The sequence below is a fragment of the Bacillus sp. LQ01 genome, from assembly GCF_057624735.1.
In genome coordinates this window covers 57,672-114,722 of sequence record NZ_JBYEZL010000003.1, presented here as the reverse complement: position 1 = coordinate 114,722, position 57,051 = coordinate 57,672, and the positions used below count along the sequence as shown (strand labels likewise).

Here is a 57,051-nt window from a genome sequence, read left to right as displayed (position 1 = left end):
AAAGACCTTGAAAAACAAAAGCAGTATCAAAAAGAAATGTCAGAACTAATGAAATCAGGCGGTTGGAATCCACTTGCTGGTTGCTGGCCAATTTTTATACAAATGCCGATTTTCTCTGCTTTGTATTATGCGATTAGCAGAACGGAAGAGATTCGCACATCTTCGTTTTTATGGGTGAACCTAGGACATGCAGATCCATATCATATATTACCGATTATTGCAGCGTTAACGACATTTATTCAGATGAAAGTTTTCCAATCGAATATTACACCTGGAGAACAAGTGCAGATGCTAAAGATGCAGCAAATTATGATGCCAGCAATGATTCTATTTATGGGGTTTGCGGCGCCATCAGGACTTGTGTTGTACTGGATAACAGGTAACTTATTTACAATGACACAAACAATTGTATTAAGAAAAATAATGGAACGTGAAGAGTTACAATTACAAAAAGCATAGAGAAACGCCGCTCATTACGAGCGGTGTTTTTTATTTGAATCGTTAAGGAAATTTTAAGAAACCAATATTACTATTGGCGTTGTATACGAAAGTGTACATGCTTTAGAAATATGAAGGAGGAAATTTCCTATGAAGAAGAAAACAGTTGGTTATTTAGCGATTGCAGGTGCTTTATCATTCGGAATCATTGGAGGAGTCGGTGTTCCGGCATTCGCGGCAACAAATACTCCAACAGCTGAGCAAGCGACAAAAACAGTGAAAAAAGATTTAGATGACGCTACAAAACAAAAAGTAAAAACGATTATGGACGATACAAAGAAACAGTTACAGGAACTAGGTGTAAAGCTTCCGGAGAAAGAGAAGCGTAAAGACATGTTTGCAGGATTAGATGAACAGGCGAAAGAAAAAGCGAAGTCAATTTTAGAGCAAGAGAAATCCGGAAAACTAACACGTGAACAAGCAAAAGAGGAATTAACAAAGTTAGGCGTAAAAATGCCGGAGAAAGGTAAGCGTGGAGACATGTTTGCTAACTTAGATGAGCAGGCAAAAGAGAAAGCGAAGTCGATTTTAGAGCAAAAGAAATCTGGAAAATTAACGCATGAGCAAGCAAAAGAGGAATTAACAAAGCTAGGCGTGAAAATGCCGGAGAAAGGTAAACATGGAGACATGTTTGCTAACTTAGATGAACAGGCAAAAGAAAAAGCAAAGTCAATTTTAGAGCAAAAGAAATCTGGAAAATTAACGCATGAGCAAGCAAAAGAAGAATTAACAAAATTAGGTGTGAAACTTCCAGAGAAAGAGAAGCATGAAGACATCTTTGCAGGATTAGATGAGGCAACAAAAACAAAAGCAAAAGCGATTTTAGACAATGAAAAGAAACAATTAGAGGCATTGAATGTTGATTTACCGCACCATAAGTTTTTTATGAAAAAAGATGAGAAATAATTGAATGAAGTCGTATCTTTCGTGTGGGCAACCGAAAGGTACAGGCGTGAGGGGGCTTTCTTTTGAAAGACCTCCTTTTATTGTTGGCGTTTTTTGTTGGTAAATCGATATATTTGAAAAATCGCTGATATAATTTTTACAGCTACACTGCTCCGAAGATACGAGGGAATTAGAGAAATATTACAGCTTCTGTTATAATATAAGAAGATAAATATTTCCTATGTTATATAAAAAATATATTGATTTTTTCTAACAATTCAATATAATGAACAATAACTACAAAATTCGACATCAAGAAGTGATGATGAGGACACGATCAATTTTTTACGATTTCCAGAGAGGGAAGCCTTTGGCTGTGAGCTTCCTAATACGGAAAAATAGATTACCACCTCTGAACTGCAGCAGTGAACGAGCATCTAGTAATTGCTTGCCGGCAAAAACCGTTATTTAGACTTGAGAAATTGGTGAAGTGTATTACTTTACGAATTGAAACAAGGGTGGAACCACGAATACAACACTCGTCCCTTTTTTAGGGAGGAGTGTTTTTTTATTTCATTTTTGCATCACACTAGGATTGGAAGGAGGATACGCAGCATGCATCATGATGAGAAGAACAAAATTGGTTTAACAGTAGCACTTTCTATCGTAGTAGGAACGATTATTGGATCTGGTGTGTTTATGAAACCAGGGAGCGTATTAGATTACTCGGGGAGTTCTAATATGGCCATTCTTGCTTGGGTAATTGGTGGCCTGTTGACGCTAGCAAGTGGTTTAACAGTAGCTGAAATTGGAGCGCAAATCCCGAAAAATGGTGGGTTGTATACGTATTTAGAGGAGATTTACGGAAGTTTTTGGGGATATTTATCAGGTTGGATGCAAACAATTGTTTATGGACCTGCTATTATCGGAACATTAGGTTTATACTTTAGTTCTTTAGTGATTAATTTTTTCTATTTAGATAAAGTGTGGAATTTACCAATCGCAATTGGAACGGTTGTGTTCCTTGGCGTTGTAAATAGTATGGGAACAAAATACGGAGGTATCGTTCAAACAATCACGACAATTGGGAAGATGATTCCGATTGTGTTAATTGTTGTGCTAGGTTTCTGGAAAGGGAATAGCGATATTTTTAACGTAGTTGTGCCGATATCGGAAAATCAAAGTATCGGTATGGCAATTTTAGCAACGTTATTTGCTTATGACGGCTGGATTTTACTTGCTTCGATTGGTGGAGAAATGAAGAATCCAACAAAGTTATTACCGAAAGCAATGACAGTAGGGATTTTAATCGTAACGGCTGCTTACGTATTAATTAACTTGGCATTATTAAATGTATTACCAGCAGCGAAAATTGTAGACCTTGGAGAAAATGCAACAGCGACAGCTGCAGGCATGTTACTTGGAGAATATGGCGGAAAAATTATTAGTATCGGTATTATCGTTTCTATTTTCGGCTGTTTAAATGGAAAGATTTTAACGTTCCCACGTATCCCAATGTCTATGGCAGAGCGTGGACAACTTCCATTTTCTAAGTTTATTGCAAAGGAAAGTCCGAGATTTAAAACACCAGCAAATGCGATTACTGTTGAAATCATTTTAGGAATTATTTTAATGATTATTAGTGATCCAAATAAGCTATCTGAGATTTCCGTATTCATTATTTATATTTTCTATGTAATGACGTTTATTGGTGTCTTCATTTTAAGAAAACGTAATAAGAATAAAGAGCGTGCATATAGTGTACCGTTATTCCCAATCGTACCAATCGTAGCGATTTTAGGTTCGTTCTTTGTAATTGGTAGTGCGATTATTAACGATCCAGTAAGTTGTTTCTTATCGATTGGAATTGTATTTACGGGACTTCCGGTGTATTGGTATTTAAATAAGAAGAAAGAAACAGAATGATGAAAAGGTAGGCGTATTATACGCCTACCTTTTTTACTGTAAAAAAATTGTACTTGCTTCCATTTTCTATTTTGGTTACTATAGTCGTAGTAACCAAAATAGAAAGCGTGGGGAAAGACTTGAATTTTCGTGTTTATATTTTAGCTATCGCGGCTTTTGTAGTCGGAACGGTTGAGCTAATTATAGGAGGAACGCTCGATTTAGTTGCCAATGATTTAGGAGTATCTATTAGCGCAGCTGGTCAGCTTATAACAATATTTTCGGTAGTATTTGCTTTGTCAGGTCCAGTTTTATTAGCTTTGACAGGGAAGTTTGAAAGAAAAACATTGTATGTTGGAGCATTATCGATTTTCTTAATCGGAAATATTATTTCGGCATTTAGTGTGAATTACGGAATGCTAATGTTCTCAAGGGTTATTTGTGCGGCGAGTGGTTCATTAATTATTGCACTATCGGTAACACTTGCTTCTAGTGTTGTAGAACCGCATTTTCGTGCGCGTGCAATTGGAATCATTTTCATGGGAATTAGCGGATCACTCGTACTTGGAGTACCGCTCGGTCTTGTGCTCGGAAATGCATACGGATGGCGTGCACCATTTGTACTCATTTCAATCTTAACAGTTATGGCAATCGCTTGTGTTTCATTATTCTTAACGAAAGTACCACCGACATCGGTATTATCAATAAGAGAACAACTTGCTACGTTAAAAGATAAAAAAATCGTAAGTGCACAGTTAACATCATTCTTATTTTTAACGGGTCATTTAACACTATATGCATATTTAACACCATTTTTAAAAGATGTTATGCATGTGGAAGCGAATTGGATTAGTGTATTTTATTTCATCTTCGGAATCGCAGCAGTAATTGGGGGCGGATTCGGAGGCTGGCTTGCGGATAAATGGGGATCGAAGAAAAGTATTATCTCAATTATTATCGTATTTGCGTGTGCGATCTTCCTATTGCCGATGATGACATTCTCATTCCCACTGTTCATTATTATGATGGGAATTTGGAGTATGCTGAGCTGGGCGATTTCACCAGCGCAACAAAACTATTTAATTGAAATTGCACCAGAATCAGCTGGTATTCAGCAAAGTTTAAATAACTCTGCCCTTCACTTAGGAATTGCACTTGGTTCAACAGTAGGCGGAGTTGTTATTGAAAAATCATCTGTTATATATAACGCTTGGGTAGGCGGTGGCTTTATTATATTAGCTCTGCTTTGTGCGATTTTCTCGATTACAAGAGGACGTTCTACTCAGTTTGCAAAAGAAGAATCTATCGTTTGATAGGTTCTTTTTTTATTTGTAAAAAATTACAGGTTTTAGTAGATGTATGGAGAACGTTGTATATAGCGAGGTGATGGATATGTATACGAATTTTTCAATTATTGGTCTTCTAATTTCAATGCTCCCTTTGTTTCTTATTATTTTTGCACTTAGATGGGTTCGTTTCATCTATCAAAATTCAGAGAAACAAGTGGAGCAAAATGAGAAAATCATTGAGCTGTTGATGGAGATAAAGGAACAAAACGAAAAGGAGTCTAAGTGAAAAACTAGACTCCTTTTTATTATTTAATTAGTATCTTAATTTCATCAACAAACTCTTAATTTCCTCATCTTCCATAAAGAGGTCATGGTGCTTCTGGGTGATCTTTGCAAGTGCAACGTCGTGATAGAAAAATTCTGTAAAGAACTTTACGAATGGTTGTGACATTGTTTTCATCGCTTGCCATGACTCTTGTTCTACGCCAGCAAATAAAATTTCACGATCGTCAACGATGAGTAGCAAGTAGCGCTCTAATGCATTAGGTTCTTCAGCTGGGATTAGAAAATGCATGTTTTCTAAGTCTGTTTCTACTTCTCCAACAATAAGGGATTCAATTTGAACACCTTGTTTTGCTTTTTGTTCTAGTAAAGGAAGATATTCTAAAAGAGTATCATTCCAAGCTGAAATACGGATTGATTCTTTTGCACTTTCAATGAGTTCCTTACTTTGAACTCGAATAGAAGATTGCATTTTTAAGCTCCACACACGGTCATCTGTAAATGATTTTTTTGATATATTTGTTTCCAGTTCTTTAATATTTGATTGGAATTCTGTCGTTAATTTTTCAATTGCTAGCTTTAGTGGTAATGCTGTATACAATTTTTTCTTTTCTGAAACAGAATCCATTACCATTCCTTTATCGATTAGGCGTGCTAGCACTTCATATATTTTTGCTTTTGGAACACCTGAATGCTTCACAATCGTTGTAGCATCTAATGGTTCATTGCTTGATACGACAACTTCATAAGCTTGGCTTTCATATTGTGAGAAACCGAATTTTTGTAACATAGTTCCCTCCGAACGAATGAGATTATATTTTAAGGATAATGAACTATTTGTTTTTGCACAAGTGGTAGTCCGTTTTCTAATTGTATTAAGGTGAGAATTAATTTCAATTTTTTAATTTTATCTATTATACTTAATATAATGATTAATAAGATTTTAATTTAATGCGAAGGGGATGCTGGGGGGAAGATGTTAAGAAGTTTACGTTTAAAAATTGCGGTAGTGTTTTCAGTTCTTATTTCTATGATGTTCGTAATATTGGGTACAGCTGTGTATCAATTACAAAAAGAAAAGGAAGTGCGTTCCTTAGACGAGTATTCTCAAAATGCGATGGATCTTGTGACAGAGCAACTTACTACATTTGTTCAAAGAACGAATGAAGATATGGGGTATTACGCGAACAGTGAGATGATTCGTAATATACTTCAAGGTGGGGTTACTCCAGAAGAGGAAGCGTTTTTAACGAAAGAGTTTGCGGAGTATAAAAAGAATCATCCTGGTATTTTAGATTTATATATTGGTACGAAAGATAAAAAAACATTAAGTGCCAATCTTGCTGAAGGTGGGCAAGTGCCAGAAGGATACGATCCAACAACAAGACCATGGTATAAAGATTCAGAGGCTGATGTAAAAAAGGTCCATTGGGGACAACCTTCTTATGAAATTGCAACAGGAAAGTTAAGTGTAGGTGTTTCTAAAGCAATTACAGCTCAAGATGGATCTGTATTAGGCGTTGTTGCGATGGATGTATCGCTTGGGACGATTCAGAAGTTGCTTCACAATATTCAATACAATAATGACGGAGAAATGTTTATTATAAATGATAAAAATATGGCTCTTGTTTATCCAGAAAAGATAGGGAAAGATGTTTCTAAAGAGCCACTTATAAAGAGCTTAAATAAAGAGGTAACAAAATATGCGGTCACTACAATAAAAAGTGAAGATGTAGTTGTTTATAGTCAATCATTTGATACGATGAAATGGACGATAGGAATCTTTTATCCGAAAGAAACAATCGATGGGCTATTAAATAGTACGAGAAATACAGTTATTATAATGGCATGTATTAGTTTATTAGTTGGAATCGTAGCTTCCTACTTGTTCTCAAGAAGATTAGCAAGACCACTGCAACTATTAAAGAATCACGTGCAAAAAGTAGCAGAAGGCGATTTAACGCTGCGAATGAAAGTGACAAGTAAAGATGAAGTTGGAGAGTTGACTAAGCACTTTAATGATATGGTTGAACAAATGAATGAAATGGTAAGTAAAATTAAAAACAGCGTATCAACGGTGCAACAATCAACGAATAGTTTACATTACTTAACGAATGAAACAGTAGCGGCTAGTAGAGAAGTTTCAGGAGCAATGGATGATGTGAGTGGAGGAGCCTCTACTCTTGCGAATGGTGTGGATGAAGTTTCAGCTCAGCTCGAGAATATGGCGGAGTCAGTGGAACAAATGAATAGCTCCGTTGGTGAAATAAAAGGAGTGGCTGGCAAAGCGGAAGAGGCATCTAAGCAAGGATTAAATACAATGAGGAATTTAATCCGTACGAGGGGACAATCATCTTCGATTGTTGTTCATACAGAAGAAGCATCGGATAAGTTAGAACAAAGAGTTGGATCGATTCAAAATGTTGTTGAGCTTATAAAAGGCATTTCGGATCAAACAAATTTACTTGCTTTAAATGCATCGATTGAAGCTGCCCGTGCAGGTGAGCAAGGTAAGGGATTTGCGGTTGTTGCTGAAGAGGTTCGGAAATTAGCGGAACAATCAAAAGAGGCAACCGGAGAAATCACAACGATGATTGGTGATGTACAATTAGAAGTAAAAAGGGTTGTAGAAGTTGTAAGTAAATTGAAAGACATTGCAGATGTACAAAATAAAGTGACGACAGAGGCGGAAATGGAGTTCCGCACAATTATGTCAGTTGTAAATACGATTAGTACTTCAGTTGAAAAAATTGTAGAAGAGGTACATAACATAGGTTACGAGCAAGGGGAAATTACAGCGGTAATGCATACAATTGCTGGTACGAGTCAAGAAAGTGCAGCTGTTTCTGAAGAGGTACATGCTGCAACGGAATCACAGGTGAATCATTTAGAAAAGGTAGCTCACACGATGGAAAGTTTGACAGAACATATGAGAGATTTAGAAAGATTAGTCGAGCAGTTTAAAGTGGAAGAGTAACATATTAGTAAAATGATGAGGATTTCGGTAAAATAGACAATGGATATATAAGAAACGATTATAGGAGGAAGACTACTATGGCAATTGTTGATGTATCGATTATTCCAGTAGGAACAGGTAATCCAAGTGTTAGTGAATATGTAGCAGAAGTACAAAAGGTGCTAGAGAAAAATGCGGATCGCGTGAAGTATCAATTAACACCGATGAATACAATTATTGAAGGAGATCTTCCTGTCATTCTAGAAGTAATTCAACAAATGCATGAAGTTCCATATACGAAAGGTGCGCAGCGCGTTGCAACAACTATTCGTATTGATGATCGTCGTGATAAAGTAAGCACAATGGAGAAAAAATTAAACTCTGTTCGATCAAAATTATAAGAAAAAGCAGCGACCTTCGCTGCTTTTTTCATATAGGAGGTAAATAAAATGAGTGAAAAGTTTAACGAGCAGTTTGATGGTTTACTGGAGAAATACACTGAGCTGTTACTTGGAGAGAGCAATGAAGAGAGAAAAGAACAGGTACAGAAGTGGGCACTGTATTCTTACATAGCGAAGACGATGCCAGCTTTAGTAAAGCATTGGAATGAAACTTATCCAGATGCGAAAGAAGAGATGGTACAGTTAATTACAGATATTAAAAGGCTGAATGAAGAGAAGCGAAATGAGCAATAAAAAAACTTGAGGGAAATATAATCGTAAGTTTTCTGTATTAATATCCTTATATAATTTACATGGAATATTAAGGGTTTTATAGGCATGTCGAATATTTTCGACATGCCTATTTTATGCCTATTAAACTCCATTTTTCTAAATGTCGAAAAATATTTCAGGTATATTTATAAGCAGAAATATAGGTTTTTAAATGTTTTTATAGTATTTTATAAATTATCTAAATAATTATTTGTATCCAATAATTTTAAACAATGATATAATTTTGAAGAGGGGTAAAAAACAGATAAATTACAGTCATAGGGGTGAATTACATGGAACAATTAATGCGAAATTCGTTTCTTTTCTTGTCAAAAAATAAAGCGCTAACAAAACTGGCTAAAAAGTACGGTTTACGCTTTGGTGCAGGTCGCTTTGTCGCAGGGGAGACAATTGAATTAGCGACAGCAGCTATTAAACAATTGAACAAGCAAGGACTTTGTGTAACAATCGATTATTTAGGGGAATTCGTTGATAATGAAGCGGAAGCAAATGAAATGGCTAACCAATCGATTGAAGCAATCCGTGCAATTGGAAGAGAAGGTCTTGATTCGCAGCTTTCTTTAAAGATGACTTCTATGGGATTAGATATCTCTGATGAAATCGTAATGAACAATATGCGCCGTATTTTAGAAGCGGCGAAAGAAAATGGTGTGTTCGTTACCATTGATATGGAAGACTATACACGCTGTGGTAAAACAATTGATATCTTTAAACAATTAAAATCTGAATACGATAATATTGGTACTGTTATTCAAGCTTACCTATATCGTACAGAAAAAGATATTGAAGATTTAAATGCTTATAATCCTAATTTACGTCTTGTAAAAGGTGCTTATAAAGAACCTGAAGAAGTGGCATTCCCAGACAAGAAAGATGTAGATGACAATTATAAAAAAATTATTAAAATGCACTTATTAAATGGAAATTATACTGCAATTGCTTCACATGACGAAGCGATTATTGAATATACAAAAAAACTTGCTGAAGAACACAACATTCCAAGGGATCAATTTGAATTCCAAATGTTATATGGTATTCGTAATGAGCGTCAACTTGAGCTAGTAAAAGAAGGCTACAAAATGCGTGTTTACGTACCTTATGGAAACGACTGGTATGGATATTTCATGCGTCGTCTAGCAGAGCGTCCAGCAAACGTTGCGTTCGTATTAAAAGGTATGGTTAAAAAATAACCAAGGAGAAAATACTCCTTGGTTATTTTAATTGCTGAAATGCATAATGTGCCATTTTCTTCGTATCAGGATACAGTTGCTTGCGGGTAGAAGATAATACAACATTAATGACACGTTTACCGTCTTTTTCATCCACTGTTACGACTGTATATTTGCCAAGTGCTGATAGACCGCTTTTACTTCCAATCGCATATGGATCGTCATATAGTTCTTCTCGTCCGTAGTTTGCGATGTTTGGAGAGCGTTCTGAAGTATGTAGAGTTGTACGCGTTGAATTCATATATTCTAAAACAACTGGATACTTTAATGCTTCTTTCGTAATAATAGCAATGTCATATGGCGATACTTTATTTCCAAGTGCATCAGCACCACTTGCGTTCTTGAAAGTCGCATGCTTTGTACCAAGTTCCTTCGCTCTAGCATTCATCATTTTCACAAATTCATTTTTTGATCCTGCGATATGTTCTGCAATTGATTCAGCTATTGGGTCTGCACTAATGATAAGCATAAGTTTTAATGCCTCATCACGCTTTAATTTTTCTCCAGCACGAAGTTTAATTTTCTTGCTTTGACTTTCTGTTTTAATTGCGTTGTCTGTAACTGTAATTTCTTCATCTTCTTTTACATTCTCTAGTAAAAGAAGGGTTGTCATCATTTTGGCTATACTAGCCGGATAAGAGCGTTCGTCTTCGCGTTTCCCATACAAAATTTCACCTGTGTCTGCATCGATTGTAACCCCATATTGCCCAGTAATGTTGGGTTGATCAGCTCTTACAGCTTGTTGTCTTTGTGCATAAGAGAAGAAAATCATCCCTGTAAATAGTGTGGCAATCATTACAATCATAACTATTGTTCGTTTCATTATAATTCCCTCATTTGTTACAAATAAATTGGGCAGAAAAAGCAGCCATTAATCATTATGCCACGTTCTCTGCCCAAAAATATAGCGTTATTTTTCGCCCATATTATGCTTTTTATATTGTTGGTTATTACCTTGACGTCCTTTTTCCACGCCGTGGTTATGCGGACCTGCGTTTCCAGTTACACTAGCTGCACTAATTCCAGCCTTTGAAGGGTTCTTCTTAAGTTTTGCCATATATATTCCTCCAGTTTCGTCAGATTATAAAAAGGGAAAGTGTATTTTAGTGAAGAAAATACATATATAGCATGGCCAAATGAAAGAAAAATATTTATTTCAGAAAATTTTATCAATAAATATATTGCGAAAATTTAAACAGTATCATATATTTATTAGTAGAGGCTCACTCATTGATTGCGACTTATGTCGAAAAATTGAATGAGCATTCATTCAAGAATAGGGGGAGAATTGGATGTTCCAAATTAAAAAGGCTGCTGTTCTAGGTTCAGGCGTAATGGGTTCGGGAATTGCGGCACACTTAGCTAATATTGGTATTCCGACATTATTGCTTGATATTGTACCACCTGCGCTTACGAAAGAAGAAGAAGCGAAGGGACTTACATTAGAACATAAAAGTGTGAGAAATCGTTTTAGTAATACGGCTGTGCAAAAACTATTAAAGCAAAAACCAGCTCCTCTGACAGTGAAAGGAAATCTAGCACTGATTGAAGCAGGTAACTTAGAAGATGATCTTGAGCGTCTAGCTGATGTAGATTGGATTATTGAAGTAGTAGTTGAAAACTTAGATATTAAAAAGAAATTATTTGAAAAAGTAGACGCTGTTCGTAAACCTGGCTCAATTGTAAGCTCGAATACGTCAGGCATTTCAGTTGAAAAAATGGCAGAAGGTCGTTCAGACGACTTCCAGAAACACTTCTTAGGCACACACTTTTTTAACCCACCACGATATTTAAAACTTCTAGAGGTAATACCGACGAAAGAAACAGATCCACAAGTATTAAGCTTCATGAAACTATTTGGCGAAGACGTTCTTGGAAAAGGCGTTGTTATCGCAAAAGATACACCAAACTTTATTGGAAACCGCATCGGTACGTATGGTTTACTTGTTACTCTTCAAGAGATGGTAAAACGCGGCTATAGCATTGGGGAAGTTGATTCTGTAACAGGCCCACTTATTGGTCGTCCGAAGAGCGCAACGTTCCGCACATTAGATGTTGTCGGTTTAGATACATTCGTACACGTTGCGAATAACGTATATGAAAATGTGCAAGAAGAAGAGCGTGATGTATTTAAAGTACCAGCTTTCATGCATGACATGCTTGAGAAAAAATGGCTTGGAAGTAAAACGGGGCAAGGCTTCTTCTTAAAACAAGGAAAAGAAATTTTAGAATTAAATCCTGAAACGATGGAATACGAAGCGCGTAAAAAATTAAAAGCTGCATCCGTAGAGTTAAGTAAACAAGAAAAAGGATTAGCGAATAAATTGAAAGCGCTTGTATACGCGAAAGACCGTGCAGGAGAGTTATTATGGAACATCATTACACCAACTCTTTTATACTCTGCAAAACTTCATAAAGAAATTGCTGACGATATCGTTGCAATTGACCAAGCGATGAAGTGGGGCTTCGGCTGGGAGCAAGGGCCATTTGAAGTGTGGGATGCAATCGGCGTTGAAAAATCTGTTCAAAAGATGGAAGAAAACGGCGTAGTTGTTCCTACTTGGGTGAAAGAAATGTTAGAGAAAGGTTTCACTACTTTCTATAAACATGATAACGGCGATAGCTACTATTACGATAATGGCGAATATAAGCTAATCGAGCGTAATAAAAAAGCAATTTCTCTTAAGCAATTAAAAGCAAAAAATGGTGTCTTAAAGAAAAATAGCGGAGCGAGCTTAATTGATTTAGGCGACGGCATCCTTTGCTTAGAGTTCCATTCGAAGAGCAATGCAATCGGTATGGATATTACGCAAATGATTAACTACGCTGTTGATGAAGTAGAAAAGAATTATAAAGGTCTTGTTATCGGTAACCAATCGAAGAACTTCTGCGTTGGTGCGAACCTAGCAATGATCTTAATGGAAGCACAAGACGACAACTACTTTGAAATTGAGTGGGTTGTGAAAAACTTCCAAGATGCAATGACGAAAATTAAGTACTCTTCTAAGCCAGTTGTAGCAGCACCATATGGTATGACGCTTGGCGGAGGTACAGAAGTTTGCTTACCAGCAGCGAGCATTCAAGCTTCTAGTGAAACGTATATGGGCTTAGTAGAAGTTGGTGTTGGCTTAATCCCTGGCGGAGGCGGTAATAAAGAGCTATACATTAAACACTTAAACAAAATGGCAAACGGTGTAGAGTTTGATCTGCAAAAAGTTGCAAATAAAGTGTTCGAAACAGTCGCAATGGCGAAAGTTTCAACTTCAGGACAAGAAGCAGTTTCTCATAACTTCTTAGGTGATAAAGATAGTATTAGTGTGAATGGTGATCACTTACTATACGATGCGAAACAGAAAGCACTTGCTTTATATGAAGCTGGTTATAAAGCGCCGATCCGTAAAAAGATACCAGTTGTTGGGGAAACAGGATATGCAACTCTTGCACTTGGTGCGGAAGCAATGCATTTATCTGGTTACATTTCAGAGTACGATCTTCACATTGCTAAGAAACTTGCATATGTCATTGCGGGCGGAAAAGTGCCGTACGGAACAGAGGTTGATGAGCAATATTTATTAGATGTAGAACGTGAAGCATTTATTAGCTTAGTAAGTGAGATGAAATCACAAGCAAGAATGCAGCACATGCTTGTAAAAGGAAAGCCATTACGTAACTAATAACGAGGGGAGATATCGTTCATGAGAGAAGCTGTCATTGTTGCGGGAGCAAGAACACCAATTGGAAAAGCAAAGAGGGGTTCATTAAAAACAGTTCGTCCTGACGATCTAGGGGCGTTAGTAGTAAAGGAAACGTTAAAGCGTGCGAATTATGAAGGACCAATCGATGATTTAATTTTCGGTTGTGCGATGCCAGAAGCAGAGCAAGGTTTAAATATGGCTCGTAATATCGGCGGATTAGCAGGACTTTCTTACGATGTTCCAGCTATTACGATTAACCGTTACTGTTCTTCAGGTTTACAAAGTATCGCTTACGGAGCTGAGCGTATTATGCTTGGTCACTCTGAAGCTGTATTATCAGGCGGAGCAGAATCAATGAGTTTAGTTCCAATGATGGGACACGTTGTTCGTCCGAATAGTCGCCTTGTAGAAGCGGCTCCAGAATATTATATGGGTATGGGACATACAGCAGAGCAAGTTGCTGTGAAATATGGAATTTCTCGTGAAGAGCAAGATGCATTTGCAGTAAGAAGTCATCAACGTGCTGCGAAAGCATTAGCTGCAGGAAACTTTGCTGATGAAACAGTACCTGTAGATGTGACGTTACGCTCGGTTGGATCAAACAATAAACTTCAAGAAGAAACAATCACTTTCGCACAAGACGAAGGTGTAAGAGCAGAGACGACACTAGACATTTTAGGGAAATTACGCCCAGCATTTAACGTTCGCGGTTCTGTAACGGCTGGTAACTCTTCACAAATGAGTGATGGTGCAGCATCTGTATTATTAATGGATCGCGAAAAAGCAGTGAGCGATGGCATGAAGCCACTTGCGAAATTCCGTTCATTTGCAGTAGCTGGCGTACCACCAGAAGTAATGGGAATCGGCCCAATCGCTGCAATTCCAAAAGCGTTAAAACTAGCTGGCTTAGAGTTATCTGATATTGGCTTATTCGAACTAAATGAAGCATTTGCTTCTCAATCGATCCAAGTTATTCGTGAACTTGGTTTAGATGAAGAAAAAGTAAACGTAAACGGTGGTGCAATCGCACTTGGACATCCACTTGGCTGTACAGGAGCAAAACTAACACTATCTCTTATTCACGAAATGAAACGTCGCAACGAACAATTCGGTATCGTAACAATGTGTATCGGCGGCGGAATGGGAGCAGCGGGAGTATTTGAATTACTTTAAAAAGTGCAGGTGGCTCGTTTAGAACAGGAGGGCGTTGGAAGCCTTGACGAAGAGGCGCTTTTTGCCTCACAGGAAGGGGTGAAACGACCGACTGTTTTAGCCACTGGAACTGGATTATGAAAAAAAGTGGAAGCGGCTCGTTCAGAATGTGAGGGGGATGGAGCTTCAGACGTAGAGGCGCTCTTTGCCTCGTAGGAAGAAGCGAAGCCACCGAACATTCTAGCCGCTGGAACTGGATTATAAAAAAATGGAAGCAACAAAGGTTTATAAAAAAAGGGAGAGCCAGCTTCTTTCAAAAAGAGAGAAGCGGCTCATGAAAATATGAAGGAGGAAATTTTCATGGAAAAAACAGTAGGAAATGCGGTTAAAGGCGGTAGCTTTTTAGTAGATGAGATTACGATTGATCAAGTGTTTACGCCAGAAGATTTTTCATCTGAGCATAAAATGATTGCTAAAACGACAGAGGACTTTATCGTAAATGAAGTTCTTCCAGAGCTTGAATATTTAGAGCAACATGAGTTTGATCGTTCAGTTCGTCTTTTAAAAGAAGCTGGAGAACTTGGCTTATTAGGCGCTGACGTACCAGAAGAGTACGGCGGAATTGGTCTTGATAAAGTAAGCTCAGCGTTAATCGCAGAGAAATTCTCTCGCGCTGGTGGTTTTGCAATTACTCACGGTGCTCACGTAGGTATCGGATCTTTACCAATCGTATTATTCGGTAACGAAGAGCAAAAGAAAAAGTATTTACCATTACTTGCAACTGGTGAAAAATTAGCTGCATACGCATTAACAGAGCCAGGTTCAGGATCTGATGCATTAGGCGCAAAAACAACTGCACGTTTAAATGCAGAAGGTACACATTATGTATTAAACGGTGAAAAACAATGGATTACAAACTCTGCATTCGCTGACGTATTCGTTGTATATGCAAAAATTGATGGCGAGCACTTCTCAGCATTTATCGTAGAGAAAGACTACGCTGGCGTATCTACAAGCCCAGAAGAAAAGAAAATGGGTATTAAATGTTCTTCAACTCGTACGTTAATTTTAGAAGATGCGTTAGTACCGAAAGAAAACTTACTTGGCGAAATCGGTAAAGGTCATATTATCGCATTCAACATTTTAAATATCGGTCGTTATAAATTAGGTGTTGGTACAGTTGGATCTGCGAAACGTGCAGTAGAAATTTCAGCACAATATGCAAACCAACGTCAACAGTTCAAACAACCAATCGCTCGCTTCCCATTAATTCAAGAGAAACTTGCGAATATGGCAGCAAAAACATATGCAGCTGAAAGCTCTGTATATCGTACAGTAGGTTTATTCGAAAGCCGCATGAGCACATTATCTGAAGAAGAAGTAAAAGACGGTAAAGCAGTAGCAGCTTCTATCGCTGAATATGCAATCGAGTGCTCTTTAAACAAAGTATTTGGTTCTGAAGTATTAGACTATACAGTAGATGAAGGTGTTCAAATTCACGGTGGTTATGGATTTATGGCAGAGTACGAGATTGAAAGAATGTACCGCGATTCTCGTATTAACCGTATTTTCGAAGGAACGAACGAAATTAACCGCCTAATCGTACCAGGTACGTTCTTACGTAAAGCGATGAAAGGTGAATTACCACTTCTTCAAAAAGCACAAAAATTACAAGAAGAGTTAATGATGATGATGCCAGAAGAAGTAGGCGATGAGCCATTAGCACTTCAAAAGTATTTAGTAACTAATGCGAAGAAAATCGGCTTAATGGTAGCTGGATTAGCGGCTCAAAAATATGGTAAAGCATTAGATAAAGAGCAAGAAATTCTTGTAAATATCGCTGACATCGTAAGCAATCTATACGCAATGGAATCAGCTGTTCTTCGTACAGAAAAAGCGATCAAAACAACTGGTCTTGAAAAGAATAAACAAAAAGTGTTATACACTGAAGTATTCTGCCAAGAAGCATTCAACGAAATCGAAGCAGATGCGAAAGAAACACTTATCGCAGTTGAAAACGGCGACATGCTGCGCATGATGTTATCATCATTACGTAAATTAACTCGTCACACACCACTTAACGTAATTCCGAAGAAACGTGAAATCGCTGCGAAAATTTTAGAAGATGAGCGTTACACAGTTTAATATCTTTAAAGAACAGTAGTCGTTTATACGGCTACTGTTCTTTTTTTTGAAAAAAAGAAATTTTTTAGTGACATAAAACTAATACCATTAGTATAATAAAACTAATGGTATTAGTTTTCGTGAAAAGGGAGATGGGACTATGAGGATGATACATGAAAAAACGTTATATCAATTGTCATTTTTGCCAAGAGCGTTTCCTGTAAATTGTTACTTTGTAGAGGAAGAAGATGGTTTAACTTTAATTGATGCGGCTTTGCCATATAGCGCAAAAGGTATTTTACAGGCGGCTGAGAAAATAGGAAAACCAATTACTAAAATTGTATTAACACATGCGCATGATGATCACATCGGTGCATTAGACGCATTAAAGGAAGTACTTCCTCATGTTCCAGTCTATATTTCTAAGCGGGACGCAAAGCTGTTAGAAGGAGATACGACGTTACAAAAGGATGAACCGAATATACCGATAAAAGGCGGTGTACCTAAAAAAGTAAAAACGGTACCTGATGTTTTATTAGAAGATGGCGACCGAGTTGGCTCGCTTCTTGCAATTATGACACCGGGACATACACCAGGATCCATGTCGTTTCTTGATGTACGGAATAAAGCTCTTATTGTTGGGGATGCATTCCAAACAAGAGGAGGTATGGCTGTTTCGGGACAAATGAAATTTTGGTTTCCGTTTCCTGCGATGGCAACGTGGAGCAAAGAAATATCATTACAAAGTGCAGAGAAGTTAAGCGAATATGAGCCTTCCTTACTTGCGGCAGGGCATGGGGAAATGATAAAGAATCCAGGGACTGTCATAGAGCTTGCTATTAAGGAAGCGAAACGGAATATAGAAAGTAAGAAAGAGGGTTAATTTATGTCACCGAGAATCGGACTTACATTACAGAAAATTTTAGAAACAGCTGCAGAAATTGCAGATACAAATGGAATACAAGAAGTAACGTTAGCTTCATTAGCGCAAAGGTTAGGGATACGTTCGCCCTCACTATATAATCATGTAAAAGGGTTACAAGATGTACGGAAAAATCTTGGTATTTACGGAATCAAACAGCTGTATAACAGACTGGAAGAAGCGGCCGAGGATAAACGTATGGATGAAGCAATTCATGCATTAGGAGAAGCGTATGTAGCATTTGTCCGAAAACATCCTGGACTATATGAAGCAACTTTTTTACGAGATGAAGAAGTAAGAAAAGCAGGTGACGGAATTGTAAAGCTTTGTCTTCAAGTATTACAACAGTATGGCTTAGAAGGAGAGAATGCACTTCATGCGACACGCGGATTCAGAAGTATTTGTCATGGATTTGCTTCGATTGAACAGCAAGGCGGATTTGGTTTGCCGTTAGATCTAGATATAAGTTTACATGTATTATTGGAAACGTTTATTAAAGGGTTACGTGAATAAGAAGCAAGGTAAACAAAAACCTTAGAAGTGATTCTAAGGTTTTTTAGTGCATATGATTCGAAAAGAATGGTAGGCTTTTTCTTATGAAATGATATTATTTTGCAGGTTTGAAAAATGTATATATCGCTAAGAAAAAGCAAACGAAACTGAATACGATGGGGTCTTGATATGGACTAGGCTCAGAGCCCTTCTGGATTTCTGTAAGGAAGTCATGTGTTTTCATGTTTATTGCTCCTTTAACTAATAAGTTTTATATGATGCGAGGATTATGGTGGATAGGAAGTGTTTTTTGAAATTTCATATAATAATTATTGCATAGCCATCCTATCCCTAAAACTATAAAATATAAAGTTTTCATAATATGTAAAATTGCATATTATTCTTTTTGTAAATTTTGTTATATTATCCCTATATTAGAATTCAAGGATTTTAATAAGGTAAATGAGAATAACTGGAGGGATATTGTGAGTAAAACAGTGTTAGAAGCGTATAGTGTGGAAAGAAAAATCGAGAATATAACATATAAAAATCTATTTGTAATGATAGCAATGATTATAGGGATTTCACTCCTAGGAGGATTATTTCTTGGTTTAGCCTTTGAGATTTATGGAGAAGAAGCATTAAGTACTAAATTAGAAGGATATTATTTACTCTTATTCGATGCAATTGTTGTTGCTATCGTTTTATTAGCCTATAAACCGGTTTTTCATTTTATTAAATCTATTTGGGATGTATCCGTTTTGAAGAGTGGAAAGACATATTTATATCTATTAATTGGTTTTATTATCATTGCAGTATCACAATATTTAATGTTACATGTGTTTAGTTTTGAAAGTGCAGCGGAACAAAAGGAACAATTAGGGAGTTTAAGGCTTCAAAATAGCATACAAAGTATTATATATGTGTTAAGTGTTGCTATCATTACACCGATTAAAGAAGAAATTCTATTTCGAGGTATTTTATATCGATTTTTAGAAAAGAGATATAATTTTTTAGTTAGTATCATTATTTCTTCCTTCATTTTTGGAATTCTTCATGGAGGTCTTCTAATTACAGCAACGATTATGGGAATGGTATTTGCAATGTTATACAAAAAGACGCAATCTATTATACCTAGTATTATTTTACACATTGTATGGAACTTACTTGTGAGTATAAGTATGATTGTATCTCTATAAAAATAAATACATAACCAGTATAAAAGATGAATGGCTTAGCTATTCATCTTTTATTTTGTATGCACGTGAAAAAGTTAATTCATGTATACAATCAAAAAATAGCTAAATACTAACAGTGAACGAATAAAGAAAGGTAGGAGTATTCCATGCAAAATTTAACAGAGCTTGAAGTAGAAAACTTACGTCATTTAATTGGTGGACACGCAACAATTATTAACAAGTTGGAGCAGTATGCAGAAACGTGTACAGATCCACAATTGAAACAAATGTTACAAAAGGATGCGCAAGATGCACGAAATACGAAACAGCAATTAATGACTTTCCTAGGATAGGAGGAAGCGGAACATGAATGAAAAAGATATGGTAAATGATTATTTAGCAGGATTAAATGCAAGTTTAACAAGCTATGCAAATTATATTGCTCAGTCTGATAATGAGCAGTTACATCAAACGTTAATTCAAATTCGTAATCAAGATGAGATGCGCCAACGTAATATGTATGAGTACGCAAAGCAAAAAAGTTATTACAAACCGGCAGCACCTGCGAATCCAATGATTGTGCAGCAATTAAAAAGTCAATTAAGTGCGGAATAACAGGAAAAAGAAGACGAGCGAATTTATTCGCTCGTCTTCTTTTTTTATATGTCAATAAATACATAATAAATATTTTTCCAATTGTAACAAATATGACGAAAATGGAATATAACAATTCGCAAAAAGGACAAATACTTTGTTCAATATTTCACAAAGTATCCATGGTTTCTATCGTGATAACCTCTATAATTAGGAGTGTAAAGAGCAAAAGAAATAGATTATATGATCAATTAGGAGAGATTGCTATGAAAAGACATACAAGAAAAATTGCAATTATCGGTACTGGATTAGTTGGATCAAGTTGTGCGTATTCCATTGTAAATCAAGGAATTTGCGAAGAGCTATTATTAATTGATATAAATCATGAACGTGCAGTTGGGGAAGCGATGGATTTATCACATTGCATTAACTTTACAAATACAAGAACAAAAGTATATGCAGGAAGCTATGAAGACTGCAAAGATATGGACATTGTTATTATTACAGCAGGGCCAGCACCAAAACCAGGGCAAAGTCGCTTAGATACTTTAGGAGCGAGTGCGAAGATTATGGAAAGTGTTGTTGGCGGCGTAATGGAAAGTGGATTTGATGGTATTTTCTTACTTGCATCGAACCCAGTTGATATTATTACATATGAAGTGTGGAAATTATCTGGATTACCTAGAAATCGCGTAATCGGTACAGGTACATCATTAGATTCTTCTCGCTTAAGAACAATTTTATCTGAAATGTTACATGTAGACCCTCGTAGTATTCATGGGTATTCATTAGGAGAACATGGTGATTCTCAAATGGTTGCTTGGTCTCATGTAACTGTTGGTGGAAAGCCAATTCTGCAAATTTTAGAAGAACAAAAAGAACGATTTGGTGAAATAGATTTAGATGAAATTGTTGAGAAGACTGCAAAAGCTGGTTGGGAAATTTATAAACGTAAAGGAACTACTTATTACGGAATTGGAAATTCTCTAGCATATATTGCGAGTTCAATCTTTAATGATGATCACCGTGTCATTGCTGTATCAGCCATTTTAGATGGTGAGTATGGTGAATATGATATTTGTACAGGAGTACCAGCTATTATTACTAGAGACGGTATAAGAGAAGTTGTAGAACTCAATTTAACAGAGGATGAAGAATCTCGATTCGCAAAATCAAACGATATTTTACGTGATTATATGAAAACAATTGGTTACTAACTTATAGAAGAAGGTGAAACAAATGAAGGAATATATAATGTCTCGTGTATTTAAAGCATCTGCTGGAATCGCACAAGGTATTTTCGTATCCCTCGGAATTGGTTTACTGATCGAAAATATAGGAAGAATTGTTGATATACCATTACTTATTACAATCGGAGTTGTTGCAAAATCACTAATGGCACCGGCAATTGGTGCCGGAATTGCTTTTATGCTCGGTGCAAACGGTCTTGTAATCTTCTCAGCGATGGTAGCCGGAGCAATTGGTGCCGGATCCATTTCAATTACTGAAGCTGGTCTAATTATTAAAACAGGTGAGCCAATCGGTGCATTATTAACAGCAACTTTAGCTGTATATATTGGTAAACGTTTAAGTGGAAAAACTGCGTTAGATATGATGCTCGTTCCATTTGCGGCCATATTAGGTTCTGGTTTAGTTGGTATTTGGTTATCTCATAATATTACTCCTGTTTTAAATACAGTTGGAGCGTTTATTAAAGATAGCTCAGCTGGTAGCCCATTCATCGCTTCTATCGTCATTGCAGTCGTTTGGGGACTATTACTTATCTCTCCAGCTTCATCAGCTGCGTTAGCAATTGCACTTAGCTTAGACGGTGTTGCAGGTGGTGCTGCTCTTGCCGGATGCGTCGCTCAGTTTATCGGATTCTCTGTCATCTCAGCGAAAGAAAATAATTTAGGTGGCATATTAGCTCAAGCACTTTGTACTCCGAAAGTACAGTTACCAAATATCACTAAAAATCCAATGATTCTCGTCCCAACTGTCGTTGCCAGTGCTATAGTCGGTCCAGTATCCGCATTAATTTTCCAACTGGAAGCAGGAAAGGAAATTGCAGGTCTTGGATTAAGTTCTCTTATCGCACCAATTAATTTAATTTCCAGCCAAGGATGGGAAGTTCTCCCGGCGATGGTAATTACTTATATCGTCATTCCAGTAGCTGTTTCTTATATACTTTACATTGCTCTTAAAAAAGCAGGTCGTATTCACTCTGGTGATATGACTGTACCGCAATCTTAAATTGAAAATCTCCTTAATAATATATAAAAGCAGACTGATAAGCCACAGTCTGCTTTTTTGTCATGCTACATTCTATGATTTTGTTTTACTGGAACTCTTATTGGTTCTTTGGCCAATAAGAGCTGAACGCCGAAGTAAAGTATACTTGCAAGTGTCATTCCAGAAACGGCATCTACAAAGGCATGCTGCTTCGTAAATAGCGTTGATAAAATAATAAGTGTACCGAAGAAAGTAAGGATGTAATATTCAAAAGCATGCTGTTCTCTACGCTTAAAGGCAGCTAACATAATTACAAATGTAGTAAGAACGTGAATGCTAGGGAAACAGTTTACTGGTTGATCGATACTATAAATATAGCGAACTAGTTCAGAAAATACATCTGTTCCAACGACAGTCGGACGCGGTACAGTTGTTTGCCAAAAATAATAAATAGAAAAACAAGCAAGCTTTCCAAAAATAACACTACTTAAAGTGACATAATATTGCTTTCGGTCAGCAAAGCAGTAATAAATAAGTGCGCCGTATAAGTATGGAAACCAAAGTAAATAAGGAATAATAAATGCTTTTACAAATGGAATCCAATCATCTACTACAGTTGTAACGTCTACTGCGTGAACAGTCGATTTATTTAATACGTCGTAAAGGGGACTTACGAGCACGAGTAGAAGTATATAACTTAACGGAAGAAAAGATGAAAGTTTAAATTTCTTCATGTTGATCTCCTATGTTTAGTAATGTAAGTAAATTCAATTGATTATAATATAGAAACGTGAATTGGGCTATCGATTTTACTTACATTTTCTTGAATTAACCTTACGTTTTTGTCACTTGACTAAAAAGAAGGAGAGGGTGCTAAATGAAGCGTTTATCGTATTTCTTATTTTTTATATTGATATGCCTAGTAGGTGCTGGGTGTGCAAAGGATAAAGCAGGAGAGAAATTAGAATATAACGGAAGAGCACTCGTAATTGGAGTTGTTGGAGAAAAGCCGAAAGATACGTTTAGGAATGTAAAGTTTGAAGAAATGAAGTTAGAGGAACTGGAAAAGAAATCTAAGGAAGTGGATGGTTTTCTAATAATGAAAGATCACTTTCAAGAAGCCTCAACAGAGCAGTATAAAAATGTATTTTCATCGCTAAAGAAACCAGTGTTTTTTATCGGTTTACAAGATAAATCATATTCAATTTTTATTACAAAAGGAATAGAGTATAACAGTGCACGAAAAGATGTAAATGCTATGTATACGCAAGGCTTTGCAAATATCGGAAGTGGTGAAGGGCAACAATGGGCAATTGGTTTATCTAATGGTGGAAATACAGAAGAAAGTATTCATAATATGTATATCGTCGTATTTCAAACCATCGCAGATTATTTGAATAGATGATGAGGGAGCCTGTAAACGAGGCTTCTTATTTTTTAATCAAACGTTTGTTTAAGCTGTATGTTCGGTAGGAAGAAACTGATGTAACTCAATGGTTAACAAAGAGAAATGGAGAATTAATCAAACGTTTGTTTAAGCTGTATGTTCGGTAGGAAGAAACTCCTGTAGTTCAAAGGTTAAGAAAGAAAAATGGAGAATTAATCAAACGCTTGTTTAAGATATATGTTTGGTGCAGAATCTAAAAAATTTATATATTTATTTTTTTCTTAACAAATGGCGGAAAAATAAGAAAAATTCGCAGGATTATTAAAAATTATCACGAAATAAGTAAAAGTTTAGCGAATAATGGTTTGAAATAATAAAACGTTTTCTATATGATAAAGGTAAAGGTTAGTAAAAAAGTAGGTGAATTTATGACAGTAACATTTTATTCATATCCAAAGTGTGGCACATGTCAAAAGGCAAAGAAATGGTTTGAGGCAAACGATGTAGCATATGAGATGATTCATATTGTTGAAAATCCACCATCAAAAGAAGATTTACGTAATTTACATGAAAAAAGTGAATTACCATTAAAAAAATTCTTTAATACAAGTGGAATGCGTTACCGTGAACTTGGTCTAAAAGATAAGTTGAAAGATGCAAGCGAAGACGAAATGTATGAGCTTTTAGCATCTGATGGCATGTTGATTAAACGTCCAATTGTAACAGATGGAACGAATGTAACACTTGGTTTTAACGAAGAGCAGTTTGAAAGTGTGTGGAAAAAGTACCAATAAGGTATTTTTACATAATTAATACATTCACTGGAGGTACAGTCATGAGCATTCCAAATAATTTACGTTACTCTGAAGAACACGAATGGGTAAAAACTGAAGGTAATGAAGTTGTTATCGGTATCACTCACTTTGCACAAGGTGAGCTAGGCGATATCGTATTCGTTGAACTTCCTGAAGTAGGTGCAACAATCGAAGCTGACGAGCCATTCGGAAGCGTAGAATCTGTTAAAACAGTTTCTGAGTTATACGCACCTGTAAGCGGTAAAGTTGTAGCAGTAAACGAAGAATTAAGTGACCAACCAGAACTTGTTAACGAATCTCCATACGAGGGTGCATGGATGGTTAAAGTTGAACTTTCTGATGCAAGCCAAGTTGAGAAGTTATTAACTGCAGAAAAATATGCAGAAATGACAAACCAAGACTAATTATAGTCGACTAAAGGACAGCCTTTGTGCTGTCCTTTTTTATTTTGTGTGAAATAATGAAATTCAAGTTATATGTAAATAAATAAGCTATTATGAGAAAAACTGTTTTGTGGTAAGGTTTCATAAGTCTTCACAATCTAAACGAGCCGCTTGCGCTTTTCATTGTCCATCTCCACCTCCTAGCCCTTCATGTCTAAGAACCTTCCGTACGAGAAGACAAAAAGCATCTTCTGTACGAAAGAACCTTAGCCAACAGGGCTGAACAGTCGGTTCCGCTTTTCGTTGTCTAGCTCCAGCGGCTAGAACAGTCGGTCATTTCACTCCTTCACTTGAGGCAAAAGGCGCCTCTAGTTCAGGAGTTCCAATGCCCTCCTGTTCTAAACGAGCCGCTTCCGCTTTTCTTTTGCAAAAATAAACAGGAAACAACATGAAAATAACGAATATACTATATACTAAGTTCAAGGTTATATAGTATATGGTGATCGGGTGATGACATATGATTTATGTAGAAAAAGTCATTATTGTAGAAGGTACATCAGATAGAAGAAAGATTGAATCTATTATTCGTGAACCGGTGGAAATTGTTTGTACAAATGGTACAATTGGTTTGTCGAAAATGGATGAGCTCGTTGATCAGTTTTTTGATAAGGAAGTGTATGTGCTAGTGGATGCTGATGATGCTGGAGAAAAGTTAAGGAAACAATTTCGAAAAGAATTTCCGCAAGCCGAGCATATCTATATTGATCGCTCGTACCGAGAAGTGGCAACTGCGCCATCTACACACTTAGCAAATGTATTATGGGGAGCCGACATTGACGTTTATACAGAATATTTACGGTAAGGAATGATAGAAGTGATTGATTGGACAGGAGCCGAAGCTACAGCCCTAATAGAGAACGAAGAAAAAACAGTATTATATGTATATACTCCAATGTGTGGAACATGCCAATTAGCAAAAAAGATGTTAACAGTTGTTGAGATGACAATTGAAGGCCTCAAAATTGGGATGTTAGATTTAAATTATGCTCCGTATTTAGCGAAAGAGTATGGGATTGAAAGTGTACCTTGTTTACTTGTTTTTGAAAATGGGACACTGATGAAGAAGATATACGCATTTCATTCGGTTGAATATTTATATACGGAATTAAAGTAGGCGGCAAAATTTTTGCCGCCTCGACATATTTCTTGGGAAATATGTCGAGATGCAGGGTGGATACAGTATTTGTCGAGCGAAAATAACAGGATTGCTCTTTAGTGAGAGGGAATGGTATGTAATAGAAAGTGATATGAAGGATGTGATTTAGGGTGAGATTATATTCTTTGCTTCAATCATTTGTAAATTACGCTAATGGTCAATATCATTTAGAACCGCTTTTAAGACAAGAAGAAAAAACTGTTAATTTTCGCTTTGGAGATGAAAGTTGTTCGTTACAAATTTCAAGAGATTATATAGAGCTGGTACATGAGGAAAGAGGAACGGAACAAATCATTTGCTTAGATGAAAAGGATATAGAACAATTGGTGAATGGAAATGTACGATTGCAAATGTTAATGAACGATGGACGTGTACAATATTCAGGAACGTACCGAACGATGTTATTAGTGGAATCGATGTTTCATATATGTAAACCGATGTCAGTAGGTGCTTAAAATTCTGAAGTTTCATTTTTTGCGAAAATTTCTGTTGACATGGTGAGTGTATATTGATACAATTCAAGTCATAAAATATAGACAATTTCATAAATTTCAAATCAGACGAAAATTGAATCTGATTTCTCTTATCAAGAGAGGTGGAGGGACTGTGCCCTGTGAAGCCCGGCAACCGTCAACTTATGTTGAAATGGTGCCAATTCCTGCAAAGCGAATGCTTTGAGAGATGAGAGAGAGGGATAATGTTGTTATATACGCATATAAACCTTTCTGCTTCTCTAAAGCAGAAAGGTTTTTTTATTGTTTGAATGTGGAGGACATTCAAATAATAAAAGTAATGATAACAGTGGACTACACGCATTAAAAATAAAAAATTGCGGAGTCGATCCAAACAAAAAAGGGGTGAACATCATGATTCTATTAGAGAACGTAAAGAAAATATATAAGGCGAAAAGCGGTGATGTCACTGCTGTAGATAACGCCAATTTAAAAATAGAAAAAGGCGAAATATTTGGTGTTATTGGATATAGCGGCGCTGGAAAAAGTTCGTTAATCAGATTGTTTAATCAGTTAGAGAAACCGACTTCTGGCCAAATTACAATTGCGAATCGTGTTATATCAGCAATTACAGGAAGTGAACTTCGTAAGGCAAGACAAGAAATCGGAATGATTTTTCAACACTTCAACTTACTTTGGTCACGAACTGTACGTGAAAATATTGAGTTTCCACTTGAAATTGCAGGTGTTGATAAAGCGAAGAGAAGAAAACGTGTTGATGAATTAATTCATCTTGTTGGATTAGAAGGAAGAGGAGACGCGTACCCATCTCAGCTGAGTGGAGGACAAAAGCAACGCGTCGGGATTGCAAGAGCATTAGCTAACAATCCACAAGTGCTTTTATGTGATGAAGCAACGTCAGCTCTTGATCCGGAAACGACAGATCAAATTTTAGATTTACTATTAGACATTAATAAGCGTCTTGGTTTAACAATTGTACTCATTACACATGAAATGCACGTGATTCGAAAGATTTGTAACCGAGTGGCGGTAATGGAGAGAGGAAAGATTGTAGAAACAGGTCCAGTACTTGATGTATTCCGTAATCCGAAGCAAGATATTACGAAACGATTTGTACAGCAGTTAACAGATTCTGAAGATACAAATGAAACAATTGAAAATTTAATTGAAAAATATCCAGATGGAAAAGTAATTCGTTTGCAGTTTATCGGTGAGGCTGTAGAAAGACCAGTGCTTCAACGATTAATGCAACGCAGTGATATAGAAGTTAGCATTTTGCAAGGAAATATTGCACAAACGAATAACGGTTCTTACGGTAGTTTAGTTGTTCATTTAAATGGTGAGGAAACAGCGATCCAGCAAGCAATAGAAGGAATTCATCAAGATCAAGTAGAGCTGGAGGTGATTGCACATGGATAAGTTACTCGCAAATGTTGATTGGAATCAAATGTTAGAAGCAACTGGTGAAACGTTATATATGACGGCAATCGCAGCCCTTGCGACATTTGTTTTAGGACTAATTTTAGGATTGTTACTCTTCATGACAGCAAAAGATAATTTATGGGAAAACAAATCAATTAATACGGTGATTGGAGCATTCGTAAATATATTCCGCTCTATACCGTTCATCATTTTAATTATTTTATTAATCCCATTTACAAAGATTCTTCTTGGAACAATTCTTGGAGCAAGTGCAGCTCTGCCGGCTTTAATTATTGGAGCCGCACCATTCTACGCGAGAATGGTTGAAATTGCACTTCGCGAAATTGATAAAGGTGTAATTGAAGCTTCAAAAGCAATGGGAGCAAAAACAAGCACAATTATTTTGAAAGTGTTAATTCCAGAATCATTACCAGCATTAGTATCTGGTATTACGGTTACGACAATTGCTTTAGTAGGCTATACAGCAATGGCGGGAGTTGTTGGTGCTGGTGGCCTTGGAACACTTGCTTACTTAGAAGGATTCCAGAGAGGGAATAACGATGTAACAATCGTTGCGACAATTTGTGTATTACTAGTTGTATTTTTAATCCAGTGGATTGGTGATAGTTTAACGACTCGAATAGATAAACGATAATAAAAACGGGAGGATATTTTAAATGAAAAAATTATTACTTACGGCACTTATTTCAACTTCAATTTTTGGGTTAGCTGCTTGTGGCGGGAAAGATAAAGATGAAAAGAAACTTGTTGTTGGTGCTTCTAACGTACCGCATGCTGAAATTTTAGAAAAAGCAAAACCGTTACTTGAGAAAAAAGGAATTGAATTAGAAGTGAAAAAATTCCAAGATTACGTGTTGCCAAATAAATCGTTAGCGGATAAGGAATTAGATGCAAACTATTTCCAGCACATTCCGTATTTAGAAAAAGAAATTAAAGATAAAAAATATGATTTTGAAATAGCAGGGAAAATTCATATTGAACCAATTGGTGTATATTCTCAAAAATATAAGAGTTTAAAAGAACTTCCAGACGGGGCGACAATTATTATGAGTAATTCCGTTACTGACCATGGACGTGGTTTAGCAATTTTACAAAAAGAAGGCATTTTAAAAATTAAAGACGGAGTAGATCCAGTTAGTGCAACTCCAAAAGATATTGCAGATAATCCGAAACACTTAAAATTCAAAACGGATATTGAGCCTGGTTTGTTGCCACAAGTGTATAACAATAAAGAAGGCGACGCTGTTTTAATTAACTCGAACTATGCAATTGATGCGAAATTAAACCCAGAAAAAGATGCAATTGCAATTGAAGGCGATGATTCTCCATACGCAAACGTACTAGTGGTTCGTAAAGGTGATAAAGATAAAAAAGCGATTAAAGAGCTTGTAGAAGTATTACATTCTAAAGAAATTGAAGACTTTATTACTAAAGAATATAAAGGTGCAGTTGTTCCTGTAAAAGAATAATTGCTGAAAAAGGGCTGGTGTATGCCGGTCCTTTTTTACTACATAACTATAGGGAGAAGGGGACGTCATATGAAAAAGATTCTATTGTCAGTTGTTACAGCATTATCTGTATTTACATTAGCTGCTTGCGGAGGGAAGGAAGAGAATAAGCTTGTTGTGGGAGCCTCTAACGTGCCGCACGCTGTTATTTTAGAAAAGGCACAGCCGATATTAGAGAAAAAAGGCATTAAGTTAGAGATTAAAAAGTTTCAGGATTATGTACTGCCAAATAAAGCGTTAGCGGATAAAGAAATTGATGCGAACTACTTCCAGCATATTCCGTACTTAGATAAAGAAATTCAAGAAAAGGGATATAAAATTGTAAACGCAGGAAAAATCCATTTAGAGCCGATGGGTATTTATTCTAAGAAGTATAAAAGCTTAAAAGACTTACCAGATGGCGGGACAGTGATTATGAGTAATAACGTAGCGGAGCGTGGCCGTATGCTAGCACTGTTACAAAAAGGCGGCGTTATTAAATTAAAAGACGGAGTAGATGTTGTTAAGGCAACAGTAAAAGATGTAGTCGAAAATCCGAAAAACTTAAAGTTTAAAACAGATGTAGAGCCTGGATTGTCACCAAAGCTGTATGAAAATAATGAAGGTGATGCTTTATTTATTAATTCAAACTATGCAATTGATGCAAAATTAAATCCAACAAAGGATGCAATTGCGATTGAAGGAGCAGACTCTCCGTATGCAAACATCATTGCAGTTCGTAAAGGTGATGAGAAGAAAAAAGAAATTAAAGAGCTAGTAGAAGTGCTACATTCAAAAGAAATTCAAGATTTTATTAATAAAGAATATAAAGGTGCTGTACTTCCGGTAAGTGAATAAATATAAGGAAAGGGCTGGAAAATTACCAGTCCTTTTTTCTTTATATAAATAAGAAGAAAGGTGTATCATAGAAAGATGTGAAGGAAATACTTATATACATTTGTGAAAAAACGGTTACTTTTTTTCGTCGTTTGCGATATCATTTTATTTGATATAAAATTAGAATGAGAATAAAATGAGAATATGAACGTTTTAGGAATTTTTAAAATGTATATATAGGATTAATGGAGGTATTGAGATGGCTGGTTCTACATTAACGGTTAAAGACTTACACGTATCAATTGATGGCAAAGAAATTTTAAAGGGTGTAAACCTTGAAGTAAAAGGTGGAGAAATCCACGCAATTATGGGACCTAACGGAACAGGTAAATCAACTTTATCTTCTGCAATTATGGGTCACCCAAAGTATGAAGTAACAGAAGGTAGCATCATCATCGACGGTGAAGATGTATTAGAAATGGAAGTAGACGAGCGCGCACAAGCAGGTCTATTCCTAGCAATGCAATATCCAAGTGAAATTAGCGGAGTAACAAACGCTGACTTCTTACGTTCTGCAATTAACGCACGTCGTGAAGAAGGCGATGAAATTTCTCTTATGAAATTTATCCGTACATTAGATAAAAACATGGAATTCCTAGAAATGGATCCAGAAATGGCACAACGTTACTTAAACGAAGGTTTCTCTGGTGGAGAGAAAAAACGTAATGAAATCCTTCAATTAATGATGATTGAACCAAAAATCGCAATCTTAGATGAAATCGACTCAGGTCTTGATATCGATGCATTAAAAGTTGTATCTAAAGGTATTAACGAAATGCGCGGCGAAGAGTTCGGTTGCCTAATGATTACGCATTACCAACGTTTATTAAACTACATCACTCCAGACTTCGTTCACGTTATGATGAACGGTCGTATCGTTAAATCTGGTGGCCCTGAGCTTGCACAACGTCTAGAAGCTGAAGGTTACGACTGGATTAAAAAAGAATTAGGTATTGAAGACGAAACAACAGAGCAAGAAGCGTAAGAGAGGAGCATAAACATGACAATCGGTACATTACCTTTCGATCAAGAAACAATCCGTCAACGCGCAAGCGAAGTAAACGAAGCTGCTTGGTTGACTGAGTTCCGCTTACAAGCTCTTGCACAAGCAACTGAACTTCCAATGCCAACGCCTGATAAAACGAAAATTGACAAATGGGACTTTATCGGAAAAGGCGACGCTGCTAAGCAAGAGCCTGTAAGTTCTTTAACTGAACTTCCAGAAGCAGTGAAAAACTTAATCGATGAAAATAACAGCGTATTAGTACAACGCACTGGTACAACTGCATTCGTTTCTTTAGCAGACGAAGCAAAAGAAAAAGGTGTTATTTTTACAGACATCGTAACAGCAGCAACTGAGCATGCTGAACTAGTACAAAAGTACTTAATGAAAGACGGCGTGAAAGTAGACGAGCATCGTCTAACTGCACTTCATGCTGCATTAATCAACGGTGGTGCATTCGTATATGTTCCGAAAAACGTTGTTCTTGAAACTCCACTTCAAGCTGTATTCTTAGTAGACGGCGAAGAAGCTAACGTATATAACCACGTACTATTCGTAGCTGATGCGAACAGTACTGCAACTTATGTAGAAAACTATGTTGCAAATGAAAATGCTAAAGGTATTGCAAATATCGTAGCAGAAGTAATCGTGGAACAAGGCGCACAAGTGAAATTCGGTGCGGTTGATCTATTAGCAAAAGACGTAACAACTTACGTTAACCGCCGCGGCGTTGTAGGACGCGACGGCCGTATTGATTGGGCTCTAGGCCTTATGAATGACGGAAACACAATTTCAGAGAACGTTACGAACTTAATGGGCGACGGTTCATATGCTGATACGAAAACAGTAACAATTGGCCGTGGTAACCAAACACAAAACTTTACAACTAAAGTTGTTCACTTCGGTAAACATTCTGAAGGTTGGATTTTAAAACACGGTGTACAAAAAGATAGTGCAACATCTATCTTTAACGGAATTGGTAAGATTGAACACGGTGCATCTAAATCAAATGCACAACAATCTTCTCGCGTTCTTATGTTAGATGAAAAAGCTCGCGGTGATGCAAACCCAATTCTTTTAATCGACGAAGATGATGTAATGGCAGGTCACGCAGCTTCAGTAGGTCGCGTAGATCCAGTCCAACTATACTACTTGATGAGCCGTGGTATTCCAAAACGCGAAGCAGAACGTTTAGTCATCCATGGATTCTTAGCACCTGTAGTTAATGAGCTTCCAATTGAAGGAGTAAAGGCACAGCTTGTTGAGGTAATTGAAAGGAAAGTTCGCTAATGAATATTCATGAAATACGCAAACAGTTTCCAATTCTTGATCAAAAAGTGAACGGCAAACAACTTGTTTATTTCGATAGTGCAGCAACTTCTCAAAAACCAATTCAAGTCATTGAAACGTTAGAACGTTACTATAAAGAATATAATTCTAACGTGCATCGCGGTGTTCATACGCTCGGTACGAAAGCTACCGACGCGTATGAAGGTGCACGTGAGAAAGTTCGCAAGTTTATCAATGCGAAATCAATGGAAGAGATTATTTTCACGCGCGGAACGACAACTGCATTAAATACAGTAGCGGCTAGCTATGGTCTTGAAAATGTAAAAGAGGGCGATGAAATCGTTATTTCTTACATGGAGCACCATAGTAATATCATTCCGTGGCAACAAGTTGCGAAGAAAACTGGTGCAACTTTAAAATATCTTCCGCTTCAACCAGATGGGACAATTTCAATAGAAGATGCTCGTCAAACAATTACACCGAATACAAAAATCGTTTCTATCATGTATGTTTCTAACGTACTTGGAACGATTAACCCTGTAAAAGAAATCGGAGCAATTGCACACGAAAATGGCGCAATTATGGTCGTTGACGGTGCACAAAGTACACCTCACATGAAAGTAGATGTACAAGATTTAAACTGTGATTTCTACGCATTATCTGCTCATAAGATGTGTGGCCCTACAGGTATCGGCGTATTATATGGTAAAAAAGAATTGCTAAACAATATGGAGCCAATTGAATTTGGTGGTGAAATGATTGATTTCGTAGATTTACAAGAATCTACTTGGAAAGAGCTTCCGTGGAAGTTTGAAGCAGGTACACCGATTATCGGTAATGCAATCGGACTTGGTGCGGCAATTGATTTCCTAGAAGAAATCGGTCTTGATAATATTGAAAAGCATGAGCATGAATTAGCGCAATACGCTTTAGAAAGACTATCAGAAGTAGATGGCGTTACAATTTATGGTCCAAAGCATCGCGCTGGTCTTGTTACATTTAATATTGAAGACGTACATCCTCACGATGTAGCGACTGTATTAGATGTAGAAGGCATTGCAGTTCGCGCAGGACATCACTGTGCACAACCGCTTATGAAGTGGCTAAAAGCTTCTTCAACAGCACGTGCGAGCTTCTATTTATATAATACAAAAGAAGAAATTGATACATTTGTTGACTCGCTAATCAAGACAAAGGAGTATTTCACAAATGTCATTTAATAATTTAGATACGTTATATCGTCAAGTTATTATGGATCATTATAAAAATCCTCGTAACCATGGCGTATTAGAAGATAGTGTTACCGTTAACTTGAACAATCCAACTTGCGGCGATCGTATTCAACTTACGATGAAAGTAGAAGAAGGTATTGTGCAAGAGGCGAAGTTTGAAGGCGAAGGATGTTCAATCTCAATGTCTTCAGCTTCAATGATGACACAAGCAGTAAAAGGTAAGAAAATTGAAGAAGCACTTCAGCTTTCGAAAATTTTCTCTGACATGATGCTAGGAAAAGAGTACGATGACAGCATCGATTTAGGAGATATTGAAGCATTACAAGGCGTATGCAAGTTCCCTGCACGTATTAAATGTGCAACATTAGCGTGGAAAGCGTTAGAAAAGGGCTTAAACGAAGATAAGTAATGTTAAAGGTTCCTAAAAACGAGGTTATCTAAGGAGGGACACACCAACATGGCGAAGCAACTGCCAGATATCGGCGATTATAAATATGGTTTCAAAGACAAAGACGTTTCGATTTTCCGTGCTGGACGCGGTTTAACAAAAGAAATCGTTGAAGAAATTTCACGTATGAAAGAAGAACCACAGTGGATGTTAGACTTCCGTTTAAAATCACTGGATAAGTTCTACGAAATGCCAATGCCACAATGGGGCGGCGACTTAAACGACTTAGATTTCGATGAAATTACGTACTACGTAAAACCATCTGAGAAATCTGAGAAGTCTTGGGATGAAGTACCTGATGAAATTAAAGCAACATTTGATAAATTAGGTATTCCAGAAGCTGAGCAAAAATATTTAGCTGGTGTATCTGCACAGTACGAATCTGAAGTTGTATACCATAACATGAAAGAAGACCTAGAAGCTCTAGGAATCGTCTTCAAAGATACAGATAGCGCATTAAAAGAGAACGAAGATATTTTCCGTGAACATTTCGGAAAAGTAATCCCACCAACAGACAACAAATTCTCTGCATTAAACTCTGCAGTTTGGTCTGGTGGATCATTCATCTACGTTCCAAAAGGTGTTAAAGTTGATACACCACTTCAAGCGTATTTCCGTATTAACTCTGAAAATATGGGACAATTCGAACGTACGCTTATCATTGTAGACGAAGGCGCACACGTACACTACGTAGAAGGTTGTACAGCACCTGTTTACACTACTAACTCACTTCACAGTGCGGTAGTAGAAATCATCATTAAAAAAGATGCTTATTGCCGTTATACAACAATCCAAAACTGGGCGAACAACGTATACAACCTAGTTACAAAACGTGCGGTTTGTGAAGAAAACGCAACGATGGAATGGATTGACGGTAACATCGGATCTAAATTAACGATGAAATACCCAGCAGTTATCTTAAAAGGCGAAGGCGCTCGTGGTTTAACATTATCTATCGCGATTGCTGGTAAAGGCCAACACCAAGATGCTGGTGCGAAAATGATTCACTTAGCACCAAACACGTCTTCAACAATCGTTTCTAAATCGATTGCGAAGCATGGTGGTAAAGTAACTTACCGTGGTATCGTACACTTCGGACCAAAAGCGAAAAACTCTCGCTCTAACATCGAGTGTGACACGTTAATCATGGATAACCAATCTACATCTGATACAATTCCTTACAACGAAATCAAAAACGATTACGTTTCACTTGAGCACGAAGCGAAAGTATCTAAAGTATCAGAAGAACAATTATTCTACCTAATGAGCCGTGGTATTTCTGAGCAAGAAGCTACAGAAATGATCGTAATGGGCTTCATTGAACCATTCACTCGCGAACTTCCAATGGAATACGCAGTTGAAATGAACCGCCTAATCAAGTTTGAGATGGAAGGTTCTATTGGTTAATATAAAATATTTTATGATTTAGTATGTAAGGCGAACTTTTGAAGTTCGTCTTTTTTATTTTAAATTGTTTATTTCAATGTGGATTAAAAAAGAAATTTTGAATCATTTATAAAACAATTGTATATACTACATATATATAATTGTTTTATAAATTTGACAATTGTATATATGTAGTATATACTTTAGTTATCCTAGAGCGATACGCTTTAGGAAAAATCTAATTTAAAGGGGGGTGTTGTAATGAAAAGGAGTGTTCAAATATTAGTTCGTATATCATACAGTAGATTAAATTGTGAGTGATCTAGTATTTTTTATGAATGTTGATTGAATATCTAATTTAAAGGAGGAATTTGTAATGAAAAGGAAAAGGAATGCTCAAATATCAGTTCGTATATTATACAGTAGATTAAATTGAGGATAATTTTATAAATATTAATTTAGTTTTAGCCTAAAATCATTAGGAGGTTTTCACTATGCAAAAAGTGCAGGTGAAAAATTGGGGGAATAGCCAAGCAATAAGGATTCCCAAGAATATTTTAGAATCTTTAGGTTTAGATGTTGACTCATTTTTAGAAATCAAAATAGACGAGAAAAATAAATCAATTATTTTGAAAGTTGATGAAAAATTAACTCCATATGAAAAATTAATGTTAAAGAGTTCAAAAATAAAAGAGAGAAAACAAATTAATTGGGATCGAATTGAAGAAGAAGAAAAGCATTACCTTTAATTCTACACTTTTTATTCTCACCTCTTGTGCTCGCCTAAGCTAGTAACGGAAATATTTAGTGAGGGCGTTTATAAAAAAGAATTTAAGAGGGGGAAATCCTATTATGAGAAAAGAATTAAAGGAATTAAATCGAGGAGAAATTTTTAAGGAAGAGGTGAGAGATGCTAAAGGAAGTGAACAAAGAGGGTATAGACCATTCATGGTTGTTTCTGACCATGCCTTCAACCGGATTAATGGATATGCTTTAGTTTGTCCACTGTCTAATCAAGAGTATTTGGAGCCAGATGGTATCAAGATTAAAACTCAACAATCACTAATAACTGGTTGGGTTTTAACGCAACATATAACGCCATATTTATCAAGTTATATTGGCAATAGTGACTCCATGGTAACTATAGTGGATGAAGCTGAAGAAGATAGTGTTGATAAATGTTTAGAAGTTTTTAAGGCTATTTCTACTAAAACTGAGTATGAATATAATGGTTTGAACCAAGGAGAAATTGTTAAATTAGATTTAGGTAATAAGCAATGCCATGCTGTTGTTTTATCGGAAAACTCATTCAATAAACATCACAATAGTGTATGGGTCGCTCCTATTATTATTGAAGATGGTTATGATGAAGAGCCAGACCATGTAAATATTGAAGCTGAAGAATTATTTGGTAATGGGCGTGGTATCGCATATATAGAGGCGATACGAAACATTCATCCTAAAGAAAGAAATCTAGAAAAAGCAAACGTTTCAGTCAGTACTAGTGAATTGGAGAATTGCTTAGAAATTCTAAATATCTTCTTTGAATAACTTCAACACAAAAATAAAAAACAGACGAGTAATCCACGGTGTGTAAGACTCGTGTGTTTTTTTGTTTTGTGGTAATAATCTTTTTTGTCGCAAATGGTTGCTGTTGTATGTGTTGTTTGTTGAACAAACACTTAGATTAATAAAGCATATAAATAGTAAGAGAAGCTATAACGGAAAAATAAAATAATTTGTAAATTTCGAATTATGGTAGAGGTATAGCATGTGAAGGTTGATGCAAACCATTTTTTCACATATCTAAAAAACAAGAATTAAAAATAATAAATAAGATGAATAGAAACAGGACAAGGATATATGGGGATTTCAAGTTGTTTTGCTTTTTCTCACAATGCGAGTACAATGTAAAATAGCAAGAAAAGACGAAAAGTATTTACAGGATTATTGTGTGCGCATAGCGTAAATGGCAGTAAGGAACTGAGAGGAGGTTTTTTCTCTGAATACAAATAAAGAAACAATCATCCACCTTTATCATACAAACGATATACATAGTCATTTTGAAAATTGGCCGCAAATTTCTCGGTTTGTTCTAGGGGAGAAAAAGCGAAGACAGGAAGCGGGAGAGACTGTTTTGACGGTTGATATCGGCGATCATGTGGATCGTTTTCATAGTATTTCGGAAGCGACGAATGGACTTGGGAATACGAAGCTTTTGAATGAGGCGTTATATGATTATGTAACGATCGGAAATAATGAAGGAATTACGTTAGCGAAGGAGCATTTGAATCGGCTCTATGATGATGCTGGATTTGAAATACTTGTCGCAAATTTATTTGAAAAAGAAGGGGTACGTCCGTCATGGGCAAGGCCTTATAAATTGCATACAACGACGGTTGGGATTACCATTGCTTTTATCGGATTAACGGTAGCTTATCCAGAGTTTTATCAGATGCTCGATTGGCATATTGAAGATCCCATTATTCATTTAGAGTCTATTTTAGAAGAAGTGAAAGATGAGGCTCATATTACGGTTGTCCTTTCTCACCTTGGAAAAAGTATGGATGAGTATATGGCAGAGCATTATGATATAGATGTTATTTTAGGAGCACATACGCATCATTTATTTGAGCGTGGTATTCTACTGAATAATACTTTACTTTGTTGTTGTGAAAAGTGGGGGCGTTACGTTGGTCACGTGCAGCTTACTGTGGATATAGAGATGAAGAAATTGCTGAAAAAAGACGGTAGGGCGATTAAGACGGAACGGTTAGGTGCTTATAGCGAGCCGTTATCCACAATTGAAATACTGCAGGAAGAAAGTGAGCATATAATGGCAGAGTCTGTCGTTCATTTAAAAGAGTCATTACCGGTTGATTGGTTTCATGAGACGCCGTTTTCTCACATGTTAGCAAGTGCGCTGAAAACATGGTGCAATGCAGAGATTGGCATGGTGAACGCTGGTGTACTTCTTGAAGGGTTAGAAGAGGGTGTTGTAACGCGCGGAGATATTCACAGAATTTGTCCACATCCAATTAATCCGTGTACTTTGAAAGTTCCAGGAAAGATATTAAGAGAAGTTATTTTGAAAGCACGTAAGCCGAATATGGAGAATCTTGAGGTGAAAGGATTCGGATTTCGGGGAAAAGTGATGGGGAAAATGATTTACGCTGGTGTAGAAGTCATTCCAGATACGATTCCCGGGAATAAAATTTTACTCGAAGATGTATTAATTAACGGGGAATCGCTGGAATTAGATCGTATATATACAGTAGGAACGATTGATATGTTTACATTTGGCTACTTATACCCAGAGCTATCCACACTTTCTGGCAAACAATATTATATGCCAGAACTACTTAGAGATGTGTTAACAGATATGTTAATAACTTATACATCTTCCGTTAAACTATAGGCTAGTTAACTTGTAACACTCATTTTTCTCTTGTCATACAGATAAGAAAGAGAGGAGTGTGAACTATGGTTAATGTGGAGCCAATTATAATTGATAATTATACGTTTATTGCAGTTAGCGTGAAACTTCCAAAGACGAATTTGCTAGCTGTAATGAGCGATAAAGGATATATTATGTGTGGTGCATTAGATGTAGGTCTTTTAAATGAGAAATTAGGTGATCGAGGAATTATTGCTGGCCGTGCGGTTGGTGTAAGAACGATTGAACAACTTCTTGAAGCGCCACTAGAATCGGTAACGACTGGAGCTGAAGCATTAGGCATTCCAGCAGGTACGATTGGAAAAGAAGCATTATTAAAAATGAGATAAGCATATATCGTCCCTCCTTCTTGCATAGAAATGATATAAGAAGGAGGTTTTTTTATGAGTATATTTCGCTCGAAAAACTCGCGGTTTCGAAGGGGACCTATTGCCTTTCGGTATATACTGCTTATGTCGTTTATTCTTTTTGTTATATTACTTACGCAAGGGTTGTGGATTGTGAATAATAATATTCAGCCGACCTTAATTAAATATGGGGAAGTAGAGACACATAAAATGGCGACGGCAATTATGACGAAGGCAGTAAAGGATCGAATTAATGAAGGATTCGATGTAGATTCATTAATGAAAGTACAGAATGATAAAAACGGAAAAGTATCCACAATTAATTTAAATACAAAGCAAGTAAATGAAATCGTAACATCAACGACCACGTACATAGAAAAATATTTACAGCAAGTAGAACAAGGGAAGTTGAAGGAGCTAGGTATTGCTGAAAAAAACGGCGCGACTATGGCAGTTCCTTTTGGGCGTGTAACTGATAATGCACTTCTTGGTAATATAGGACCAGATATTCCGATTCATTTCACGCCAGTTGGACATGTGAATACAGATATTAAACAAAAAATTGAGCCGCATGGGATTAATACTACAGCGATTCAAATTGTTATGGAAATGGAAGTAACATTGCAAGTGATTATTCCATTTCATACGAAAGAGATAAAGGTGAAACAAAATGTTCCGATTGCGACGCGTATCGTTCAAGGGGAAGTGCCTACGTATTATGGAAGCGGAAGTGTTGCTGTACCTGATAAAAAGAAAACAGATAGTTAGTTGTAAATAAAGTGAAACCCGGCTCAGTCAGACTTTTACTGGATAAAAAATAACCGTAGCAATGCAGCTACGGTTATCGTTTTGTATTTGCTTGTTCTTTGCGCTCCCAAAGGCTTAAATGCATGTATGGATCGAAGGCCCATTCTGTATAGCCATTGTCTTTATACATGCCAAAATGTAAGTGGGGCGGAAATTTTCCGGCTGTACCAGGAGGTCCATAACCAGTGCTACCAACAAATCCGATTACTTTCCCTGGCTCAACAATTTGTCCAAGCTGTATTTCTTTTGAAAACCCGCCTAAATGAGCGTAATAATGGTAATTGTTATGAAGGTCGCGAATACCAATGCGCCATCCACCAAGGCGGTTCCAACCTTTCGTTTCAATAATGCCATAGCAAGTCGATCTTACTGGCACGCCATATCTGGCAAAAATATCGGTTCCTTCATGAATCCTTCTGCCGCCAAAACTTCTTCCAGCGCCGAAAGTACTACGGTAGCTATGGTCACTACGGATCGGAAGAGGAAAAGCATTTCCTTCTAAATTAATACGTCCATAATGTTTATAAATTTGGGCGTATTCGCTAATTAAATCAACTGTTTTGGCACGTCTATAATATTCCCAGAGCATAATTTTAATACGGTCTTCTGATGTTCCTTGTTTCCTTAAAATAGTCGCTGCGGTATGCAGAAGATCACGGTCGCTATTTGCATTTGCAAATCCATCTTTGTCACCATCTAAACCTATTCCGCCAAATAGAGAAATTGTATGGGGAAGAGTATCGTTACTATTAATAGGTCCAGCCCATATTTCTGGTTTGAAATAAAGGGAAATGATGGCATCTGGTTTTTTCGGAATATCTTTTCTTACGCTCCGTATATTTCTTTCATATTGATCCATTGCAGCTAAGTAATACCATGGAATGCCTGAAGACTGCTCGGTTTCTTTATATAGTGCCATGCGCTTTTCGTATATGCTTTGCTGATTATCTTCACCGTAAGCGATGTTTTGGTGGAGAAGAAAACAAATAGAAAGCAAAAGAGAAATTTTTCGAAGCATGAAATAGACTCCTTTCACAACATCACTCTTTTTAGTGTGGGATATACGGAGTATTTCATTATAGGGAACGATTGGAAAAAATCTTAGAATCTTCATTTGAGCAAATCGCTTTCATACGTTAGAATAGATATGTTACATTGAAAGAAGCGAACACGGTAAACTATTTCATATTGTGCGGAGTTGATAACCATGACAAAACAAACAGAATATAAGCGCAAGCCCGAATGGTTGAAAATTAAGTTAAACACGAATGAAAACTATACAGGCTTAAAGAAAATGATGCGTTCTAAAAATCTTCATACAGTTTGTGAGGAAGCAAAATGTCCGAATATTCATGAATGCTGGGCTGTAAGAAAAACAGCAACATTTATGATTTTAGGTGCGGTTTGTACACGTGCTTGTCGTTTTTGTGCGGTTAAAACAGGCTTACCAACTGAGCTTGATTTACAAGAGCCAGAACGCGTGGCAGATTCAGTAGTACAAATGGGCTTAAAGCACGTTGTTATAACAGCGGTTGCACGTGATGATTTAAAGGACGGGGGAGCAGCTGTTTTTGCTGAAACAGTACGAGCAGTACGTCGTAAAAACCCATTCACGTCTATCGAAGTATTACCATCTGATATGGGTGGAGTAGAAGAAAACTTAAAAATGTTAATGGATGCAAAACCAGATATTTTAAACCATAACATTGAAACAGTACGTCGATTATCTGACCGAGTTCGCGCTAGAGCAAAATATGAACGTTCATTAGAGTTTTTACGTCGAGCGAAAGAAATGCAGCCTGATATTCCAACTAAATCGAGCATTATGGTGGGCTTAGGTGAAACGAGAGAAGATTTAATTGAAGCAATGGATGACTTACGTGCAAATAATGTGGATATTTTAACTCTTGGGCAATACCTACAACCATCTAAGAAGCACTTACCAGTTCTTAAATATTACCCACCAGCAGAATTTGCAGAGCTTAAAGAAATTGCACTTAGCAAAGGATTTAGCCACTGTGAAGCTGGCCCACTTGTGCGTTCTTCTTACCATGCGGACGAGCAAGTACGTTCTGCAAAAGAAAAAACAGCAGAAGCTAAATAATGAAAAAGAGAGCTAACGATTAGCTCTCTTTTTGTTTATACTCTAAAACGGTATTTGGACATGTTAATAAAATCTTTTTTAATTCTTCTGTGGATAATTCAATTGTAAATTCAGGTACACCAGGTGTAATTAAAATTTTATCGTACGTATAAATAGCGTTATCCACAATAATTGTTACATCGTGTGAATATCCGAAAGGAGCCACACATCCCGGCGTACAACCAGTTTTGTCTCGCAGTTCATCAGGAGAACAGAGAGATAAGCGTTCTCCTGTTAGTTCTTTCATCTCTCCCCGGTTGAGCCTTGTGCCCTCTAACGTAAAAAATACGTAATAATCTCCAGACTTTGATTTTAAAAATAAGCTTTTACTTGGAGTGCCTTGTAAGCCGAGTCTCTCACGTACAATCCGATCTGTCTCATAATCGAGTACTGGTTCGTGTTCAAATTTTTCATAAGAAACATTTGTTTTATGTAGTAGAGCAAGTACATCTTCGTACATATGGAGTGATACCCCTTTCTATTATTAGTACAGTTTCTTCTCGTGGCGTCAACTGAATGTTTTGGAAAGGGATATTACTTAGACGATGCTTCCCATAAGCATTTTATGATACATTGTTCGTCGATTGTAATTTCGTAAATATCAGGATTCGTTAAAGTTCTCCATTCATTAAAGCCAATCGTATGATCAAAATGCTTTAAAATGAGCGTAAGTAAATTGCCATGTGTAACAAGTAGTGTTGTCGTATGGTTTAATTGTAAAACGTCTTGAATAAGCGATATGGCACGGTCTGTTGCTTGTTTTGTTGACTCTCCGCCTGAAAAGGCAATATCTATATTTGTAAAAGTAGATTCTAGTTTTTGCATCCAATCATCCATTGGAACGTTGCTCAATATGCGTTCAGTTAATCGATCATCTTCTTGGATAGATAAGTTAGCTTGGAGCGCATAGGGCCGAATGGAATCGATAGCTCGGACAAATGGGCTTGAAATAATATGATCGATTTGTAGATGATTTTCTAAGAGGAATGTAGCAAGGGTATTTGCTTGGTCTTTTCCATCGGTCGTTAATTCAGCATCACATTTTTGCCCAGTTGCTGAACAATGTCGTATTACAATAATTTTCTTCATAATTCATCCCCATCTTTCAAGTTGACGCTATATACTTCGACAAATGTGGAAATAATTCCTTTTTCTTGGAAAACGGCATATGGATTTAAATATGTGGAAAAGTAATGTGGATAATGAACATTTGAGGTGCAATCATGAATAAAATGATATGTATTGTAGTTAGTCTTTGTTTTTTTTATACACTTGTCCACAACTTATGCAGAGTCGAATCAAAAAGTAAATTATCCAAGCAATCGAAATAAGTCATTTGTGAGTGAGGATATTTTTTATAAACAGTTAGATAAGAAAATTTATAAAGAATACAATAATGCAGCATATAGTGTTCGAAAAAAAATCTTATTTAAAGAAGTGCCCGATGAAGAATTTTCTTTCCTACAAAAAACAGCCGTGGGTTGTCGGAGTAGTGTGATGCTTCAAGATTTTTTTGTTCATCCTGATCGCCAAGTTTATTTTTTTGCTTCCTTTTCTCAAAATGAAGTAGAAGAGTTTCATAAATATATCGTTATAGATGCAGAAACAAAGAGGCAGCTGCAAGAAGGAAAAAGCTATCAGCATTGCGACAATCCATAAAAAATAAACCACCAATCGGTGGTTTATTTTTTACTCCGGTACACTCATTAATTTCGCTTTCATTTTGCGAATAAGAACGACAGCGCCAATTGTACAAAGAAGTGTAATTCCTTCTGCAACGAAGATATTGATTGTTTTTGTTTGGTAAAGTGCCGCGAAAAAGTCTACAAATGCGTGGAATAGTATAGCGTATACTAGGAAGATATATTTCTTCTGTTTTACTGCGTATAAAACAAGCATTGTAAAGGCGATTTGAAGCACGAGTGCCATAATTCTTTCTAAGCTACCAAGGAAGTATAAGTAGGCAGGTTGCTGAATTAACATGTCCTGTAAAATGCTCAGCTCGGGTTTTTGTTCAATCAGTCGAGCGAAGCTACCATCGTTAATAGAATTAGCAAAGATTAATGCTTGTAATGCAGAAAAACCGCCAATTAAAATAGATTCAATTCCGCCGTGACCAATTCCATAAGCGAAGCCATCTTTATATTCTAGATATTTTTTTAGTAAGAAGAAGAAGGCAACGAAGCGTCCTAATTCTTCAAAAATACCAGCAGTCAATCCGCCATAAATTGCGAAGACAAACGGATTTTCTAAAAATGGAGCGATTGTTGGATTACCGCGCATAAATAGGTGGAATGGTGTTTCAAGAATTTGGGTAAATCCGATAAAGATAAGAACACCAATGCCGACTACTTTCCAATTCATATTATATTTTTTACGGAAATAAACGAGTACAATAATTGGGACCAGAATCGAGACAATGAGTTGAAAGATGATGCTGGCAATTACAGTATTTGAAACCATACTTTCACCGCTTTCTAATATATGTACATAACTATTATGCATCAAATATAGAAGAGATGAAACTTTTTAAGATAAAATGAATTTACTTATTGACTCTAACGTTGCGTCATACTTTATCGTATGTACTAAGGGGGAGATACAAATGACAATGAGAGTAAAAGAAGTAGCTGATTTAGTTGGAATTAGTGTGCGCACACTGCATCATTACGATGAAATTGGGTTGTTAACCCCGGACGAGACGACAGAGTCTGGATATCGTCTGTATTCCAATGAAAATTTAGAGACATTGCAGCAAATTTTGTTTTTTAAAGAGCTAGGCTTCCCTTTGAAAAAGATTAAAGAGATTATCATGAGTCCATCATTTGATCGCGAAGAGGCACTAGAGCTTCATAAGAAAATGCTTCTTGAAAAGCGTGCTAGATTAGATAAGGTGATTGCGACGATTGATAAAACAATTCAGCATACAAAAGGAGAGATTGAAATGACGAATAAAGAGAAATTTGAAGGATTCGATTTCAGCCATAACCCATATGAAGAAGAAGCACGGGAAAAATGGGGAGATGCAGCTGTAGATAAAGCGAACGAATATGCAAAAGGTATGTCAAAAGAGAACCAAGAGGAGTTTAATGCTATTTATAGAAATTTAGCAGCGCTTAGACACGGAGCACCAGATTCTAAAGAGGCACAAGAAGCAATTGGAGTGTGGTACGATTACTTGCAAAACTTCGGTGCATATTCATTAGATGCTTTTAAAGGACTCGGTCAAATGTACGTCGCTGATGAGCGCTTTACGAAAAATATCGATAAGTTTGGTGAAGGGTTAGCGCAGTTTATGTGTGATGCGATGGAGGTTTATGCGAATCGTAATAAAAAATAAAAAGTAAAACAGGTGGAGATTTTCTCCACCTGTTTTACTTTTTAATCATATCATTCAAAGTCTGATCTCCCGTATTGTTCAAATGAGGATTTTTACTCATTTCACGTTTTAGCATATCGAGGCTTTGCGTATATTCTGTATCATTTAATGCGCCAGATTGAAGACCTTGAATTTGGGAAATCAACTTTTGGTCTGTTGATACATATGCTTTATAATAGCGAGGGACGATGGACAAAGCAGCTCTATATACTTGATCTGCTACGAGTTTTGGATCCGTTGTGTTTGCACGGTATACAACAAATACTTCATCATCGGTAACGAGCGTAGCAGCGTTTGTAACGTCAGGAAGTTTGACTGTCATACTTGTAATCATTTCAGCAACTTTCTCACGGTTAATGGCTCCTACTTGTTTGTTAGATACTTCATGCTTTTGTTTAGATGAATAGCCGACCCTTGTGAGCCGTGTATTTGTATTTTCCGTATGATACATGTCATTTTTATTGGAAACAAGAACACGGCTTCCTTCTTCACGTTCCATTTCAGCTTTGTTCGCTGATTGGCACCCTGCAAATAAGGAAATAGTGAGAAGGGAAAGTAAAATTTGTTTTTTCACGATGTATCACCTCCTTCTCCATAGCATGTACTAATTTGCAATTTTTTGTATTTGAAATTGTTGGTTGTTATGCTTTGTGATACGATAAAAAGAAGAATGCTTAGAGAGGAAGTTAATGATGGAGCAAAAGCAAGAGATTCATGCTACGGTGAGCATTAATAATGTGCAGTACGAAGTAATTAAAAACTTTCGTGACGGTTTTAGTGAAGAAGCATTTAAAGAGCGCTATGCAGAAATTTTAAATAAATATGATTATATCGTTGGAGACTGGGGATATGAGCAACTTAGATTGCGCGGATTCTTTGATGATAGTAACCAGCGTGCGACATATGATACGAAAATTAGTACGTTAACGGAGTATTTATACGAGTACTGTAACTTCGGTTGTGCACACTTCGTATTGCGAAAAGTGAAGAAATAAAAAAATCCTCTTACGATTGTAAGAGGATTTTTTGCATTATAAACAAATCGAGATATAATCTCCTTCAGATAGTATTGTATTTGGCTTCATTTGTTGTCCATTCAATTGAATATCCCCATTTTTAATTTTATCCACAATGCGTGTACGGCTCCAGTCGGAAATATATGTGGATAAGGCTTTATCGATGCGGTGGGAACCGAAAACGATGTCTAATACGATCGTGATTTTAGCTATGCCGTTTTCTTTATGTTGCATAATGGAAATAGTAGTAGTTGTTTCGGCTTGATCTTGCTGCGTCATATCGACTGTTTCAACGTGATCAGTAAATGATTTATAAATACGCAGTTTTTGATTCCACGTATGATCTTTCGGACATTTATAAATGGCAAAGCGGTATATGTTTTTTCCGTTGGCGTTATGCCTACGAATATTTGTGTCGGTAAATAGGGTAGTGCGTCTGCAATTTTTACAATACTTTTCGATTGTGTTTTGTTCATTTTCATATAAACTCCAAGAAAGTTGTACTTTCTGCATTTTCCTTCACCTCTTATAGTAGTGGCAAAGGAACGTAATACAGCTATTTGGATGTCTTGTAGTATGAAGACATGAGAAAAAGACAAAAATAAAAGGAGGTTCCCTTAGGAACCTCCGTAAACATCATACTACAGATGCGTTACGTTCCTTTGTAATGGGAATGGGCAGACTACTCCCTTGAAAAAGCGTGGTGCTTTTTTGAGAGTAATGCTATCCAATTGCTGGTCCATTACAAAGTAAATGTTGGCATACGTAGATAACGTCCTTTCTACCCAAATAGATTTATTCTTAATCATAACATATTAGTTTGAAAATTAAAAATACTTATAATGAAAAAACACCAGCTAAAACAGCTGGTGCCTAAGATAAATTATATAAGTTCAAATAAAAATGAGCGTAATTCTTCTGCAATTTCTTCAGTCATAGAAAATGCGTGCTCTAAGTAGCCTGGTTCGTTTAAATCGTCAGCACCGATGATTGCAAATTTATTGCGTTGCATATCAAGGACAATTGTTTTACCGTAATGACGATCGGAGTATAATAGCGCTAAATCGTGACGCTCATTTTCTCCCATAAAGCTAACGAAACGAGTTTTTGTAGCGACAGTATCGTCGTACAGAAAGAAACGTTCTTCCATACACATGGCTCCTTTATTAAATATCTAAGTTTAAGTGTGGTTTATGATCTAAATGGTGATGCGTTTTAATGAATCGTACTGTTCTTGTTTTGTAACGCATTACGATAGAGTATGTTTCAGCTAAATCTCCACCAAGGAATTTAACACCGTCTAATAACTCACCAGCAGATACACCAGTTGCTGAGAAGATTGCATCATCCCCAGATACTAAGTCATCTAACATAAGAAGTTGACGAGGATCTTCTAATCCCATTTCACGACAACGAGCTTCTTCTTCTTCGTTCATTGGAACTAAACGAGCTTGCATTTCACCTTCAAGGCACTTTAATGCTGCTGCAGAAATAACACCTTCTGGAGCTCCGCCAATACCTACGAATAAGTCGATACCCGTTCCAGGTAGTGCTGTTGCGATTGACGCACCAACATCACCGTCACCAAATAATTTTACGCGCGCACCTTTTGCACGAACACGATCAATAATATCTTGATGACGTTCACGTTCTTGAACGATAACCGTTAGATCGCGAATCTTTTTATTGTTAGCTTCTGCTACAATTTCAATTGTTTTTTCAATTGGATCATCTAAGCTAATTTTACCAGCTGCTTTTGGACCAACCGCGATTTTTTCCATGTACATATCAGGAGCATGAAGAAGGTTCCCTTTGTCTGCGATTGCAATAACTGCCATTGCATTTGCAAGACCTTTTGCAACGATGTTTGTACCTTCTAATGGGTCAACGGCGATGTCTACTTCTGGACCGTTACCTGTTCCTAGTTCTTCACCAATATACAACATCGGTGCTTCATCAAGTTCTCCTTCACCAATTACAACTGTACCTGCCATGTTTACTGAATCGAACATATCACGCATTGCTGTAGTTGCTGCATCATCTGCTTCATTTTTCTTTCCGCGGCCCATCCACTGTGCGGATGCTAAGGCTGCTGCTTCTGTTACACGGACAATTTCTAGTGCGAGTTCACGTTCCAAGATTCCATTCCTCCAATTTCAAAAATCATACAAATATAACTATAACAAATAACGGAGAAAAGGTGAATTCGAAAAATTGTCGATTTTTTCAGAAGAAAGCGTTACAATTAAAATGTAAATGCTTTAATTTCCAGGTAGGTGACATTCATGTATTTTGTAGACAGAAAGAAAATAGAACAAATGCTAGTATGTTTAGAACGAGCAACAAGTACATTTCAAGAGAAAAAGATATATGAAACCGAGTTTGAATTTTACGCATTAGAGCGCATAGCCCATCTTATTATTGATACTGTATTAGATGCCGGGAATGCGATGATTGATGGATTTATTATGCGCGATCCAGGAAGCTATGAAGATATTATTGATATTTTAATGGACGAGCGAGTGATAAGTGAAGAAGATGGACAAGGGATGAAAGAAATTATCCTTCTTCGAAAAATGCTTACGCAAGACTATATTCAAATGAATCATGATGAATTATATAAGACGATTCAAAAACATATTGCAGTGGTAGAGAAATACCCAGCAAATGTTCGCAGTTATTTAGAAAAGGAATTAGGACCTGTATCTGCATTTGTACCAGAATAATTATGCTTATAAGATCCCCAGAGAATGCCTTTTGGGGATCTTATATTGTATGTGAGAAAGAAAAGGGAGAAGGGTGAAGTATGGGGGAAGCACGTACTACGAAAGACGAAATTGTACAATTGTTGAAAGTAAAGGGAGAGCACACGGTAGCTGAACTAGCTGACGTTTTAGAGATTACAGAAATGGCGATCCGAAGACATTTAAGTAATCTTGAGAAAGACGGACTCATTTATTCTAAGATGGTAAGGCAACATGTCGGAAGACCAACTTATTTGTATGGATTAAGTGAAAAGGGAGAAGATACATTCCCGAAAGAGTATAAGCAATTTGCGATTGATATGCTAGAAGATTTAGCTCGAATGGGTGATGAAAAAATACTTCGTTACGTTTTAAAAGAGAGAACGAAGCGAATGGAAGAACAGTTACAAAAGAGAGTGAGTAATCAAAAGAATTTAGCATATAAAGTGCAAGAGATAGCAGCTATGCAAGAGAAAAACGGTTATATGGTTCAAATAAAGAGAGATGGAGAGAATTCTTTCGTAATTGAAAAACAAAACTGTCCGTTAAAGGAAATTGCAGAGAGATTCCCGCAAGTATGTGAAGATGAAAAAGAGATGTATAAGCGTTTATTTGCAGGAGCAGATGTAAAGACGTTAGCAAATATGTGTGAGGGCGATTGTAGTTGTTCTTACCAAGTAAAAGAGAAAAAATGAACGTTATGGGGCGCTTTTAGGTAAAGCGTTTTTTTCTTTGGAAAAAGCGGGTAATATAAGAGTGGTATGATAAGGTGAGAACGTTAGCATAGAAGGAGAGACATAATCGATGTATAAAGGTTACTTAATTGACTTAGACGGTACGATGTATCGCGGAGAAGAACAAATTGAAGAGGCAAGCGACTTCGTAAAAGCATTAGGAGAGCGCGGCATTCCTTATTTATTCGTTACGAATAACTCAACGCGTAAACCAGAACAAGTGGCAGAAAAACTTGTTCGTTTCGATATTCCAGCGAAAGCAGAGCAAGTATTCACAACGAGTATGGCGACTGCGAACTTCATTTATGAACGTAAACAAGACGCAACTGTATATATGATTGGTGAAGAAGGCTTACACGATGCACTTGTGGAAAAAGGATTTGAACTTGTGGATGAAAATCCTGATTTCGTTGTTGTTGGTTTAGATCGTGACATCACATATGAAAAGTTAGCAAAAGCGTGTCTTGCTGTGCGTAACGGCGCAACGTTTATTTCCACAAATGGAGACATTGCCATTCCGACTGAGCGCGGATTATTACCAGGTAACGGCTCATTAACATCAGTTGTAGCAGTATCAACAGGTGTGGATCCAATCTTTATCGGAAAACCAGAATCAATCATTATGGAACAAGCTTTAAAAGTACTTGGCATAGAAAAAAAAGAAGCATTAATGGTTGGGGATAACTACGATACAGACATTTTAGCAGGAATAAATGCTGGCATGCATACCCTTCTTGTCCACACTGGAGTCACAACTGTGGAGAAGTTAACAGAATACGAAGTACAACCAACGCAAGTTGTGCATAACTTGACGGAGTGGATTGAGAAGATGTAATGAAGAAAGCTGTTCCAAACTTTGGAACAGCTTTTTTTCTAATATTTGCGGGCAGCCCGATTGGTGTGGGCTAACATTCAGTTGTGACTAGTGTCGATTTTTGTCGGTAAGTCGATATATTTGAAAAATCGCCGATATAATCTGAGTTGCGCCGATATATTTAGAAAATCGCTGATATAATATGAGTTGCGCTGATATATTTAGAAAATCACTGATATAATTTTATTAGAACGCACGATTCACAACGTCTTTAACCTCTTCAAGATATTGTTTACGCACACTGTCATTCACAGAAGGAACACTTGTATAGAATGTATGCTCAATTGTTTCAATGCCTGTAAATTCAAAAATACCAACATCCGCTGTTTTCTTCATTGCATCAAACATGCCGCCTGCTGTGTATGCCTCTTTCGTATTACCCATTGTAGATAATAACAATCCTTTTTTACCGCTTAATAACTTTTCAATACCGTTTTCACCGTAAGCATAAGCAAATCCATGGCTAAACACACGGTCAACGTATCCTTTTAAAATAGCAGGAAGTCCCGCCCACCAAACTGGATAAATAAATGTAATGCTGTCAGCCCAAGAGATATGTTCTTGTTCTTCTTTAATATCTTCTGGTGTATTTCCTTTAGAAAATGAGATGAAATCGGAAGCGCCTAATACTGGATTAAAGTTTAATTCGTATAGATCGCGAACGCGTACTTCGTGACCTTTTCCTTCTAATTCACTTTTTACCGTTTCTAAAATCGCATGGTTGAAGCTTTCTGTATTCGGGTGTGCATAAACGATTACATGTTTCATTTTTCTTCCTCCTATTTGTGGATATGTGAATAGTTATTTGTATATCTGTAACTATTATGGTTACTACCTTTATAGAAGTCAAGTAATACATATGTATGTATAAAAAGACGCCCGAAAATCGCCTTTTTATACCCCGCTCATACAAAGTACAAAAAAGACAAATAAAATAATGACAATACCAATGCCGAAGTTAAATACGAGAGTACTATCCATATATGTAGCCTCCTTGTTTGAAAGTAAAAAGCACTCTAGTTAAGAGTGCTTTTTTATTTTGAATCTACTTTATAACTTTTAGAAAGTGATTCATGCGTGTAATGATTTACATTATTTTATGTATTTATACTTTGAAATGAGTAAGTCCTTGTTGGATATAGAAAAAAAGACACTCGTGGAGTGTCTTTTAAGATGACAAAATGTGCCAATTGCTTGAGGTTGATAAGACGCTAATTTCCGTGTTAACGCCTTTTCTTTAATCAAGAAGTGTAGCAACAGCGATTCAAATAGATTGTACCATTTGTTTAATTGTGGTGCGTATGCAATTGTGCATATTATGATCATGAGGTAGGTAATGAACTGTGAATAATTTGAAGTGATTTATTTACGATTTCTTCTGCGGCATATATGCCGATTGCGTCTGTTTTTAAAATATGAGGTTGTAAGTTATCATGCATTGCCCCTAACTCACCATGAAGTGGTGCAAAGGCATGGTTCGCCTTTTCAAGCATGCATAAATCAAGTAAAGAATCCCCAGCTGTAATAATCGTATCTATTTGCAAAATTTCTTTTATATATTGCACGGCGTCCCATTTGTTAATTGGTTTTGGTACAAAGTATAGCTTTCTACCTTGAAGTGAATGATTCCAGCCTTGTTTGTCTAACCAGGAAGTGAAGGATGATAATTCATCATAAGGAATGTTCTCCCGTTTAATAATGCAATAATGGAATAGATCATCAGCTGTTTTTTGTGATATAACCCAATCTTTATGAGCTATTTGTCCAAATTCCTTTAGTATGTCGTTTCCCTCTATACATTCAAACGATAGTCTTTCTTTTACTATCCTGTTCCAAGTACCATCTTGTTTACCGTTATGAAGGATATTACCGCCGTTACTTGTAATGGCGTATTCGGGAATGATTTCGTCTTGGAATAAAGAAATACGCTGAAACTGCTCAATAGTTCTTGTTGTAACTGGGATGAAATGTGAGTGCAGTTGCAATTTTTTTAGTAGTGAAATGGTTTTATGTGATATGAAAGAAATTTCTTTCCCATCTAAAGTTTCAATGAGTTGAATTGATTCATCTTCTATAGGGGCACGAAACGATTTCCGGGAATAAATAAGCGTCTGATCAAGATCACTGGCGAAAATCATATCGTTTCCCTCTTAAGAGGCTTAATGAGCCCGCAACATGAATAAGCCATATTCTCATAGATTTCAATAGGGACATTCTTTTCTTTAGCAAGAAGTAAAATATGCTTTAAATCGGGATTGTTTTGCTTCCGTATTAAAATTTTCCATGGTATTCTCCGGAGTAATACACGAGTTGTTTCGCCCACTCCTGGTTTGATTAAGTTAATATCGTCAATTTCAAAGTGATTTTGGATAGACTGTATATCTTTTAATCCTTGCCAAGAGGGATCAGTGTAAGTTGAAGTAATATAACGTAATTGATTATCTATATGAGAATGAACAGAAGGGAATAAATCTGTTACCTCATCAATGAATAAATTTGATAAGTCTTCTTGTTCTAGCTCTTTATAATATTTAACACCATGAAAATCATTTGGACCGATATAGGTGTCATTTAGTACAGTGCGGCTAATGAGTCCAGAGACTGTTGCATTTAAGCAAGCGCTAGGAATAAGAAAATCTTCACGTGTACCGTAAATTGAAGTACAGTAACCGGGATCAGCAAGCACAGCCATACAATGAGAAATGTGTGTATTATTTCGTTCGTTAAATGTGTGTACTGCATATTCTAATTCTTTTTTTATTGCACCTTTTCCAGTCCACCCATCAATGAATTGAATTGTTTCTTTAGGGTGATGTTCCAAAATATAATGGAGTGCATTTTCATCAATACCGCGTCCGCGAACAATAGAAATACAATAGTGAGGTACATCAAGGTTGTATTGATAGCGTATGTAGCGTTTGATAAGAATGCCAATAGGTGTACCAGCACGAGCTAATGAAACGAGGACAAGGTTAGTTCCTTTAGTTTGTATAATCTGTTCGGCGACAACTCCAACAGCGATGGCTAGTTTGTGTTTGTATTGTTGCAGGGAAGAAAAGAATAAATCCATATACGCTTTAGAGGGTTTATATTCCATTGGTAACATTTCGGAATAATGTGTGCCAGCTTGAATTGCTTGTTCTCTAGTTTCCGTGGAACTTTCTTTCATTAAATCACTAATATCTTTTAATAGAAAAATAGCATCATTTGGATTGTAACTACTAATATGAGAATTTAATTTTACCATAATTATCAACCTTCCTTTTCTATGCTATTTGAAAATGAGACGATATGAATAAAAGGAATAACTGTTTGTAACTGCTGTAGAAGAGGAGATAGGGCTTCTTCCCCTAAATCACGCTCAATGAAAACAAATACTTCATCGTAATCATGAGGTGAAATATTATAAAAGTAATTTGTAATAGTAGAATCTTCAGGACTTGGATATGAGAAATGATTATGAATGGCGTAGTTCACATCATTTGAAACAGAATGGATAGGGCTTCTTGTTGTAGATTGATATAAAATATTTTCACCCATTTCAGCAGCAATTTTCATTGGGATATACATAAATTCACCCGTTCCGAGACAGAGTGTTCGTTTTCCAATTCTTTCTCTTTTTAAAGTTTTTCCTGCTTCTTGGGCGAAAGAATGAATGTGCTTTTGTTCATATGCTGAAATGCCAAATCGCCCAGTATATTTTATATAATTTGATGTATAGGGTGATTTTAGGCAGGTAAGGGTATGTTTTTTGAAATCAGGTTTTGTTTCTTCAATTTGAATCTCTTTTTTTGCAATATTTAATGGTTGGCCAGTTGTATGAATACTGCCTTCTAATAAAGAAATAACATGAACCTTAATTTGAAGTTCTTCTTCTAATTGTTTAAATTGTTTTCTATTAGTATGAGAACGCCAGTCTAACAAAGAAGCAATTATATATTCTTCTCGTGGGAATTTATTTTGAATAGATCTAATAATATTTAATGCTGTTTTTCCTGTTGTCATCTCATCATCTACGAGAACAATTGGATTGTTGTTTTGAAAAAAGCTTTCATCTACATAACAACGGTGTGATGTTGCATGAGAATGTTCTTCCTCAAATGTAATGACAGATTCTAGGTGGGGTATCGATTCCCTAGTTGTATGTACATACTTTGCATTTTGAAAGCATTGAAACATAGAATGACCAAGTGATGTCGCTGTTTCAGCGAATCCGATGAACAAAACTTCTTCTTGCAGAGGATATTGATAACGAAATACTTCCTCTGGGATTTCATCAATTTCTAATGAAATGAGATTTAAAATTTCTTTTTGAAATGGATGAGAAATATTATGTAGTATTTCCATATATCTTGCAGCGAGAGCAACTCCACTTGATAGAGAGACTGTAGGTTTAATAGGAAGATGCTTTCCAAGGATTGTACTCACAAATAAAAAACTACGTTTCTTATTTATTCTCGCAGCCATTTGAAAAAGATTGTCTAGCGCTAAATTATATGGATTATCACGTACTTCTACATGAACTTGTATAGTATTTAAAACGTTATACGTGTTGCTTTGCGTTTGTAATAAGGAGATCGGTGAATTGTTTGTTTTCATGTAGCACCCCGTAAATATTAGATTTTAAAATGGTTTTGCGAGCCCACCCATAATGAGGTTTTACTTCATTCATTTTGTTAGAAAAACTGCTTTTTAGCACTCCATTATACGTATCTGCATTTTGTAAAATTAATCTCGCATCTAAATAATCTTCCATTGTGACAATGTGCATTGCCTGTACAACTTTAATATGAGATGGGTGAATAACTGTCTTTCCGATTAAGCCATTTGCATGGTCAAGCGATACCTCTTGAATAAGCCCTTCTTCATGATCATTAGAAAAATATTCCCATACACATCCTGAAATAATATATTCATTTGTTGCCCTTGAGAAAACGTTAATAATGTCTGAAATACAATCACGGACAACAGTAATATGATAGATAGGTGTGTATTTATTACGCCGAATACTAAATATACTTGAAAAATCAGTAGCACCAATACGTACATTTAAGATGTAATCGTGATAAGAATCTAGTAAATCCTTTATTTGTAATAATGATTCTGCCCGTGTTTCCTTATACATAATTTCGGGTGATTCTAAAATCGGCATGCCATATAGCGATAATGAGTATAACTCGTTTATATATGCAAGCTGATCGATATAAGTCTTTCCGTTAATCGGTGTGAATTTTGGAAAGACAAAACCACATAAACAATGAACGGCACTACCTAATTCAGTAACAATTTTCTTCATTTGACTTGGCTGTCGAACTCTAATAAAAAGGAGTGGGATGTCTGCTTGATTTAGTATGTTGGCACTGACTAAGTTAGCGATTTGCTGTATTTGAACGACGATGTTTTGCTCTGCAAGTTTTACTTCCTCATCGCTTATAGCGTCCTCTAGACAAAGAATAATTGAGATAGCATCCACATGTTTCCTTCTAATTATATCTTCCGCAATCGTTTCTTTCGTGCCAGGAGTATATAGTGTAGCGCCTAGTGCGTAAGCTAGTTGTTCTTTTCCTATATTTTTTGAAAAATTAAGAGGTTCTTTATAGAAAAAATTTTGCCGTTCTTCTGAGGAGAGATAAGAAAAGTAATTCAAATTGTCACCACCTTATTTATAATGATTCTGTTTAATCGTAACATAATAAGAAAAATCTTCCATAAAAATGAAGCAAGAAATTAAAAAAATATATTGAGAAAGATGAATTATAAGATGAATATCGAATATTGTTAATAGAAATATAATAGGGGGAAAGAGAAAGTGGATATACATAAATTAACAGAGGAAGAAGCAAATGAGATAAATACTTGGACGTACGAGGAACCATATAATTTATATAGTTTTTCAGGCGAGAAAGAAGTAATGGAAGAGCTA

The 57,051-nt window shown here is 36.5% G+C and carries 63 protein-coding genes, 1 pseudogene, 1 riboswitch and 1 other annotated feature (2 of these 66 running past the window's edge); of the genes and pseudogenes, 47 read left to right on the top strand and 17 right to left on the bottom strand.

Translation table 11 applies throughout. The features are described from left to right. From AC22L0_RS21270 to AC22L0_RS21250, 5 genes are all read left to right on the top strand, one after another. Positions 1-459 carry the 3' portion of a membrane protein insertase YidC gene (locus tag AC22L0_RS21270; protein WP_000920519.1) on the top strand. The gene continues 324 nt to the left of window position 1, outside the view, so only the last 459 of its 783 coding nucleotides appear in the window; its start codon lies off the left edge, out of view; it ends in the stop codon at positions 457-459. 129 nt (positions 460-588) lie between these two features. Further along, entirely contained in the window at positions 589-1,404 is an 816-nt protein-coding gene (locus tag AC22L0_RS21265) for a hypothetical protein (RefSeq protein WP_084063880.1), read from the top strand. Positions 1,405-1,696: 292 nt separating this feature from the next. Further along, positions 1,697-1,933: a binding site (T-box leader), on the top strand. Between the two features lie 65 nt (positions 1,934-1,998). After that, the gene (locus AC22L0_RS21260) at positions 1,999-3,309 is read left to right on the top strand and encodes an APC family permease (protein WP_000546336.1); all 1,311 of its coding nucleotides are present in this window, start codon (positions 1,999-2,001) and stop codon (positions 3,307-3,309) included. 107 nt (positions 3,310-3,416) lie between these two features. After that, positions 3,417-4,601 carry an MFS transporter gene (locus AC22L0_RS21255; protein ID WP_139894702.1) on the top strand — a complete coding sequence of 395 codons (1,185 nt, stop codon included), beginning with the start codon at positions 3,417-3,419 and terminating at the stop codon, positions 4,599-4,601. Between the two features lie 79 nt (positions 4,602-4,680). Beyond that, on the top strand, positions 4,681-4,863 hold the full coding sequence (locus tag AC22L0_RS21250; RefSeq protein ID WP_000288471.1) for a hypothetical protein: 183 nt from the start codon (positions 4,681-4,683) through the stop codon (positions 4,861-4,863). Positions 4,864-4,890: 27 nt separating this feature from the next. Here AC22L0_RS21250 and AC22L0_RS21245 read toward each other — a convergent pair whose 3' ends face one another. Beyond that, positions 4,891-5,649, bottom strand: coding sequence for a TrmB family transcriptional regulator (locus AC22L0_RS21245; protein ID WP_000939479.1), 759 nt, complete (start codon positions 5,647-5,649; stop codon positions 4,891-4,893). A gap of 186 nt (positions 5,650-5,835) precedes the next feature. Here AC22L0_RS21245 and AC22L0_RS21240 point away from each other — a divergent pair, with 186 nt between their 5' ends. The 4 genes from AC22L0_RS21240 (at position 5,836) to AC22L0_RS21225 (ending at position 9,739) form a co-directional block, all read left to right on the top strand. Next, positions 5,836-7,836 (top strand): methyl-accepting chemotaxis protein, encoded by a 2,001-nt coding sequence (locus AC22L0_RS21240; protein ID WP_087965470.1) that lies wholly within the window; start codon positions 5,836-5,838, stop codon positions 7,834-7,836. Between the two features lie 77 nt (positions 7,837-7,913). Continuing rightward, entirely contained in the window at positions 7,914-8,216 is a 303-nt protein-coding gene (locus tag AC22L0_RS21235; RefSeq protein WP_001018860.1) for an MTH1187 family thiamine-binding protein, read from the top strand. A 48-nt stretch (positions 8,217-8,264) separates the two neighbouring features. After that, a complete protein-coding gene (locus AC22L0_RS21230; RefSeq protein ID WP_001290594.1) occupies positions 8,265-8,510 on the top strand; it encodes a YusU family protein in 246 nt (81 codons plus the stop codon). Between the two features lie 311 nt (positions 8,511-8,821). After that, entirely contained in the window at positions 8,822-9,739 is a 918-nt protein-coding gene (locus AC22L0_RS21225) for a proline dehydrogenase family protein (protein WP_000436772.1), read from the top strand. 22 nt (positions 9,740-9,761) lie between these two features. On the opposite strand, the gene AC22L0_RS21220 is transcribed toward AC22L0_RS21225, so the two are convergent. Together AC22L0_RS21220 and AC22L0_RS21215 are read right to left on the bottom strand one after the other, a co-directional pair. Beyond that, positions 9,762-10,601, bottom strand: coding sequence for a D-alanyl-D-alanine carboxypeptidase family protein (locus AC22L0_RS21220; RefSeq protein ID WP_087965471.1), 840 nt, complete (start codon positions 10,599-10,601; stop codon positions 9,762-9,764). A gap of 87 nt (positions 10,602-10,688) precedes the next feature. Then, complete coding sequence (locus AC22L0_RS21215) at positions 10,689-10,835, bottom strand: YuzL family protein (RefSeq protein WP_001096344.1); 147 nt, start codon at positions 10,833-10,835, stop codon at positions 10,689-10,691. A gap of 235 nt (positions 10,836-11,070) precedes the next feature. Between AC22L0_RS21215 and AC22L0_RS21210 the strand changes: the two genes are divergently transcribed. From AC22L0_RS21210 to AC22L0_RS21165, 10 genes are all read left to right on the top strand, one after another. Further along, positions 11,071-13,452 carry a 3-hydroxyacyl-CoA dehydrogenase/enoyl-CoA hydratase family protein gene (locus AC22L0_RS21210; RefSeq protein ID WP_087965472.1) on the top strand — a complete coding sequence of 794 codons (2,382 nt, stop codon included), beginning with the start codon at positions 11,071-11,073 and terminating at the stop codon, positions 13,450-13,452. Between the two features lie 21 nt (positions 13,453-13,473). After that, entirely contained in the window at positions 13,474-14,646 is a 1,173-nt protein-coding gene (locus AC22L0_RS21205) for an acetyl-CoA C-acetyltransferase (RefSeq protein WP_001206324.1), read from the top strand. 339 nt (positions 14,647-14,985) lie between these two features. Continuing rightward, positions 14,986-16,770 carry an acyl-CoA dehydrogenase family protein gene (locus AC22L0_RS21200; RefSeq protein WP_000416291.1) on the top strand — a complete coding sequence of 595 codons (1,785 nt, stop codon included), beginning with the start codon at positions 14,986-14,988 and terminating at the stop codon, positions 16,768-16,770. Positions 16,771-16,909: 139 nt separating this feature from the next. After that, positions 16,910-17,632, top strand: coding sequence for an MBL fold metallo-hydrolase (locus AC22L0_RS21195; RefSeq protein ID WP_001242324.1), 723 nt, complete (start codon positions 16,910-16,912; stop codon positions 17,630-17,632). Positions 17,633-17,635: 3 nt separating this feature from the next. Beyond that, positions 17,636-18,184 carry a TetR/AcrR family transcriptional regulator gene (locus AC22L0_RS21190; RefSeq protein WP_087965474.1) on the top strand — a complete coding sequence of 183 codons (549 nt, stop codon included), beginning with the start codon at positions 17,636-17,638 and terminating at the stop codon, positions 18,182-18,184. 464 nt (positions 18,185-18,648) lie between these two features. Beyond that, positions 18,649-19,362: a CPBP family intramembrane glutamic endopeptidase gene (locus AC22L0_RS21185; RefSeq protein WP_087965476.1), complete on the top strand. Its 714-nt coding sequence runs from the start codon at positions 18,649-18,651 to the stop codon at positions 19,360-19,362. Between the two features lie 146 nt (positions 19,363-19,508). Continuing rightward, entirely contained in the window at positions 19,509-19,694 is a 186-nt protein-coding gene (locus tag AC22L0_RS21180) for a hypothetical protein (protein ID WP_001180551.1), read from the top strand. A 13-nt stretch (positions 19,695-19,707) separates the two neighbouring features. Further along, a complete protein-coding gene (locus AC22L0_RS21175) occupies positions 19,708-19,956 on the top strand; it encodes a spore coat protein (protein WP_001002987.1) in 249 nt (82 codons plus the stop codon). 245 nt (positions 19,957-20,201) lie between these two features. Beyond that, positions 20,202-21,152, top strand: a complete 951-nt coding sequence (locus tag AC22L0_RS21170) for an L-lactate dehydrogenase (protein WP_000820650.1) — start codon at positions 20,202-20,204, stop codon at positions 21,150-21,152. A 22-nt stretch (positions 21,153-21,174) separates the two neighbouring features. After that, entirely contained in the window at positions 21,175-22,188 is a 1,014-nt protein-coding gene (locus AC22L0_RS21165; protein WP_000666178.1) for a PTS sugar transporter subunit IIC, read from the top strand. Positions 22,189-22,253: 65 nt separating this feature from the next. Here the strand turns inward: AC22L0_RS21165 and AC22L0_RS21160 are convergent, their stop codons facing one another. Further along, positions 22,254-22,901: a phosphatase PAP2 family protein gene (locus AC22L0_RS21160; protein ID WP_000713772.1), complete on the bottom strand. Its 648-nt coding sequence runs from the start codon at positions 22,899-22,901 to the stop codon at positions 22,254-22,256. Positions 22,902-23,044: 143 nt separating this feature from the next. Here AC22L0_RS21160 and AC22L0_RS21155 point away from each other — a divergent pair, with 143 nt between their 5' ends. The 20 genes from AC22L0_RS21155 to yunB all read left to right on the top strand — a co-directional run bounded on the left by AC22L0_RS21155 (position 23,045) and on the right by yunB (position 40,199). Then, positions 23,045-23,572, top strand: coding sequence for a hypothetical protein (locus AC22L0_RS21155; RefSeq protein WP_000826869.1), 528 nt, complete (start codon positions 23,045-23,047; stop codon positions 23,570-23,572). Positions 23,573-23,982: 410 nt separating this feature from the next. Beyond that, positions 23,983-24,348, top strand: coding sequence for an arsenate reductase family protein (locus AC22L0_RS21150; RefSeq protein WP_000218968.1), 366 nt, complete (start codon positions 23,983-23,985; stop codon positions 24,346-24,348). Between the two features lie 41 nt (positions 24,349-24,389). After that, positions 24,390-24,773, top strand: coding sequence for a glycine cleavage system protein GcvH (gene gcvH / locus AC22L0_RS21145; protein WP_000026896.1), 384 nt, complete (start codon positions 24,390-24,392; stop codon positions 24,771-24,773). A 496-nt stretch (positions 24,774-25,269) separates the two neighbouring features. Next, positions 25,270-25,614, top strand: coding sequence for a toprim domain-containing protein (locus AC22L0_RS21140; protein WP_000640870.1), 345 nt, complete (start codon positions 25,270-25,272; stop codon positions 25,612-25,614). A 3-nt stretch (positions 25,615-25,617) separates the two neighbouring features. Next, positions 25,618-25,926, top strand: coding sequence for a thioredoxin family protein (locus AC22L0_RS21135; RefSeq protein ID WP_002062684.1), 309 nt, complete (start codon positions 25,618-25,620; stop codon positions 25,924-25,926). Positions 25,927-26,078: 152 nt separating this feature from the next. Further along, positions 26,079-26,423, top strand: coding sequence for a hypothetical protein (locus AC22L0_RS21130; RefSeq protein ID WP_001242139.1), 345 nt, complete (start codon positions 26,079-26,081; stop codon positions 26,421-26,423). A 125-nt stretch (positions 26,424-26,548) separates the two neighbouring features. Further along, a riboswitch (SAM riboswitch) is annotated at positions 26,549-26,656 on the top strand. Positions 26,657-26,834: 178 nt separating this feature from the next. Further along, positions 26,835-27,860, top strand: coding sequence for a methionine ABC transporter ATP-binding protein (locus tag AC22L0_RS21125; RefSeq protein ID WP_000601778.1), 1,026 nt, complete (start codon positions 26,835-26,837; stop codon positions 27,858-27,860). After that, complete coding sequence (locus AC22L0_RS21120; RefSeq protein WP_000359401.1) at positions 27,853-28,518, top strand: methionine ABC transporter permease; 666 nt, start codon at positions 27,853-27,855, stop codon at positions 28,516-28,518. Before AC22L0_RS21125 ends, AC22L0_RS21120 begins: the two co-directional genes overlap by 8 nt. Before the next feature lie 22 nt (positions 28,519-28,540). Further along, positions 28,541-29,353, top strand: coding sequence for a methionine ABC transporter substrate-binding lipoprotein MetQ (gene metQ / locus AC22L0_RS21115; RefSeq protein ID WP_000735096.1), 813 nt, complete (start codon positions 28,541-28,543; stop codon positions 29,351-29,353). 69 nt (positions 29,354-29,422) lie between these two features. Further along, on the top strand, positions 29,423-30,229 hold the full coding sequence (gene metQ / locus AC22L0_RS21110; RefSeq protein ID WP_000722399.1) for a methionine ABC transporter substrate-binding lipoprotein MetQ: 807 nt from the start codon (positions 29,423-29,425) through the stop codon (positions 30,227-30,229). A gap of 238 nt (positions 30,230-30,467) precedes the next feature. After that, positions 30,468-31,253 (top strand): Fe-S cluster assembly ATPase SufC, encoded by a 786-nt coding sequence (gene sufC / locus AC22L0_RS21105; protein WP_000929160.1) that lies wholly within the window; start codon positions 30,468-30,470, stop codon positions 31,251-31,253. A 15-nt stretch (positions 31,254-31,268) separates the two neighbouring features. Next, a complete protein-coding gene (gene sufD / locus AC22L0_RS21100; protein ID WP_000152167.1) occupies positions 31,269-32,561 on the top strand; it encodes a Fe-S cluster assembly protein SufD in 1,293 nt (430 codons plus the stop codon). Further along, positions 32,561-33,781, top strand: coding sequence for a cysteine desulfurase SufS (gene sufS, locus AC22L0_RS21095; RefSeq protein ID WP_001020760.1), 1,221 nt, complete (start codon positions 32,561-32,563; stop codon positions 33,779-33,781). The genes sufD and sufS overlap by 1 nt, the downstream gene beginning before the upstream one ends. Continuing rightward, a complete protein-coding gene (gene sufU, locus AC22L0_RS21090) occupies positions 33,771-34,202 on the top strand; it encodes a Fe-S cluster assembly sulfur transfer protein SufU (RefSeq protein WP_000009523.1) in 432 nt (143 codons plus the stop codon). The genes sufS and sufU overlap by 11 nt, the downstream gene beginning before the upstream one ends. A gap of 48 nt (positions 34,203-34,250) precedes the next feature. Further along, positions 34,251-35,648: a Fe-S cluster assembly protein SufB gene (gene sufB, locus AC22L0_RS21085; protein WP_001118827.1), complete on the top strand. Its 1,398-nt coding sequence runs from the start codon at positions 34,251-34,253 to the stop codon at positions 35,646-35,648. A 473-nt stretch (positions 35,649-36,121) separates the two neighbouring features. Then, the gene (locus AC22L0_RS21080) at positions 36,122-36,376 is read left to right on the top strand and encodes an AbrB/MazE/SpoVT family DNA-binding domain-containing protein (RefSeq protein WP_087964782.1); all 255 of its coding nucleotides are present in this window, start codon (positions 36,122-36,124) and stop codon (positions 36,374-36,376) included. A gap of 103 nt (positions 36,377-36,479) precedes the next feature. Next, positions 36,480-37,178: a type II toxin-antitoxin system PemK/MazF family toxin gene (locus AC22L0_RS21075; RefSeq protein WP_087964783.1), complete on the top strand. Its 699-nt coding sequence runs from the start codon at positions 36,480-36,482 to the stop codon at positions 37,176-37,178. A gap of 451 nt (positions 37,179-37,629) precedes the next feature. Beyond that, positions 37,630-39,045, top strand: a complete 1,416-nt coding sequence (locus tag AC22L0_RS21070; protein ID WP_487272452.1) for a bifunctional metallophosphatase/5'-nucleotidase — start codon at positions 37,630-37,632, stop codon at positions 39,043-39,045. 65 nt (positions 39,046-39,110) lie between these two features. Then, positions 39,111-39,413: a YunC family protein gene (locus tag AC22L0_RS21065; protein WP_000248466.1), complete on the top strand. Its 303-nt coding sequence runs from the start codon at positions 39,111-39,113 to the stop codon at positions 39,411-39,413. A 54-nt stretch (positions 39,414-39,467) separates the two neighbouring features. Further along, positions 39,468-40,199, top strand: coding sequence for a sporulation protein YunB (gene yunB, locus AC22L0_RS21060; RefSeq protein ID WP_000021802.1), 732 nt, complete (start codon positions 39,468-39,470; stop codon positions 40,197-40,199). Positions 40,200-40,272: 73 nt separating this feature from the next. Here yunB and AC22L0_RS21055 read toward each other — a convergent pair whose 3' ends face one another. Continuing rightward, the gene (locus tag AC22L0_RS21055) at positions 40,273-41,256 is read right to left on the bottom strand and encodes a M23 family metallopeptidase (protein WP_487272434.1); all 984 of its coding nucleotides are present in this window, start codon (positions 41,254-41,256) and stop codon (positions 40,273-40,275) included. 189 nt (positions 41,257-41,445) lie between these two features. On the opposite strand from AC22L0_RS21055, the gene lipA reads away from it, so the two are divergent. Further along, a complete protein-coding gene (gene lipA, locus AC22L0_RS21050; protein WP_000166372.1) occupies positions 41,446-42,342 on the top strand; it encodes a lipoyl synthase in 897 nt (298 codons plus the stop codon). Positions 42,343-42,361: 19 nt separating this feature from the next. Here lipA and AC22L0_RS21045 read toward each other — a convergent pair whose 3' ends face one another. Further along, positions 42,362-42,841, bottom strand: coding sequence for a YbaK/EbsC family protein (locus tag AC22L0_RS21045; RefSeq protein WP_000272747.1), 480 nt, complete (start codon positions 42,839-42,841; stop codon positions 42,362-42,364). 74 nt (positions 42,842-42,915) lie between these two features. Beyond that, positions 42,916-43,470 carry a histidine phosphatase family protein gene (locus tag AC22L0_RS21040; RefSeq protein WP_087964789.1) on the bottom strand — a complete coding sequence of 185 codons (555 nt, stop codon included), beginning with the start codon at positions 43,468-43,470 and terminating at the stop codon, positions 42,916-42,918. 134 nt (positions 43,471-43,604) lie between these two features. Between AC22L0_RS21040 and AC22L0_RS21035 the strand changes: the two are divergent. Next, positions 43,605-44,040: pseudogene (locus tag AC22L0_RS21035) on the top strand (hypothetical protein). A gap of 30 nt (positions 44,041-44,070) precedes the next feature. Here the strand turns inward: AC22L0_RS21035 and AC22L0_RS21030 are convergent. Then, the gene (locus AC22L0_RS21030; protein ID WP_002101508.1) at positions 44,071-44,886 is read right to left on the bottom strand and encodes a YhfC family intramembrane metalloprotease; all 816 of its coding nucleotides are present in this window, start codon (positions 44,884-44,886) and stop codon (positions 44,071-44,073) included. A 100-nt stretch (positions 44,887-44,986) separates the two neighbouring features. Between AC22L0_RS21030 and AC22L0_RS21025 the strand changes: the two genes are divergently transcribed. After that, positions 44,987-45,721 (top strand): MerR family transcriptional regulator, encoded by a 735-nt coding sequence (locus AC22L0_RS21025; protein ID WP_000178768.1) that lies wholly within the window; start codon positions 44,987-44,989, stop codon positions 45,719-45,721. Between the two features lie 34 nt (positions 45,722-45,755). Here AC22L0_RS21025 and AC22L0_RS21020 read toward each other — a convergent pair whose 3' ends face one another. Continuing rightward, positions 45,756-46,334 carry a YhcN/YlaJ family sporulation lipoprotein gene (locus tag AC22L0_RS21020; RefSeq protein ID WP_000744128.1) on the bottom strand — a complete coding sequence of 193 codons (579 nt, stop codon included), beginning with the start codon at positions 46,332-46,334 and terminating at the stop codon, positions 45,756-45,758. A 118-nt stretch (positions 46,335-46,452) separates the two neighbouring features. Between AC22L0_RS21020 and AC22L0_RS21015 the strand changes: the two genes are divergently transcribed. Beyond that, complete coding sequence (locus AC22L0_RS21015) at positions 46,453-46,755, top strand: YutD family protein (RefSeq protein ID WP_000435943.1); 303 nt, start codon at positions 46,453-46,455, stop codon at positions 46,753-46,755. Positions 46,756-46,791: 36 nt separating this feature from the next. Here AC22L0_RS21015 and AC22L0_RS21010 read toward each other — a convergent pair whose 3' ends face one another. From AC22L0_RS21010 to glpX, 3 genes are all read right to left on the bottom strand, one after another. After that, positions 46,792-47,289 (bottom strand): hypothetical protein, encoded by a 498-nt coding sequence (locus AC22L0_RS21010; RefSeq protein ID WP_001174575.1) that lies wholly within the window; start codon positions 47,287-47,289, stop codon positions 46,792-46,794. Between the two features lie 370 nt (positions 47,290-47,659). After that, positions 47,660-47,926 (bottom strand): DUF3055 domain-containing protein, encoded by a 267-nt coding sequence (locus AC22L0_RS21005; protein WP_000392606.1) that lies wholly within the window; start codon positions 47,924-47,926, stop codon positions 47,660-47,662. Between the two features lie 16 nt (positions 47,927-47,942). Further along, positions 47,943-48,914: a class II fructose-bisphosphatase gene (glpX, locus tag AC22L0_RS21000; protein WP_000439090.1), complete on the bottom strand. Its 972-nt coding sequence runs from the start codon at positions 48,912-48,914 to the stop codon at positions 47,943-47,945. Between the two features lie 147 nt (positions 48,915-49,061). Between glpX and AC22L0_RS20995 the strand changes: the two genes are divergently transcribed. From AC22L0_RS20995 to AC22L0_RS20985, 3 genes are all read left to right on the top strand, one after another. Beyond that, positions 49,062-49,502 carry a DUF86 domain-containing protein gene (locus AC22L0_RS20995; RefSeq protein WP_000274008.1) on the top strand — a complete coding sequence of 147 codons (441 nt, stop codon included), beginning with the start codon at positions 49,062-49,064 and terminating at the stop codon, positions 49,500-49,502. Between the two features lie 80 nt (positions 49,503-49,582). After that, the gene (locus AC22L0_RS20990) at positions 49,583-50,215 is read left to right on the top strand and encodes a helix-turn-helix transcriptional regulator (protein WP_000503346.1); all 633 of its coding nucleotides are present in this window, start codon (positions 49,583-49,585) and stop codon (positions 50,213-50,215) included. Positions 50,216-50,324: 109 nt separating this feature from the next. Next, complete coding sequence (locus AC22L0_RS20985; RefSeq protein WP_000276465.1) at positions 50,325-51,089, top strand: TIGR01457 family HAD-type hydrolase; 765 nt, start codon at positions 50,325-50,327, stop codon at positions 51,087-51,089. A 225-nt stretch (positions 51,090-51,314) separates the two neighbouring features. Here AC22L0_RS20985 and AC22L0_RS20980 read toward each other — a convergent pair whose 3' ends face one another. From AC22L0_RS20980 to AC22L0_RS20960, 5 genes are all read right to left on the bottom strand, one after another. After that, on the bottom strand, positions 51,315-51,896 hold the full coding sequence (locus AC22L0_RS20980) for an NAD(P)H-dependent oxidoreductase (protein WP_487272433.1): 582 nt from the start codon (positions 51,894-51,896) through the stop codon (positions 51,315-51,317). Between the two features lie 554 nt (positions 51,897-52,450). Continuing rightward, complete coding sequence (locus AC22L0_RS20975; protein WP_000575383.1) at positions 52,451-53,266, bottom strand: HAD family hydrolase; 816 nt, start codon at positions 53,264-53,266, stop codon at positions 52,451-52,453. Next, the gene (locus tag AC22L0_RS20970; RefSeq protein ID WP_000239908.1) at positions 53,263-54,375 is read right to left on the bottom strand and encodes a cysteine protease StiP family protein; all 1,113 of its coding nucleotides are present in this window, start codon (positions 54,373-54,375) and stop codon (positions 53,263-53,265) included. Before AC22L0_RS20970 ends, AC22L0_RS20975 begins: the two co-directional genes overlap by 4 nt. Before the next feature lie 5 nt (positions 54,376-54,380). After that, positions 54,381-55,727, bottom strand: a complete 1,347-nt coding sequence (locus tag AC22L0_RS20965) for a phosphoribosyltransferase family protein (protein WP_087964794.1) — start codon at positions 55,725-55,727, stop codon at positions 54,381-54,383. Then, positions 55,672-56,775: an HpcH/HpaI aldolase/citrate lyase family protein gene (locus tag AC22L0_RS20960; RefSeq protein ID WP_001106078.1), complete on the bottom strand. Its 1,104-nt coding sequence runs from the start codon at positions 56,773-56,775 to the stop codon at positions 55,672-55,674. The genes AC22L0_RS20965 and AC22L0_RS20960 overlap by 56 nt, the downstream gene beginning before the upstream one ends. A 162-nt stretch (positions 56,776-56,937) precedes the next feature. Here AC22L0_RS20960 and AC22L0_RS20955 point away from each other — a divergent pair, with 162 nt between their 5' ends. Continuing rightward, positions 56,938-57,051, top strand: partial view of a GNAT family N-acetyltransferase gene (locus AC22L0_RS20955; protein ID WP_016110886.1) — the start only. The gene runs 366 nt beyond the window's last position; the window shows 114 of its 480 coding nt (coding positions 1-114); it begins with the start codon at positions 56,938-56,940; its stop codon lies off the right edge, out of view.

Excerpts from the sequence above, each read along its gene's own strand:
- AC22L0_RS21265 (WP_084063880.1), top strand. The coding sequence starts at position 589 with ATGAAGAAGAAAACAGTTGGTTATTTAGCGATTGCAGGTGCTTTATCA.
- AC22L0_RS21260 (WP_000546336.1), top strand. The coding sequence starts at position 1,999 with ATGCATCATGATGAGAAGAACAAAATTGGTTTAACAGTAGCACTTTCT.
- AC22L0_RS21250 (WP_000288471.1), top strand. The coding sequence starts at position 4,681 with ATGTATACGAATTTTTCAATTATTGGTCTTCTAATTTCAATGCTCCCT.
- AC22L0_RS21245 (WP_000939479.1), bottom strand. The coding sequence starts at position 5,649 with ATGTTACAAAAATTCGGTTTCTCACAATATGAAAGCCAAGCTTATGAA.
- AC22L0_RS21240 (WP_087965470.1), top strand. The coding sequence starts at position 5,836 with ATGTTAAGAAGTTTACGTTTAAAAATTGCGGTAGTGTTTTCAGTTCTT.
- AC22L0_RS21235 (WP_001018860.1), top strand. The coding sequence starts at position 7,914 with ATGGCAATTGTTGATGTATCGATTATTCCAGTAGGAACAGGTAATCCA.
- AC22L0_RS21230 (WP_001290594.1), top strand. The coding sequence starts at position 8,265 with ATGAGTGAAAAGTTTAACGAGCAGTTTGATGGTTTACTGGAGAAATAC.
- AC22L0_RS21225 (WP_000436772.1), top strand. The coding sequence starts at position 8,822 with ATGGAACAATTAATGCGAAATTCGTTTCTTTTCTTGTCAAAAAATAAA.
- AC22L0_RS21220 (WP_087965471.1), bottom strand. The coding sequence starts at position 10,601 with ATGAAACGAACAATAGTTATGATTGTAATGATTGCCACACTATTTACA.
- AC22L0_RS21215 (WP_001096344.1), bottom strand. The coding sequence starts at position 10,835 with ATGGCAAAACTTAAGAAGAACCCTTCAAAGGCTGGAATTAGTGCAGCT.
- AC22L0_RS21210 (WP_087965472.1), top strand. The coding sequence starts at position 11,071 with ATGTTCCAAATTAAAAAGGCTGCTGTTCTAGGTTCAGGCGTAATGGGT.
- AC22L0_RS21205 (WP_001206324.1), top strand. The coding sequence starts at position 13,474 with ATGAGAGAAGCTGTCATTGTTGCGGGAGCAAGAACACCAATTGGAAAA.
- AC22L0_RS21200 (WP_000416291.1), top strand. The coding sequence starts at position 14,986 with ATGGAAAAAACAGTAGGAAATGCGGTTAAAGGCGGTAGCTTTTTAGTA.
- AC22L0_RS21195 (WP_001242324.1), top strand. The coding sequence starts at position 16,910 with ATGAGGATGATACATGAAAAAACGTTATATCAATTGTCATTTTTGCCA.
- AC22L0_RS21190 (WP_087965474.1), top strand. The coding sequence starts at position 17,636 with ATGTCACCGAGAATCGGACTTACATTACAGAAAATTTTAGAAACAGCT.
- AC22L0_RS21180 (WP_001180551.1), top strand. The coding sequence starts at position 19,509 with ATGCAAAATTTAACAGAGCTTGAAGTAGAAAACTTACGTCATTTAATT.
- AC22L0_RS21175 (WP_001002987.1), top strand. The coding sequence starts at position 19,708 with ATGAATGAAAAAGATATGGTAAATGATTATTTAGCAGGATTAAATGCA.
- AC22L0_RS21170 (WP_000820650.1), top strand. The coding sequence starts at position 20,202 with ATGAAAAGACATACAAGAAAAATTGCAATTATCGGTACTGGATTAGTT.
- AC22L0_RS21165 (WP_000666178.1), top strand. The coding sequence starts at position 21,175 with ATGAAGGAATATATAATGTCTCGTGTATTTAAAGCATCTGCTGGAATC.
- AC22L0_RS21160 (WP_000713772.1), bottom strand. The coding sequence starts at position 22,901 with ATGAAGAAATTTAAACTTTCATCTTTTCTTCCGTTAAGTTATATACTT.
- AC22L0_RS21155 (WP_000826869.1), top strand. The coding sequence starts at position 23,045 with ATGAAGCGTTTATCGTATTTCTTATTTTTTATATTGATATGCCTAGTA.
- AC22L0_RS21150 (WP_000218968.1), top strand. The coding sequence starts at position 23,983 with ATGACAGTAACATTTTATTCATATCCAAAGTGTGGCACATGTCAAAAG.
- gcvH (WP_000026896.1), top strand. The coding sequence starts at position 24,390 with ATGAGCATTCCAAATAATTTACGTTACTCTGAAGAACACGAATGGGTA.
- AC22L0_RS21140 (WP_000640870.1), top strand. The coding sequence starts at position 25,270 with ATGATTTATGTAGAAAAAGTCATTATTGTAGAAGGTACATCAGATAGA.
- AC22L0_RS21135 (WP_002062684.1), top strand. The coding sequence starts at position 25,618 with ATGATAGAAGTGATTGATTGGACAGGAGCCGAAGCTACAGCCCTAATA.
- AC22L0_RS21125 (WP_000601778.1), top strand. The coding sequence starts at position 26,835 with ATGATTCTATTAGAGAACGTAAAGAAAATATATAAGGCGAAAAGCGGT.
- AC22L0_RS21120 (WP_000359401.1), top strand. The coding sequence starts at position 27,853 with ATGGATAAGTTACTCGCAAATGTTGATTGGAATCAAATGTTAGAAGCA.
- metQ (WP_000735096.1), top strand. The coding sequence starts at position 28,541 with ATGAAAAAATTATTACTTACGGCACTTATTTCAACTTCAATTTTTGGG.
- metQ (WP_000722399.1), top strand. The coding sequence starts at position 29,423 with ATGAAAAAGATTCTATTGTCAGTTGTTACAGCATTATCTGTATTTACA.
- sufC (WP_000929160.1), top strand. The coding sequence starts at position 30,468 with ATGGCTGGTTCTACATTAACGGTTAAAGACTTACACGTATCAATTGAT.
- sufD (WP_000152167.1), top strand. The coding sequence starts at position 31,269 with ATGACAATCGGTACATTACCTTTCGATCAAGAAACAATCCGTCAACGC.
- sufS (WP_001020760.1), top strand. The coding sequence starts at position 32,561 with ATGAATATTCATGAAATACGCAAACAGTTTCCAATTCTTGATCAAAAA.
- sufU (WP_000009523.1), top strand. The coding sequence starts at position 33,771 with ATGTCATTTAATAATTTAGATACGTTATATCGTCAAGTTATTATGGAT.
- sufB (WP_001118827.1), top strand. The coding sequence starts at position 34,251 with ATGGCGAAGCAACTGCCAGATATCGGCGATTATAAATATGGTTTCAAA.
- AC22L0_RS21080 (WP_087964782.1), top strand. The coding sequence starts at position 36,122 with ATGCAAAAAGTGCAGGTGAAAAATTGGGGGAATAGCCAAGCAATAAGG.
- AC22L0_RS21075 (WP_087964783.1), top strand. The coding sequence starts at position 36,480 with ATGAGAAAAGAATTAAAGGAATTAAATCGAGGAGAAATTTTTAAGGAA.
- AC22L0_RS21065 (WP_000248466.1), top strand. The coding sequence starts at position 39,111 with ATGGTTAATGTGGAGCCAATTATAATTGATAATTATACGTTTATTGCA.
- yunB (WP_000021802.1), top strand. The coding sequence starts at position 39,468 with ATGAGTATATTTCGCTCGAAAAACTCGCGGTTTCGAAGGGGACCTATT.
- AC22L0_RS21055 (WP_487272434.1), bottom strand. The coding sequence starts at position 41,256 with ATGCTTCGAAAAATTTCTCTTTTGCTTTCTATTTGTTTTCTTCTCCAC.
- lipA (WP_000166372.1), top strand. The coding sequence starts at position 41,446 with ATGACAAAACAAACAGAATATAAGCGCAAGCCCGAATGGTTGAAAATT.
- AC22L0_RS21045 (WP_000272747.1), bottom strand. The coding sequence starts at position 42,841 with ATGTACGAAGATGTACTTGCTCTACTACATAAAACAAATGTTTCTTAT.
- AC22L0_RS21040 (WP_087964789.1), bottom strand. The coding sequence starts at position 43,470 with ATGAAGAAAATTATTGTAATACGACATTGTTCAGCAACTGGGCAAAAA.
- AC22L0_RS21030 (WP_002101508.1), bottom strand. The coding sequence starts at position 44,886 with ATGCATAATAGTTATGTACATATATTAGAAAGCGGTGAAAGTATGGTT.
- AC22L0_RS21025 (WP_000178768.1), top strand. The coding sequence starts at position 44,987 with ATGACAATGAGAGTAAAAGAAGTAGCTGATTTAGTTGGAATTAGTGTG.
- AC22L0_RS21015 (WP_000435943.1), top strand. The coding sequence starts at position 46,453 with ATGGAGCAAAAGCAAGAGATTCATGCTACGGTGAGCATTAATAATGTG.
- AC22L0_RS21010 (WP_001174575.1), bottom strand. The coding sequence starts at position 47,289 with ATGCAGAAAGTACAACTTTCTTGGAGTTTATATGAAAATGAACAAAAC.
- AC22L0_RS21005 (WP_000392606.1), bottom strand. The coding sequence starts at position 47,926 with ATGGAAGAACGTTTCTTTCTGTACGACGATACTGTCGCTACAAAAACT.
- AC22L0_RS20995 (WP_000274008.1), top strand. The coding sequence starts at position 49,062 with ATGTATTTTGTAGACAGAAAGAAAATAGAACAAATGCTAGTATGTTTA.
- AC22L0_RS20990 (WP_000503346.1), top strand. The coding sequence starts at position 49,583 with ATGGGGGAAGCACGTACTACGAAAGACGAAATTGTACAATTGTTGAAA.
- AC22L0_RS20985 (WP_000276465.1), top strand. The coding sequence starts at position 50,325 with ATGTATAAAGGTTACTTAATTGACTTAGACGGTACGATGTATCGCGGA.
- AC22L0_RS20980 (WP_487272433.1), bottom strand. The coding sequence starts at position 51,896 with ATGAAACATGTAATCGTTTATGCACACCCGAATACAGAAAGCTTCAAC.
- AC22L0_RS20975 (WP_000575383.1), bottom strand. The coding sequence starts at position 53,266 with ATGATTTTCGCCAGTGATCTTGATCAGACGCTTATTTATTCCCGGAAA.
- AC22L0_RS20970 (WP_000239908.1), bottom strand. The coding sequence starts at position 54,375 with ATGGTAAAATTAAATTCTCATATTAGTAGTTACAATCCAAATGATGCT.
- AC22L0_RS20965 (WP_087964794.1), bottom strand. The coding sequence starts at position 55,727 with ATGAAAACAAACAATTCACCGATCTCCTTATTACAAACGCAAAGCAAC.